This is a genomic window from Ruminococcus sp. NK3A76 (assembly GCF_000686125.1).
Classification (GTDB): domain Bacteria; phylum Bacillota; class Clostridia; order Oscillospirales; family Ruminococcaceae; genus NK3A76.
Map to the genome: position 1 here is coordinate 3456914 of NZ_JMMA01000002.1, position 57671 is coordinate 3514584.

A 57671-nucleotide genomic window follows, 5' to 3' on the forward strand; every position below is an offset into this window, starting at 1 on the left:
GAGATCGACCACGAGGTCGTATCGGAGGATCTGACAGAGCTTCCGCTCATAGTCGTGATACCTTCGTTCATCACCAGCGAGATAAAAAGAGCATTCCTGATAGGATTTTTGTTGTATATCCCGTTTCTGATAATAGACATAGTCGTATCATCGACGCTTATGTCAATGGGTATGGTAATGCTGCCGCCGGCGACGATAGCGCTGCCGTTCAAGCTGATGCTATTTGTACTTGTAGACGGCTGGAGCTTACTGATACAGAGCCTGATAGTGGGATTCCATTAGCGGTTCGACCCCTCCCGTTTCATGGGAGGCAGCAAATGATAGTGAAAGGTGTGTAGCGCTTGACAACGGGTGATCTGCTTTCAATATTCTCACAGGCGTTTATGGTAGTGCTCAAAATTGCCGGGCCGCTGCTCATCGCCTCGATAGTCATAGGTCTGATAGTCGCTATTTTCCAGGCGGCGACACAGATACACGAGCAGACGCTCACATTCGTTCCGAAGCTTATTATCATAGCGCTTATACTGCTTGTCGCCGGAACGTGGATGATGACGCTCATGGACGACTTCTTCAAGATGATATTCGACCGCATAGCAAATCTGTAGGGGCGGAAGATATATGGCAACTCTTGGGATAAACATAGAAGACCTTCACATATACATTTTTGTATTTGTAAGGCTTGCAGCGATAATACTTTTCAACCCTGTGTTCTTCCGGGCAAGGATACCCGGGGGCGCTAAAACGGGGCTTATAATGTGCCTGACTATAATAATCGCACCGCTCGTGCCTTCCTACAGCTACGACGGCTCGACGATACAGTTTTTAGTCAGCATAATGGGGGAGTTCTTCATAGGCTTCCTGCTCGGGTTCGTGTTCAATGTTTACTACTATATGCTGATGTTTGCAGCAGACGTAATGGACACGCAGCTGGGCTTTTCGATGGCGAAGACGATGGACCCTCTCACAAACATACAGACAGCAACGATGGGCAGCTTTTTCAACATAATGTTCATGCTCTATTTCTTTGCTACCAACTCGCATCTGCTGCTTATAAACATGGCAGTCAACACCTTCGATGCAGTCGGTGCAGGGGCGGCGTACATCAGCTACGAGGGCGGATGCAGGTTTGCGATAGAGCTGTTCACATCGGTGTTCTTACTGGCAGTAAGGCTTGCGCTGCCGTTTGTAGCGGCGGAGTTCGTGCTGGAGGTATCCCTCGGCCTGCTTATGAAGCTGATACCGCAGATACACGTTTTCGTAATACAGATGCAGGGCAAGATACTCGTCGGGCTGACGCTTTTGATAGCTATGCTCATACCGGTATCGAACTTTGTTTCCGACTACATGGAGAAAATGTTTGACTCTGCAAATGATGCGATAATGTCGCTGGTGACATAGCAATGCGCAATTGCGTTTTGCAGGCATAAGTGCAGGTGATCGGCTTTTGTCATAAAACTGTTTTTGGCAAAACGCCCAATACACATTTTCAAATAATGCGGCGCAGCCGCGCACATTCATTATGCATTAAAATCAAGATTGCCGGTGCTCACAACGGGTGAGCAGGGGAGTGATGAAGTTTGGCAGGCTCGGCAGGCGATAAGACCGAAGAGGCGACCCCGAAAAAGCGGGAGGACGAGCGAAAAGAAGGTAACATATTCCAGAGCAAGGAGATAGTTATTTTAGTGACTATGCTTGCGACCTTCTTTGGATTTAAACTATTGTATCCTACCATAATGTCGGCGGCGCAGAACTTCATGCAGAAGATGTTCGTGCTGACAGGCGAGCAGGAGACCTTTGAGATATATTCTTCAAGGGAGATATTCATAGCCGCCTGCCTGTGCATAATCATCTGCTGCGGGCCGCTGCTTGCGATATCAATGGGTGCGGCGATACTGGCGACCATAGCACAGACGAAGGGGTTATTCAACATGAAATCCCTCCGCCCCAAGTTCAGCAGGATGAACCCCTTAAACGGCATCAAGAACCTCTTTTCACTGAAGGGCATCATCGAGCTTTTAAAGTCAATAGTCAAGATAGTTATTCTTTTCTACGTTATATACTCTTTCATCAAGGATAACCTTATGGTGTTCCCGAAGATGATGTATATGTCGGTGCCCGAAGCGGCGGAAAAGACGGGGAGTATGCTGTTTACGCTGTTCTACACCGTGGCCATAGCGTTTGCGTTCCTTGCAGGATTTGACTTTTTCTACCAGCGCTGGGAATACAACCGCAACCTGCGAATGACCAAGCAGGAGGTCAAGGAAGAATACAAGAACATCGAAGGTGACCCCCAGATCAAGAGCCAGCGGCGAGCACGTCAGCAGGCGCTTGCAAGGCAGCGTATGATGCAGGCAGTGCCTACGGCAGACGTTGTTATCAGAAACCCTGAGCACGTTGCGGTGGCACTCAAATACGACAGAGAGAAAAACAAAGCACCTATGATAGTTGCCAAGGGTCTTGACCATGTCGCTCTGAGGATAGTAAGGATAGCCGAGGAAAACGGCATCAAGTGCATAGAGAACAAGCTGCTTGCGAGGGCTCTTTACGCACAGACCGAGCTGCTTGACGAGATACCGCCTGAATTCTACACGGCACTTGCTGAGATAATGGCGGCAATATACAAAGAAAAGGGTGTTACGCCCGACGGAAAGCCGATAAAGAGAGTCTGACGACCTTTTTTGACAGTTAACAGTTAACAGTTGAGGCGGCGGCTGCGCCGCAGCATAAATAGATACAGAACAAAAGCAAAGGCAAAAAGGAGCAGTTGAAGTTGGGAAGGCTAAAAAGTATATTTTCTAATACCGTAGCGGTATTCATAGTGCTGATAGTTTTTCTTATCATCATACCGCTGCCGACATTCATACTTGACTTTATGTTCGTGGTGCAGTTGGGGCTGTCGCTCGTTATACTGCTTACCACACTCTATATAAAGGAAACGCTCGAATTCTCGGTGTTCCCCACCATACTTCTTGTTACCACGCTTTTGCGGCTGGGTCTTAACATATCATCGACAAGGTCTATCCTTACCAATCAGGGCTACGCCGGCGAAATGGTAAAGGCGTTCGGTGACTTCGTTATCAAGGGGCAGGTAGTCGTAGGACTTATCATATTCCTGATAATCGTTTTGGTAAACTTCCTCGTAATCACGAAAGGTTCCGAGAGAGTTGCCGAGGTCTCAGCTCGTTTTACCCTCGACGCTATGCCCGGTAAACAGATGGCGATAGATGCTGACCTTTCCTCAGGCACTATAGATGAAAAAGAAGCAAGAAGACGACGTGAGAGCATTCAGCGTGAAGCCGACTTCTTCGGCTCTATGGACGGTGCCTCGAAGTTTGTAAAGGGCGACTCGATAATGTCGATAGTCGTTACATTCATAAACCTCATAGGCGGCATAATCATAGGCTTTATCACAGGCGTGGGCGATTTTTCGACCATTGCAGGCATCTACTCGACTGCTACCGTAGGTGACGGTCTTATGTCGCAGATACCGGCGCTGCTCGTATCTGTTGCATCAGGTATGATGGTTACGAGATCGGCTTCCGAGAACAACATAAACGCTGACATCTCAAAGCAGTTCCTCTCGCAGCCGAGAGTTCTTATGATAGCAGGCATCACGCTTGAATGCCTTATCATCATAGGCTTCCCGTTTGTGCAGACTACACTTATGGCGGCTATACTCTTCGGCGGCGGAATGCTCTTGCAGAGGCAGGAGAAGCAGACAGCGCAGATAATCGAAGCGCAGGAGGCCGAGGCTGCCGAGCAGAAAGAGGAGATACAGTCAGAGGCGAGCTTTTATCGCAATATCGACAATCTCTATGGGCTTCTTAACGTAGAGCAGGTAAAGATAGAATTCGGCTACTCGCTGATACCGCTTGTTGACGAAGCGAGCGGCGGCAGCTTCCTTGACCGAGTGGTAATGTTTAGAAAACAGTTCGCACTGGAAATGGGCTTTATCATACCGCCTGTGCAGCTTAAGGACAGCGGCATACTAAACCCCAACCAGTATGTTATATATACATCAAGGGCGAGCAGGTGTCGGGCGGCGATGTGCTGGTAGACCACTACTTAGGCCTTGCCCCGAGCGAGGAAGAAGACATAATCGACGGTATCGAGACTATAGAGCCGGCATTCGGCATAAAGGCAAAATGGATAAGCGAAGACAAGAAGGTCAAGGCAGAGCTTATGGGCTACACGCTCATTGACCCGACATCTGTGATAATAACGCATCTTTCAGAGATAATAAAGGCGCACGCACACGAGCTTTTAAACAGGCAGGAGGTTAACAATATGCTTGAAAACCTCGCCAAGACGAACGAAGCGCTCGTGCGTGAGATAGTGCCGGGCATAGTGCCTGTAAGTGATTTACAGAAGGTGCTTTGCAAGCTGCTTGAAGAAAAGGTGCCTATAAGAGACCTTGAAACGATACTTGAAACGCTCGCTGACTATGCGCCGAGGATAAAGGACATAGATATGCTCACAGAGTATGTAAGGCAGGCGCTCAAGAGGACGATATCGCACAAGTTCTCAGAGGCTGGGCAGATAAAGGTGATAACGCTCGATGCGAACATCGAGAACGCTATCATGGGCTCAGTCAAGAAGATGGATTCGGGCTCTTACCTTGCGCTTGATCAGGTGACGATACAGAAGATAATCGTCGCCACAACAGCAGAGCTTGACAAGATAAAGGACGTAGTAAGCGAGCTTGTTATAGTTACCTCGCCGGTCGTGCGAATATACTTCAAGAAGCTGATAGACCAGTTCTACCAGAACGTAAACGTCCTCTCCTTCAACGAGATAGACAACAACGTGCAGCTGCAGGCATTAGGCCATATAACTATGGAGCAATAACGGTTAATAATTATCAGTTAACAGTTAACAGTTATTGTATCGCCCTGCGGGCGATAGATGCCCATTCGGGCGGTGTATTGTCAGTTAAAGCTGACAAGTCACATTATCCGGCAATCGTCCGGTCTGCAATTTGCGGCAAAGCCGTTTTAAAATACGTCCTGCGAAGCAGGACACATCAACTGTTAACTGTTAACTATTAACTGTTAACTGACAAAGGTGGTGAGTATGTGAATTTTCATAAGAACAAGGATACCTACACGGACGAGCAGTTCTTGCAGAAGCTGCTGGAATACCGCAGGACAAAGAGCAATTCGGTGAGAAACGATATCGTTATGAATTTTGCATACATACCGCAGACAGCGGCTATACAGCTGCGAGGGCTCGCAAACGGCTATGCGCAGGTCGATGACATGGTGAACCAGGGCATAATAACCCTTATGGACTGCATCGACAGCTTTGACGAGAACAAGGGCATCAGCTTTGAATACTACGCATTCATGCGTGTAAGAGGCGCTATCATAGACCTTGTGAGAAAGCAGGACTGGGTGCCGAGGCGAGTAAGAGAGCAGGACAAGAAGATAAACAAGTCAAGGCAGGAGCTTTCACATATACTCATGCGTGAGCCGACGGACAACGAGCTTGCGGATTTCATGGGGCTGACCCCTGAGAAGCTGTCAAATATGCAGGCCGAGGTCAACGGTGCGGCTGTGCTCTCGTTTGAGGAGCTCATACAGAATATGTCGCAGATGGGAACATCTCTTGAAGCAGAGGGCGAGAGCCCTGAGAAGAAGGTGCTCTCACAGGAACTCAAAAAGGTGCTTGCCAGAGCTATAGACGAGCTCGGCGAGAGAGAGCGGCTCGTTATATCGCTTTACTACTACGAGAACCTGACATTTGCAGACATAGCGCAGGTGCTTGACGTATCGGTACAGCGTGCGTCGCAGATAAATGCAAAGGCAGTCAGCAAGCTGAAAGCGGCGCTGGAAGGATACGTTAACAGTTAAGGTGTGCGGCTGCACCGCACGGTATTTAAAATACATCGCCGGGGGCGAGACCTAAATCGTGCATCATGCACTGAAGAAAGGATAATACTTATGCTTAGAGGATATTACAGCGCAGCATCGGGTATGCTGGTCGGGCAGAGAAATCTTAATGTCATAGGTCAGAATATAGTCAATTCGCAGACGGCAGGCTACAGGGCACAGAGAGTCGTGCAGTCTACCTTCGATCAGGAGCTCGTGACAAGATACGAGGGCGGCGTATACACAAAAATAGGTGACGCATCGCAGACAAACCTTGTCGAGACAGTTGACACGATAGTCAATGAGGCATCAATCTACGAGACTGAGAACCCATACGACATGGCTATTCTCTCAGACGGATACTTCAACGTAAACGGTGCCGAGGGCAGAACGTTCATGACAAGAAACGGCAGCTTCTCGCTCGATGACGAGGGGTATTTACAGCTTGAGGGTGTAGGCAGAGTGCAGGGCGAGAACGGCGACATATACGTCGGCGGAAACAACTTCACTATGGATACTCTCGGCAACATATATGACGTAAACGGCCAGTTTTCCGGCAGGCTGCTCATAACAAGGCCGGCAGAGGATTCGCAGATACTCAAATTCCAGAACGGCCTGTTCATAACCGACAACGTTGAGCAGGTAGACAACGCCGAGGTCATAAACTACGGCTACGAGCGCTCGAATGTTGACATGAACGATGAATACACACGTCTTATGGAAGCTCAGGCGGCTTTCAAAGCGTGCAGCACGGCGCTTTCGACGATAAACCAGCTCAACATGAAGTCTGCATCGCAGATAGCGTCTATCAGCTAAGGGGGCGTTTGAATGAACATAGCATTTTACGTTGGGCGCAGCGGTATTATCGCCCACTCGAACAGCCTTAACATATCGGCGCAGAACGTTACCAACGTGAGCTCGATAGGCTACAAGGCTACCACTACTGATTTTCGTGAACTTATATACAATCAGATGGATCAGAACATAAACAAGCAGCTTGACAACGAGCACAAGATACTTAACGGGCATGGCGTCAAGGTGCAGTCTGACCCGTTGCAGTTCTCACAGGGGCAGTTCCAGATGACTGAGTATGACCTTGACTTTGCGCTTGCGAGCGACAACTGCCTTTTCGCAGTTGACAGGAGGGGGACTACACAGTACACCCGAAACGGTGCGTTCGATGCGAGCGTTGAGGGCGACAACATCTATCTTGTGACGACTGACGGCGCTTATGTGCTCGACAACAACAACCAGAAGATAACCATACCCAAGGACGAGACAGGCAGGCTCGACATCGAGGGGCTAAAGGACAGGATAGGCGTTTTCTACTTTGAGAACCCCTATGCGCTTTTCCGCTACGACGGGCAGAGCTTTGCACCGACAGCCGAGAGCGGCGAGCCGCAGGTGGCAACGCCCGGGCAGTATGACATCCTGCAGGGGGCTATCGAGCGCTCGAACACCAACCTTGCAAAGGAAATGAGCGACATAATAGTTACTCAGAAGGCATATGCTTTCTCAGCAAAGGTGGTACAGACGGCTGACGAGGTCGAGGACATAGTAAACAACCTGAGGCAGGGATGATAAATGGGAAACGGCCGGCTTGAACAGGAATACCGGATAGAATACAAGGGCGAATACGCAGGCACATACTCTTTCTATAACGGGAACGAGGCAACGCTCATACTCAGCTTAAGCGGCAATGAGGAGCTCAGAGAGGCTTTGGCAGCGCTCGGATACAGCAAGGAGCGCTATGAGCAGAAAAAGCCCAGGGGGTTCTTCTTTGAGATGATAAATGAAGAAAACCGTGACAAGAGCAGGAAACGCCCCATATACACAAGCGGTGATCTCAGGCTCGAGCGTATACCAAGACAAACAGAAGACAGCTTTTCCGTTTACCGCAGAATGGCAAGCGAGGGAGCGGCTGACTATTCGCCGCTTGCGCACGAAGCACCGCACTGCGTGGGAGGGAAGGCCGTCGAAGACATGACCGAGTGGGCTAACTGGTACAGCTTTGACAAGTTCGATGACGGCACATATCAGGCATCGCTTGACGAGGCGTGGTACGGCGGCTACGGCCACAATGAAGGCGGCACGATACACGTTGACATCCCCGAGGAGTGGTTTGAGCTCTCATATGATGAGTTTCTGGAGAGAGTGGTGACGCTCTCGTCGGCTGCTCATTACGGCTTTACTGCGGATATGCTAAAAGAGCGCAAGGGCTTGAAGGAGTTCTTCGGGTTTTAGTATATGCCCTTTTATTAACCTAAGGGTAACATGAAAACATTAAGGCAACACCGCACAACCACCGGCGGATACCTTTGCACGCCATCCACTTGCAAATTTTCCGTCATATTACCCAAATTTACCTTGAAATACGTTAGTATTCCTGCGGTAAATTTAGCCAATCTGACGAAAAATTTGACTGCGTGTCTGACGTACAATGGTTGTGCGGTGTTGCCTCAAAGGCAAATCACACCAAATTTTTAACAGGCAGATATGCAACAAATATACCAACTGAACAGTTCGGTCAGGGAAGACCGTCTGTGAGGGGAAACCTCCAAACAGCAAGGAAGTGAAGAAATGGCTGATGTGACCAGAGCGGCAGTGCCGATAAATAACCGGAATATTATATCGCCCTCCCGTGAGAGCCGTAACACCAACGAGATACCGTTCGACTTTCAGGACACGAGCAAGGTAAAGCAGGCGACCCCCAACAGCGATATGCAGTCGGAGGCCAACGTTCTGCGCCAGGACGGCTCGACCACCGGCTTCTATGAGATACTGCACGACCAGGACGTGACATCGGCGTTTCTGACAAACATCTTCTTGCTAAAAGAGATAGTCGATATCCTTCCGATGAACAACGAGACTCAGACCAAGGAGATGCAGCAGCTGCTCAACAACCTCACCCTTAAGCCAGAGGAGATAGCAGGCGAGATGATGAGGCAGGAGGATATGACTACCATGTTCAAGGGCGGCCTGTTCGATATGCTCAGGGGAATGATAGAGACAAACCAGCAGCAGAACGAGGGCGACCCTCATGCTGTAAGGGAGTTTCAGAACACTGTGAGCAATTTCCTGAAGGCGCTCAACAACTCGGCATCAAAGGGAAATGTATATGACTCGGTGATGAACAACATGAGCTACATAAGAGAGCTCGTTGACGCATCGCCCAAGCTCTCGACGGCTATGGACACGCTGCTTGAAAAATTCAGCCTGTTCAACGGGGAGACGAACAATCTACAGAACACGCAGGGCTTTGAGGAGCTTTTTATGCAGCTAAAAAGCGAGGCGTTAGAAACTTTTGCTTCACTTGAAAAGAGCATACTCTACAACGACGAGATAGCAAAGAGCGTGTCAATGGCGACATACAACCTTTCACGCATTGCCCTCTCGGACGACGGCATAAGCGAGAATTTCCAGAAGCTTTTGGGGCTTATGGACAACGAGGAGCAAAAGGAGAGCTTGACAAACCTGCTGCTCGGCTTCCTTGAACAGAACGACCATGTGAGCCAGTCAAAGACTATGAATGCGCTCACAGAGCTTATCAAGAAGCAGACGGAGAACCCGGAGCTCAAGATGCTCAATTCAGAGTCGATGAACAAGATAATACAGAGCCTTTTGTCATCGCCGTGCAATTTCACACCGCTTTTGCATTACGTCATACCTGTAGAGTATGAGGACATGAATGCATCGGCTGAGATGTGGATAAACCCTGACGGCGAGAACGATGTGCCGGGCGGCACTGACGGCAGGAAGATGACGCATATGCTCATAGTCTTTGAGATAGGCGATGTAGGCAAATTTGAGACTGAGCTGTGGGTGACTGACAATGACCTGACAGTGTCTATCCTCTGCCCGGAGGAATACACTGACTTTTACAAGGACAAGATAAGAGATCTGAGAAATGATCTCAGCTTTTCAAGCTATAAAATAAAAAGCATTGACGTTGACACGCTCAGTGAGCCAAGAAGCCTTATTGAGGTGTTCAAGTCGCTGCCTGAAAGGAGAACGGGGATAAATGTTTCAATCTAAACAGAAGGCCGTAGCGCTCAAATATGACACCGAGCGTGAGAATGCCCCCGTTGTCGTTGCTTCGGGGTGCGGCGAGGTGGCAAAGAGGATAATAGATGTTGCCGAGAAAAACGGCATACCGGTATACAGAGATGACAGTGCTGCATCGCTGATGTGTATGCTACAGGTCGGCAGCTCGATACCTCCTGAGCTTTACGAGGTAATCGCAGGGATATATGTTTCCCTGCTGCGCTCGTCAAAAGAACTGCGTGATAAAATGCTTAAAGGGGTAGATGTATGAATCCGATAGATGAAAGATACTTAGGCAACGTCTGCGAGATAAGGAGCTTTGCAAACGACCTGATAGGCATAGGCGTTATCCGTGAGGTCGGTGAGGACTTTATCACCATTGGTGCAAGGGACTCGGAACTCAGGCTTTTTAACACCTTTCAGAAGATAAAGCTGAATATTTTCAACACGAAGGTCGGCTTTACAGTTATTATCTGCGAGGTGCTGGCTTCGACAAGGAAGATGCTCAGAGTCGTTTCTCCTATAAAGATAGTTGACCACGAAAGGCGGCAGGGGTTCAGAGTTTCTGTTGACCTGCACGCAAGGATATCCATAAGCCGTGAGAAGCTCGAAAGCGGCGACTACGAAGACTTACAGGTAGTATGGATAAAGGATATGTCGATATGCGGCCTCAGGATACATTCTGACAAGAATTATATCCTCGGGCAGGTGGTGTGGCTGATGTTCGAGCTCGATGAGAGGACAAAGCTGACAGTCAAGGCGCAGTTTGTGCGTGATTCGGGCGTTGACGGGAATGAGAATATGCGTGAGTACGGCATAAAGCTGCTCTTTGATAAGGAGGAGGACAGCGACAAGCTGTGTTCATATCTTTTCAAGGCGCAGAGAGAGCAGAGCCAGAAGATAAGGTGACTTAAGGCAGACCTTGGAAAGATTGACAAATTCAAATATTTATAGTATAATATAAGGTGGACAAGACCATTTCTGAAAAGGAAAGAGGTGAGGCAGCAGGTGAAAAGAAGAATAATCATAAGCATATGTGCGGCGGTGTTCATGTTCGGTATAATAGGCATACTTAACCGCACACCCACAGTAACTATCGGCGTGGTGACACTGTCTGAGGGAACTGACGAGCGTGAGCTGAAGGGCTACGAGATAAGCACCCTGAGAAACGGCGAGACGACCCACACAGAGGAGGAGCCAGACATCAAGAGCCTTGCTGCTGAGCTCACATCGGTTGAGCAGGAGGTAATGAAGAACAGCTCGGCCAATGCAGTTCACGTCAACACTAACATGAGCGTGGCTTTCGCCGGAGGAAAGTATGTTGACGATGTTACCTACACTGTATTCTCGACAAGCGGCGAGATGATATCAAACCCTGCCGCCCAGCTCAATATCCCGACAAAGGACATCGACTCCTGCGTGGTAAGGATAGACGTAAAATGGGGCAGGACGAAGAATTACAAGGAATACTACTACTTCTTCAGGATAGACTATGACAAGCAGGCTTAAAAAGCACTTGCAGCGTGATGCGGCAGGTGCTTTTTTATGTGTGCAGGAGTATACATACGAAGGCTTTGGCACAAACAGGCATAGAAAAAAGGCTGTCGCAATATGCAACAGCCTTTGGATCTTTATATTATGCTTGGTAGCACTTGAACATTTCCTCTGTCAATGCCTTGTCCTCGTCGTTTTGCTTTGTGATAAGGCTTACTACCGGAACTACCACAAGGCCTAACAGCATGGTGAATGCACCTGCGTTAACGGGAGAAGCAAGGTTGAGCTCGCCGAGCTTTGTGGGAGCGTCGGAGATGATGCCGAATGTGTAGATGAGCATATGCACTACAGTTATGCCGACACCGCAGATGAAGCTCGCCATAACGGCTGCCTTTGTAACGCCCTTCCAGAAAAGGCCGTACATAAAGGGAGCAAGGAAAGCACCTGCCAGAGCGCCCCAGCTGATACCCATAAGGGAGGAGATGACCATTGTATCCTGCTTTGAACCTCTTAATGAATATACAGCTATAGATACCGAGATAAGGAGGAATACTGCGATGAATATCCTCATCGTGCGTACTTCTTCCTTATCACTCATGTTCTTCTTAAGGGGCTTGATAAGGTCGATAGTGAGTGTCGAGCTCGATGTGAGAACGAGCGATGAAAGTGTTGACATAGATGCTGAGAGAACGAGCACTATGATAAGTGCGAACAGTCCGCTTGAGAGCGAATCCATCATCGAGGGAACGATAGCATCAAAGCCCTCGACAGGTGCGCCTGCTTCGTTTGCGTCCATAAACAGTCTGCCAAAGCCGCCTAAGAAGTAGCAGCCGCCTGCAACGACTACAGCGAACACTGTAGAAACTACTGTACCTGTGACAACTGCCTTGTCGTCCTTGATAGCGTAGAACTTCTGCACCATCTGAGGAAGACCCCATGTGCCGAGCGATGTGAGGATTATAACGCCCACAAGGTTTACAGGGTCAGGACCCATGAGAGAGTTGTAAACTTCTGTGTTGCCATTTGCGTCGGGTATCACGCCCATAGCTTCGAGCGAGCCGGAGAAGCCGCCGTTGACATTGAGCACAGCCACAACGACTGCAACAATGCCTATGAGCATTATTATGCCCTGGATAAAGTCGTTAAGAGCCGTAGCCTTATAGCCGCCCATGATAACATACACAGCGGTGAATATAGCCATAGCCACGATGCACCACTCATAGTCGATATGGAAGCTCTTTTCAAAAAGCCTTGAAAGGCCGTTATAAACTGATGCTGTGTAGGGAATAAGGAATATAAAGATTATGAGCGCCGAAACTGTTTTGAGCGTCTTGGAATTAAAACGCTTCTCAAAGAATTCGGGCATCGTCTTTGCATCTATGTGCTTTGTCATAGCTCTTGTGCGCTTGCCGAGAATGAGCCACGCCAGGAGCGAGCCTATCACGGCATTGCCTATGCCTATCCATGTTGAAGCCACACCGTATGCCCAGCCGAACTTGCCGGCATAGCCTACGAAGATAACAGCCGAGAAATAGCTCGTGCCGTATGCAAAGGCCGTGAACCACGGGCCGAGTGCTCTGCCGCCGAGCACGAAATCAGAAACGCTTGCTGTTTTCCTCTTGTAGTAAACACCGATACCCACCATAAGTATCAGGTACACGCAGAGGACGATCCACCTTGTTACCATTTTTGATATCTACCTGCCTTTATTCCCCGTTAAGGGGTATTTGATGATTTGTTATTCTGCTTTAACGTTTTTATGCTTTCAATCGCTAAAGCACTTCTCTATTATACTACATCACAAGGCGGTTGTCAAGGGATTTTTGACAAAAAACAAGGTTTTCCACGCATATCTTCAAGCATATGAAAAGCCCCCCACGGGAAGCTGTCTCCTGTGAGGGGAATACTAAGGGCAACACCGCCGGGCCACCGGCGGATACCTTTGCACGCCATCCACTTGCAAATTTTCCGTCATATTACCCAAATTTACCTTGAAATACGTTAGTATTCCTGCGGTAAATTTAGCCAATCTGACGAAAAATTTGACTGCGTGTCTGACGTACAATGGCCCAGCGGTGTTGCCTAAGTATCTTAAAACGTTCTTCTCATCTGATACCACCTGACGCCGCCTATCACCGAGCCGTCGGATATGCCTTCGTTTACAAAACTGAATTTCTCGTAGTAGGGGATAAGCAGTTCCTTGCAGGTAAGCACGGCACCTCGTCTGCCATGGGCTCTTGCCTGCGAGAGAAAGCCCTTGATAAGCTGCCCGGCGTACCCTCTGCGCCTGTAGCCGGGGAGGGTGTTAAGGCCGAATATCATCTGCCATGCGCCGTTCTCATCGTGCAGGGCAGAGTCTGAATACATCTCGTCTGTCAGGTCTGGTGCATCGGTCACAAAGCCGTCTATGAACGAGACTATCTTGCCGCTGTCTTCACACAGCAGCAGGAAATGCTCGGGATATGCTTTGAGCCGCCCACGAAACTGCTCTTTTCCTGCCGCCTGCTCGGGCGGAAAGCAGCTGCTCTCTATCGCAGCTATCTCATCAAGGTCGTTTATATCAGCTTTACGCAATATCACGTTTACACCCCTTTTCCAAAGATAAATGTCCGCCGTCTATGCGGTAGACCGTGTCGGCATATTCGGCTGCCGCACGGTCGTGTGAAACGATGATGACCGCCGCACCGTTTGATGCCGTGTCACGGAGAAGTGTCAGCAGCAGGTGGGTGTTTTCATCATCGAGATCGTTTGTCGGCTCGTCGGCAAAGACTACTGCCGGCGAATTTATAAGCGCCCTTGCAGCAGACAGCCGCCGCAGCTCGCCGCCCGAGAGCTCATCGGGGTAGGCTTTTTCGAGCCCTGTAAGCCCTGTGAGAGCTATCAGCTCGTCTGCTTTCTGCCCGGCGTTCTCAGTCTTTGCAAGCGATGCCGGCAGGAGGATATTCTCTCTGACAGTGAGCGAAGACAAAGCGCCGTGCCCCTGGGGGATATAGCCTATATCTGAACTGCGAAAGCGTGACAGCTCGCTGTCGGAAAGCGTAAAGATATCACGCCCGTCATAGGTCACGCTGCCGCTGGTAGGTGTTATGAGCCCTGAGAGGATATTTACAAGCGTTGTCTTGCCGCTGCCCGAACGCCCTGTGATGAGCGTCACCCTGCCGCCTTCTATCCCGATATCGGCCGGGTGCAGGGCAGTCACATCACGCCTGCCTGTTTTGTAGCTTTTGCTTAAGTTTTCTGCTGTGATAGTCACCTAATCACCCTCCTTCAGTATCCTGCCGGTGTCATTGTGGCTGAGCTTGTATGCTGCGAATAAAGATGCGAGCGTGCCTGTGGCTATTACAGCAAGAGCCGCCGTAAGCGCATACACAGCCGCCTTGAAAACCCCCGGCGAGAGATATGGCAGGCCTGTTTTTTGCTCTATAAGGCTGCCGAATGGCAGCACGGCTGCACAGGCAAGCGCAAGCCCTGTGACAGCGCCCACAGCGCATACGGCAACGCTTTCCGAAAGGACGAGCGCTGCTAACTGTCTGCGTGAAAAGCCGCTTATGCGCAGGACTGCGAATTCTTTCTTCCTTGTGCTGACAAGTGATGTGAATGCCGCTGTGAGTATCACGGCTGCGAGCACCCACACTGCCGCAATGAGCACCCTGATGCCGTTTGATATGACAGAGAGCCTGTCGGCGGTCGAGGTTATCATTGAGCGTGTGCGCACAGCCTGCACGCCGTCTACCGAAAGATTTATATTCCCTGCGACCTCGCTTATATCATAGCCGTCCCTGACCTTGATGTAGACGGAGGATATAACGTCCTCGGGGCTTTGCTTTGCAAGCACGCCTATGCCTTTTTGCTGAGAGGCCTTTATAAGCGTTTTGACTGTCTCGGGGGTGGTGTATATAGCCGTGTCGAGGCCTGTGCCTGTTGCATCGAGCTTGCCTACGGCCTTGCATTCTACCCCGTAGAGCTTAAGGGTGTGCCCCACTCTTGTTGAGAGCGATGAGCCGACTATTATCTCATTCTCGCCGAGAGTGCCTGTATAGCTTTGGCGCAGCCAGGGCTTTATGGTAAAGTCGCTGTCCTCATCAAAGCCTATTATCTGAACCTGCACAGTGCAGCACTCGGCATTTGCAGAAACGAGGAAATACTGCGGCGAGACGAGCTCAACGCCGTCAATATTCGCAATCTTATCCTGCACCGACTTGTCCATATAGAAATACCCCGGCGTGCCCTGCAGGAGTATGTTTTCAAGGTCAATTTTTGCCTGTGCGTCCTCGGGGACGACTATTATATCAGCACCGAGCCGCTGCTCCAAGCTGGTAAGACCGTTTTGCAAGCTGGCCGCTGCGACCTGACCGCCGAAGATAGCCGCTGTCATGAACAGGGCTATGAGCACGAGCGCTGTTGTGCGCACCGGCTTGTGTATCAGGTTTTTGAGCGGCAGCTTTGTGATGCTCATTCTTCCTTGCCCGAGCGCAGCAGGCCTATCACCGCATCAATGCCAGAGATGACAGTGAGCACAGAGGCCGCCGCTATTACTTCGGGCTTGAATATCGTGTGGCAGCGCATGGTGTCCATCATGCACAGGTCGATCACTGTGCCGGGAATGAATATCACCGAGACTGAGACTGCGAATAAGCCAAAAGCTATGCCTGCCTTGACGCCCCTGCCGGGTATGAACACCCGGAGGAGTGACAGGAACACGAGCACTGCCGCCGAAAGTGTGACTGCATTCTGCGCCCAGTGGCAGACCATGTGTCTTTCCTCGCCGTCGCCGCACGCTTTGAAAAACGTCAGAGCCCCTATTAGCAGCACTGCTGCCGTGAGGGCTTCTGCTATGCCGAAAATGTTTCCTTTTATCTTCATTTTGTGTTGTCCTTTTATGTGTTTATATACTGCCGGCACAGACTGACAAGCTCTATACCATATCTGTCTTTGCTGTAACTCTGGTGCGGATAAAGGTGGGTCTGTGGTGATACGGTATAGCGCCTGTCGGCCTGCGCTGACAGCTTGTTTATCAGATGTTGTATTCAGGCTGCGGAAGTGCCTGTGCAAGCTCAAAGAATTCAAGTATGCTCTTTCTGAGTGCCAAAAACTCAGTTCCGCCTCTGTGTCTCGGCCTTGGCAGGTCAACGTCTATTATCTTGCTTATCTTGCCGGGGCGAGGGGTCATTATGACTATCCTGTCGCTCAGGTATATCGCCTCGTCGATGTCGTGTGTGACGAGTATCATAGTCGTGCCGTTTTCCTTCCAGAGCTCAAGCAGCTTGTCCTGTAGGTCGCTTCTTGTGAAGGAATCGAGCGCACCCATAGGCTCATCGAGCAGCAGTGCCTTAGGCTCGTTTATAAGCGCTCTTGCAATAGCCACACGCTGCGCCATGCCGCCGGATATCTGGTGGGGGTAGGATTTTTCAAAGCCGTCAAGCCCGACCATGCTGATGTATTTGCTTATCTTGTCTTTGTTTGACTTGAAGACCTTGCGTGCTTTAAGGCCGTATGAGATGTTGTTTTCCACTGTCAGCCAGGGGAACAGACCGCCCTGCTGGAATACATAGCCTCTCTCGGGAGATACGTCCTTTATCGGGTCGCCGTCTATCGTAAGACCGCCTGCCTGAGGCTTGTCAAGCCCTGCTATGAGCCGAAGCAGGGTAGTCTTGCCGCAGCCCGAAGGACCTATTATGGAGATGAATTCGCCTTTTCTGATATTTAAGGAAACGTCTCTGAGAGCCTCTACCTTGTTGCCGTCGGTATCACGGTAGATCCTTTGGACGTTTGTGATGCCTATAGTTGAGCTCATTTCTTTACCACTCCCTCCTGCCAGCGAAGCGTGCGCTTCTGGATAAGGCCTATAACATGGTTTATCAGCGAGAAAAGCACAGCCATGATGATGATAGCTGCGAGCACCTTGTAGTAAGCGCTCCATACCTTTGACTGATTGATGTAATAGCCAAGACCGCCCGGCTGGCCGAGCATCTCGCTCATTACAAGAGTTGTGAATGCCATAGCGTTTGCTGTGCATATGCCGGTGAAGATATCAGGCATAGCGTGGGGTATGGCCACATGGGTTATTAGCCCTATCTGGCCGCTGCCGAGAACACGGGCGGCCTCGTAGCTCTGCTTTGGCGTTGACTGTATGCCCTGCGCTGTAAGGAATGCTATCTGGAACCATGCGCATATAACTATAAGGAAAACTGCCGCTGTGAAGGAGTTTGGCAGAAGTGTGAGCGCAAAGGGCATCCATGCAACGGCAGGCACAACGCCTGTTATTTTGAGCACGGGGTATACCCAGTAGTAGACCTTTGGGAACCAGCCTATGAGTATGCCTGTTCCGACGCCGAGCAGTACGCCGCAGGAGAAGCCTGCCGCATAGAGTCTGAGCGAGTAGAGTGTATTCTGCACGATGTATTCGCTGTCGGCGAGGTATGCTTCTATCACCTGGGCAGGGCCGGGGAAGAAGGGCTGTGCAAAAAGCTGGAGCTTTGTGCCGCCGATATCCCATACAGCAAGTGCTATGCCGAGTGCGAAGCGGAACGCTGCCTTGCGGCTGTAGCTCTTTCTCTTGTCCTTGTTATGCAGGGAAAGTATGCCTGACCCTGCATAGAAAAGGGCAAGTGCCGACAAAACGAAAATGTATACATCGTTGATGGTGAGTGTGAATTGAAGCCCGAGGGCTGTGATAATGTATGTTTTGAATTCTACCGCCGCTTTCTGCGGAAATGCGATGTTGACTATTATCGCACCGACAAAGCCGGCGATAGTCAGCAGTATTTTCAGCGCATAGTAGCCGTTGTGTCTGTACCCCCACTGCACCTTATCTTTCTCTTTGTCTGTAGCTTTTCGTGGGGCACTGAGCCTTGCTGCTGCAGCTGTGTTCATAGTGTCTCTCCTCTCTTATGTACAGGCAGCACCGCAGACAGAGTGCGGTGCTGCCATAAAATGTTTTTACTTGTTTACGTCTACCTTCTGATAGATCTTGTCGGCAAATTCACCGGGGTCACTTTGCAGATAGCCGATGCTTGAAAGGCCGTCTACGAAATACTTGACATCGCTCTGAACGTGGCTGTCCCAGTTCTCGTCATGCTCTGCTGCCGAGGGGAAGCCGTAGCTCTTGATAAGCTCTACAGCAAGATCCTTATCCTCAATTGATGCGTAGTTTTTGTTGACGATGATGTCAACTGCTTCCTCAGGGTGCTCATAGAGCCATTCCTGAGCCTTGCGGTATGCACGAAGCAGTGCAGCTACCTCATCGGGGTTTTCTTCAAGCACCTTGTTTGATGCATAGAGGAAGCAGCAGAAGTGATCTGCGAAGTATGGGTCCTTGCCGAGGTCAAAGAGTATCTTTACATCTCCTGCCTTCTCGTGGATAGAGCCGAGCGGATCCCAGAGGGCTGCTACGTCTATCTCGCCGTTTGCCAGAGCCTCGAATTCAAGGTTGCCGTCTGAATAGGGGAGGAATGTCACATCTCCCTTGGAAGGGTCTGCCGAGATGCCGGCGTTTTCGAGCCAGAGTGAGGCCACCTGATGAGGAGTGCCGCCAATCTCGTCAACGCCTATCTTTTTGCCCTTGAGGTCATCTACCGAGTCGATGTCCGAATCAGGTCTTACTGCAAACTTGATGCAGCCCTCGTGCAGACCGTCTACTACCTTGACGTCAATACCGTTCTCTATCGACGGGAAGAACTGGAAGTCACCGTTCACTATCGGGATAGATCCGTTGTTAAGGCCTATCTTCCTTGTCTCAAAGTCAGCCGAGATAAGGTTCACGTCAAAGCCCTCCTCAGCGAAGTAGCCGTTTTCATAGGCTATGTATATAGGTGCGCCGCAAAGTGCGCCGTCCTTGCCGGGGATATCTATCTTGCCGTATTTGTAGTCGCCGCTTGCGTTGTTTGCGCTGCCGCCGGCGCTGCCTGATGCACTGCTGCCGGCCTCGCTTACCGAGCAGGAAGCGAGTGTGATAGCAGCTGCGAGTAATAATGGTAGTATCTTTTTCTTTTTCATGTTCTATTCTCCTGTCTTTTATGAAGTGAAAATGTAGTCAGTCGTTAGTGGTGATCATTTATAAAAGCCCTGCTGCCTTGAATGCCTGTTCAAGGTCAGCTATGAGGTCATCAGCATCTTCAAGGCCGGCAGATATGCGGATAAGGTTAGAGGGGATATCTGCGAGCTTGAATTCGTCCTCGTCGAGCTCGGAATGTGTGGTGTTGGGTGAGTCAACTATCAGTGAACGTGCATCGCCTAAGTTAACGTGATAGTGGAAGAGGTTTATGTTGTTGAGGAAAGCGGCTTCCTGCTCGGGGGTGCCCTTGATGCCGAAGCTGAGAACTCCGCCGCCGCCGTTTGTCAGGTGCTTGTCGGCAAGTGCCTTGAACTTGTAGCTTGCAAGGCTCGGGTGGCGTACCCACTCTACTGCCGGCGAGCTTTCGAGGTATGCTGCTATCTTTGCGGCGTTGCTGCTCTGCTTTGCAACTCTTTCAGAAAGCGTTTCAAGGCCGATGATGCCGAGATATGCGTCCTGCGGAGAGAGGGCAGCACCGAGGAGGTTGAGGTATACAAGAGTTGCTCTGAAGATGAAGAAGTTATCCGGGAAGATATCTGCCGGAGCCTTGCCTTTCAGCATTACTATCGGCTCGTAGAACTGGGGGTACTTCTCCTTGGTGTAGAGGCTCATGTCGCCGTTGTCGAGGATAAGGCCTGCGATGATGTTGCCGTGGCCTGTGAGAGCCTTTGTTGCTGAGTATACCACGATATCAGCGCCGTGCTCCAAAGGTCTGTAGAGGTAAGGTGTAGCAAGTGTGTTGTCTACAACTACCGGAACGCCGTGCTTGTGAGCCACCTCTGATATGCTGTCTATATCAAGCAGATAAGCGTTCGGGTTTGAGATGCTCTCTACATATATAGCCTTTACATCGTCTGTTATCTCTTTATCGAGCTTTTCGGGGTCGAGAACTGCATCTGTGAGCTTTATCTTTATGCCCAGCTCAGGGAAGAGCCTGTCAAATGCATCTATCGTGCCGCCGTAGAGGTAGGGGGAAGCAAGTATCGTGCCGCCCTTTGATGCGAGGTTTAAAAGTGTGTAGGAGATAGCCGCCATGCCCGAGCCGACTGCCACAGCATTCTTTGCACCGTCTAAAGCCTTTACTCTCTCTGCGAAGTAGGTCACTGTCGGGTTGCCTACTCTTGTGTAGAGATAGCCTGCTTCCTTATATGTGAAAAGGTTCTGTGCGTGCTCTGTGCTCTTGAAGTCGTAAGCTGCTGTCTGGTATATCGGGGGCGATATCGCCTGGTTGTTGTCGAGCGGGCTGTAGCCTGCCTTTATCTTTTTGGTGTCAAATCTTAGTTCTGCCATGTTGATTCCTTCCTTTCGTTTGGTCTCGTTTGGTCGGTTTGTTTTTTGGTGATTTCAGTTTAACGCAAAATGGGCAAAAGGTCAACAACAATGAGCGATAACGTTGTCATATGCGAACATGATGTGAACAGGATACCCTGCCCATAATAACAAAAGCCTGCCGTAAAAGCAGACTCGCTATGATCATATCAGACTGTTCGTGATAACGTTGTCTGTGCGCTGACAGGCGCTTTACGGGCGGTCAGCAGGCATTCCGGCAGGCAATATGTGATGAAATGCCGTGATAATAAGAATACGCTATCACAAAACGGCTTTGCTATAAACTTAGGCTATAACCTGTAATAGACAGGGTATATCAGCTTTACCTATTGACAAACGCTTGCTTATATGATATCATTATATCAATTCATAGCAAAGAGGTGTGCTTTATGACGCTGCAGCAGATAAACTATGCGCTGATGATAAGTGAATACGGCTCGATGAACAGGGCGGCTGAAAAGCTCGGTATTTCGCAGCCGACGCTGACGAGCGCTGTGAGAGAGCTTGAAAAGGAGATAGGCTGCGAAGTCTTCCTGCGCACCCACAAGGGCGCTGTTCCCACCGCCGAGGGGGAGGAGTTTTTGCAGAGCGTGGGGCAGCTTTACAGGCAGTATGAGCTTGTGTGCGAGAAATTCCTTGACAAGGACAAAAAGCGCAAGTTCGGCGTTTCGACACAGCACTACAGCTTTGCGGTGAGTGCATTTATCGAGACTGTAAGGCAGTTCGGCACGCTGGAATTCGAGTTCGCAGTCAGGGAGACAGAAACGCTCAACATCATAAAAGACGTCGGCACACTCAAAAGCGAGATAGGCGTGCTGTATATTAGTAACTACAACCGCAAGCCCATAACCAAGCTGCTTGAAGAAAATGAGCTTGCCTTTACCGGGCTTATAAAGTGCAGGGCGTATGTCTATATGTGGAAAGGGCACCCTCTTGCCGGCGAGAGCTCGATAGGCCTTGAACAGCTTGAGCCCTACCCTTGTCTTTCATTCGAGCAGAACGGCCAGAACGGTTATCTCTTTGCTGAGGAGATACTTAGCGAGAACATCTACCCCCGAATGATAAAGGCCACCGACCGTGCGGCTATGGGCGAGCTGATGAAGGAGCTAAACGGCTATACCCTATGCTCGGGCATACTCTGCGAGGAGATGAACGGCACCGACTATGTGGTAGTGCCTTTCCGTGAAGATGCTGATAACCACAACAGCATAATGGAGATAGGCTACATACACAAAAAACACGGAACACTCAGCGAGATAGGAAAGAGGTATATCGAGGAGCTCAGAAAAAGCCTTGCCAAAAACGCAAGCCCCGACCCGGAGCTTGATGATGCAGAATAGACAGATAAAGGCTGTGCAGAATACTCTCTGCGCAGCCTTTTTGCGTGTCATATCAAGTTGTTTCTCCGGGTCACTTTCTGAGCAGGTATGCCCTGCACGGCGCACCGTCGCAGCCGCCTAAGTTCAGGGGCGCTGCACTCAGAAAATAGCTGCCCTCTGTCACCTTGTCAAGCACTATGCCTTCAAGCAGCGTTATCCCACGCCCGAGCAGGATAAGATGAACCTCCTTGGGGGCGTTTTCAGGGCCTACCGTCTGGCTCTCGTTGCCGAGAAGAAGTATACCGGACTGTGCAAATACTCTCGCTGCCTCGGCGGTCACGGTGGCTTTGCCGGCTATGAGTATGCGCTTGTCAGCCTTTGCGGCACGGGCTTTTTTCATAATGCTTTTGGCATTTGCAGCTGTCACATCGCCCTCATGCCTTGCGACATAGCACATACCTACATATGGCACGAGCCCCATTTCATCGACAGTCTTCCCCTCGGTGAGAAAGTGGAAGGGTGCGTCGATATGTGTGCCGTTGTGGGCGCACATGGCAAGGTTTGTGAGGTTGCAGACATCACCGTCGGCAGTGCTCATAGCCCTTTCCATGACAGGCTGATCGTCCCCCGGGAAGACCTTGCAGGAAAACACCTCCTGCGAGATATCTATTATCTTCATATTAACTCCTTATGCATTCATTTCTTTTGCACGCTTTCTCAGCGCTTCAAAATCAAGCCCGAACTTCTTGAAAATCGTGTCAGCGTAGCTGTGATCTCCCGGCAGGCCTTTGACTATCTTGTAAAGCCGCTTGCCCGAGCTCTCATTGACAGACACGGTGATGCTCTCTATCCTGGTGTTGAGCCCTTCCTTGTCGTTCAGCTTAAGCGCCTTGGGTGCGATATCGACAAGGTGCGTTGCAAAAACGCCCCTGACACCGAGCATCGAGAATACCTCGACCAGCGACACGGCGATATCGACGCATTCCTTCGGGGTGGTGCTCTGGATAGATTCGTTCATAAGCAGCAGGCTGTGATTGGTGATAGTGTCTGATATCTCCTTGAACTGCTTTATCTCGCTCGTAAAGCGTGAAGCATCTATCCCCTTCTGCTCCTCCTTTGGGAAGTGGGTGTATATCATATCGCATGGGGATATCTCGCACTCGCTCGCCGGAACATAGAGCCCTGCCTGCGCCATGAGCTGGCAAAGCCCCACAGCACGCACAAAGGTCGTCTTGCCGCCGTTGTTTGCACCTGTGAGAATGTAGAAGCCTGCGTTCTCATCAAAGGTGATGTCATTGGTTATGACCTCACGCTGCTCCTTGTGGGATATGTTGTAGATAGCCGCCTCGCTGAAATAAATGGGGTCAAATATCCCCTTTATGACAGCACGGCGCTCGCTTTTTGCAAGTATCTTCGGGCGGCACATATCAAGCCCCTTGGAGCGTGCGCTTTTTATAAGAGCGATGATGCCCATGTAGAAATCGAGCTGATATTCTATCGAGTACACGTCCTTGAAGCCTATGGCCTTGTAGTCATCAAGCGCATCGTCAATGAGCTCGACATACTTTTTCGTTATAAAATCAAGCTCCTCGAAAAGCGCTTTTTCGTAGGTGTTTACTACCCTGTCCTTGCTGTTTTTGTCGTTGCCCTCGTAGGTGTAGCGCTGCTTCAGTGCGCCCATGACGTTCTTGTCGCTGAACTTTGCGCCGTGGTAGATTATGCGGTCAAGCACGGTGGGCTTCTGGATGTATTCCTTGTCGCAAACCTCGACTATGCCGGCCGACACAGGCTTCAGGTCTTCATCAAGGTTTATTGCGACGACTATGCTCTTTATCCTGTTTTTGATAGTTCTTCTTAGCTCTGCTACGTCCTCGCAGAGTGACTTGTAGTTCTTGTCATTATAGCAGCGCTCAAAGAAGCCGAGCATCTTTTTCACACCCTGCGAGCGTGCGCTGTTTCCCTTTCTCTCGTTGAACTCATGCATATACTCTATGCACTCGATATACGCCTCAAACGATGTGACTGCCGAATCAAGCGTAGTGAACGAGGTGGGGGAGGATATCTTGTAGATATTCTCCTTATCGTTGTCTATGAGTATGCGCACTATCTTTTTGAGCATATCAGCAAGCTCCGGCATACCGATAAGGTCATCTATAATGTCGAGCCTGTAATTTATCGTTTCCTCGTCATCGCACAGCTCGGTAAGTATCTGCTGCATCTTGTAAGCGTTTGAATTGCAGATCAGCTTTGCAAGCGTTTCGAGCATCATGTCATTTACAAGCTGCTCGGTCTGGCCGCTTGTTTTTGCGTAGCGCTTTCTTGCTAAGTCACGTTTTTCGTTTGAGGGGTAGAGAAGGTCGATAAGAGGTGCTTTTTCAAAAACTGTCTCGGGTCTCATGCTGTTTTCCTTTATCAGAGCTCAGCGTGTGCTGCTATCTTGTAGATGCTCTCGACATCGTTTCTGTCAAGCTCCATAAAGCCTGCACGCTTGCCGTCACCTATGCCGAGCTTGTCGATAAGTGTGGGGATATCCTCCTCCTTGGCACCGAGCTCGGTGAAGTTTATGGGCATACCTATGCTGTGCAAAAAGCTCCTGAATGCCTTTATGCCCTCAAGTGCAGTAGCCTCGGGGTCAGCGAAGTTCATATTGCAGCCGAACACACGGGTAGCCATCTGGCAGAAGCGCATAACATCGTGATTGTGAACATACTCCATCCATGCAGGCATGATAACAGCAAGGCCTGCACCGTGAGCCACGTCATAAAGACCGGAGAGCTCGTGTTCGAGCCCGTGTGAGTTCCAGTCCTGCGCACGGCCTACACCTACTATATTATTGTGTGCGACCATGCCTGCCCACATGATGTTTGCTCTTGCCTCGTAGTTGTCGGGGTCTTTGATAACACGGGGAGTTTCCTTTACCATAGTAAGCAGCACAGCCTCGCAGAGCCTGTCGGTTATCTCTACTTCCTTGGTGTTGGTGAAATATCTTTCAAAGACGTGTGCCATGATATCAGTAGCGCCGCAGGCTGTCTGATATGCAGGGAGCGTCTGTGTGAGTGCAGGGTCAAGCACTGAGAACTTAGGGCGTATAAGGTCTGAGCCTGTGCCACGCTTAAGCATACCGTCCTCTTTGGTGATGACAGAGTTGCCCGAGCCCTCGCTGCCTGCTGCTGCGATAGTGAGCACTGTGCCGACAGGCAGAGCCTTTTCGATGCCTGCCTTGCCGCTGTAGAAATCCCAGAAATCGCCGTCATATACCGAGCCGATAGCTATGGCCTTCGCTGAGTCGATTGTCGAGCCGCCGCCTACTGCGAGGATAAAGTCTATCCCCTCGCTCTTGACAAGCTCTATGCCCTTGTAAACGAGCGTGTCACGGGGGTTTGGCCTTACGCCGCCGAGCTCTGCAAAGCCTACGCCGCTTTTGGTGAGAGAAGCCTTTACCCTGTCGATAAGGCCGCTTTTTACAGCCGAGCCGCCGCCGTAGTGGATAAGCACCTTGCTGCCGCCGTACTTTCTGACAAGTTCTCCGCACTCGCTCTCTCTGCCTTTACCAAAGACAAACTCTGTCGGGCTGTAAAAATTGAAGTCTAACATAACTATCATTCCTTTCGGTTTTTTATGGTTTGATTTATTATAGCATTTTTAATTGTGTAAGTCAACTGAAAATCCTATCATAAATATGATTTTTTCAAAGGCCGGGGAATAAAAAAGCCCCCTTGAAAACCAAGGAGGCGTTTTGTCAGTCTTCATAATGCCCTTTGCAGGAGGCTATCCACAAGCTGCCGTCAACTATGTTGTAAACAAGCCTGTTTGCGTGGTCTATGTGCCTGCTCCAGCCCTTTCGGTATCTTAGCGGCTCTGGGTGACCTATACCCTTTGAAAGACCGTTTCGCTCGATATCCTTTATCAGTTCGTTTATCTTTCTGACTACCTTTTTGTCGGTCTGCTGCCAGTAAAGATATTCGTCCCACACAATATCGCTCCACAGCTTATTCATCGTCATCGGCCTCTATGAGCTCGTGCTGCCGCCCGCTTCCTGCTTCAAGCTGGTCAAAGGCTCTGTCTATCTTCGCAAGATACTCGGCGTTTCTCAGGGCTTTCATTATGCTGTTATACTGTTCAAGGCTCATGATGACAACATTTTTTTCATTCTTCCTTGTGACTATTACAGTCTCGTCCTCGTCAGTTGCACGGTCGCAATAGTCTTTCAGATTATTTCTGATAGTAGAATAATTAACTGCTAACATACTCATCATTCCTTTCTTGTTCAATATATTGTGCAATTTCTTGTTCAATATTATTATATCACATTTTTCTGAAAATGTCAATATCTATTATTGCAAACACAAAAGCCCGAAAGCACAACGCCTTCGGGCTGATAACTCAAATAATATAGAACCACTCTGCCTCCTCATCGATGCTGCACTGCTCGACGGGGTGTTTTGAGTCGTAGTTGTAGCGGAGCTCCTGGTTTTTGATGCTTACCTTTGCTCCGGCTGCTATGCTCTTGGTGATAAATGCGTTACCGCCTATGACAACGTCACGGCCTATCACCGTGTCGCCGCCTAAGATAGACGCACCTGAATAGATAGTCACGTTGTCCATGATAGTCGGGTGGCGCTTTTTGTTTCTTAAGCTCTGGCCGCCTCTTGTCGAGAGAGCGCCGAGTGTAACGCCCTGATATATCTTTACATTGTCGCCTATCTCGGTCGTTTCGCCTATAACTATGCCCGTGCCGTGGTCGATAAAGAAATACTTGCCGATAGATGCACCGGGGTGGATGTCTATACCGGTCAGGCTGTGTGCGTGCTCGGTCATTATCCTCGGTATCATAGGCACACCGAGCAGAAACAGCTCGTGAGCTATGCGGTTTACGAAAATAGCGTAAAGCCCGGGGTAGGAGTAGATTATCTCGTCCTTGTTGAATGCTGCCGGGTCGCCGTCAAAGCCTGCCTGAACGTCCGTCTCAATGAATTCCCTTATCTTGGGTATGCGCTCTAAGAATTCAAGGGCGAGCTCTGCTGCCTTGTCTGTTTTGCCGTCGCAGTCAAGGTCTGCGTATTTCTCGTCAAATCCAAGTACAGAGGCTATCTGCCTTTTGAGGTTGAACATCACGTCCTCCAGTAGCATAGAGAGCCCCGAGCGCCTTGTGTAGACCTTGTAGGTGTAGTTTTTGAAATGCCCCGGGAATACGATTATCTGCAGCTTGTTTATCATGTCGATTATGACCTTCTTGTCGGGCTGGTCGTATGGGCATGAAGCGTCTATCGTTCTTCCCTTTGAGTAATCATCGAGTATCGTCGATGTGAGTTCTGTTATCTTCTGCGATATCGTCTCATCGCACATGGGTATCACCGCCTGTTTGATTTAATGCACAATGCACAATGCATAATGCACAATGAATGTATCGGTGCTGCGCACCGATGAGATGCCCATTCGGGCAAGTTTTTATGATCCGTCCTGAGTAAGCAGGACACCTCACCTGTTACTTGTTACCTGAAAATTACTCGCTCGCTCTGACTATCGCTGCGATTATGCTTGCCGTAGTCTCGTAGCCGAGCTTGCCGCTGTCTATACACAGGTCATAGCTTGATTTGTCGCCCCAGACCTTGTTTGTGTTGCATTCGTAGTAGAAGGCACGCTTTTTGTCAAAGCGCTTTATCACCTGCTCGACCTCGTCCTGAGAGATGCCGTATTTGCGGATAGCGTTGTCCATTCTCTTTTCCATGTCCGAGTAGATGTAAACGTGCAGCGTGCGAACTCTGTTTCTGAGCACCGAGTCAGCGCATCTGCCGACAAATACTACGGTAGGCTCTTTTTCAGCTATCTCGCATATTATCTCACCCTCAGCGTGGAACACAGCTTCTGTCAGGTCACGGTGCTTGCTGCCGAAAAGCGAAGATATCGGCGAGTGCAGGGGGCTTATTACCTCCTCCTCGTACTTTTCAAATTCCTCACGGCTGATGCCGCTGCGCTCTATAGCCATGTCTACAAGCTCGTGGTCGTAGCATTTGGCCTGTAACTTCTTTGCTACCATAGCGCCTATCTCACTTCCGCCGGAAGCGTACTGTCTGCCTATACATACTGCTTTTATCCTTCCCATATTCTTTTCCCTTTCCTGCTATATGCAATGTACGATAAAGGTGCTGATCGCTGCTTTGTTATTTACCGCTCTCATTCTTTTCCTTTTTCTTCTTCATAACTATGATGACAACTATTATCACAACGATAACAACGATAATAGCTATCCATATGAATATGCAAAGCCCCAAAGGCTGCGGACAGAAGCCGCAAAGCGAGCACTTGTCGTCCTTTTCCTTTTCCTTTTCCTTGTCCTCGGTTTTTTTCTCCTTGACGGTCGTGGTGGTCTCTGCCACGCTCTCATCATCGGGGGCGGAGCTTTCGACCACGCTGTCGGGCTCTACCTGCATATCTACAGCGCCAAAGGTCAGCACCTCGGAGTATTCGGAGTAGAAATCCTCAAGCTCGGGCTGCGAGATGCGGTATCTTGCACGCAGCTCTATGGGGGTGTCCTTTTCTACCTTGCCTTCGGCGTTTGCAAGTGCCTGGAGTGCTGCGGTCATATCGCCCGCCTTGATTATCCAGTCACCCTGTAAGCTTATCCATTCCTCTGTTCCTGCGACCCTTGCCTCTACCTCGAGGGATATGCCGCCCTGTGTGCCGCTTACCTGTGCTGCCTGTGCGGCGAGCTTGTCATCAACATCGAGCTTGAACGCTATCACGGGGAAACCGTTGAAGTCCTCATCGGTGTATTTAAGGTCGCTTACCTTGGGTGCTGCAACGTCGCCTTCCTTTAAGGGCTCAGCCGATGCTGCATCCTTGCCTATGGCGGCTATGTCCGACCAGTCAGAGGTCGCCTTTATATCCTTAGCATCGTCGCCCAAGGTGCGCAAAGTCACAAGCCAGCGCACACGGGTGTATATGGTGTGGTTTTCAAGGTCAATCTTGGCGTTCGTTTCGTCTTCGTTTTTGACCTTTGTGTACTGGTCGGGCTTTAGCACATCGCCCCAGCCCTTGTAATCGTCGCTGCCCTCGTGGTGGCCGTACCAGCGTGTGTCCTCAGGGTCGTCTATGTTGCCCATATAGCGGAATATCCACTCACTCATCGTTGTCTCGGCGGAGTAGCTTTGAGCTGTATAAGCCCATTCGCCGAGGTGCTGATGAAAGTCCTTGTCATAGCCATCGGTTATCCAGTATTCATCGACCTTCCAATCGTCCTGTGAATCTATCGACCAGTCTATCTGCGCGGTTATCCACACATCGTCATAGCCGAGGCCGTTTATCTCTTTGAGCCAGTTGTCATAGTCCGACTCCTTGCGCGATGACCATTCGCTCATAGCGTTGCTCTGCGAGTAGTGTATCTCGATAGTGTTTTCCGAGTCGTTGCCGTTTAAGCAGATCATCGACACGTTCTCCGGGCGTGTCAGATCAAAGGGGATAGGGTTCTCCTTTTCGGCTGATGCTGTAAAAGGCACAGCCCCGAGAGCCAAAGCTGTTGCTGCTGCGAGAGATATTAGACGCTTCTTCATGATCGACACTCCTTTTTTATTCAGTGATCAGTTATTGTAAAGCCCTGCGGCCTGATTGACTATACTTATATTATAATCTATTTACCATACAAATGTCAATAACAAGTAGTTTACAAAATCACCATTTCACTCAAAAAGCATATAAGGTAAGCCTGAATGCCAAAAAACTCCCCCATGCATAGTGCATAGGGGAGATATGAGCTTGTTGTGCAGGAATTACTGCTGGCTGAATATTGCGAGCCTGCTTGTGTATTCCTCGCAGCCGTACTTGCCGATGAACTTTGTGATGTTCGAGTTTAAAGACATCTCGTGAACGAGAAGCTGCATCTCTGCGCCGTCGCCGTATACACGGTGAACGAAAGCGAACATATTCGAGAGCATCTGGCTGCCCTGATTGGTGTACATATTGACTCTGTTGATGATAGCATCGAACTCTGACTGGATAATAGCTATCTGCTCGTTCTTGTCTCTTGCCTCGTTTGTTGTTCTGTCCATGTATCTTGCAAGAGAAGCAAGTATCCAGTGCTGTATCCTCTTGTCCTTAACGGAGATGATACGAGCCTTTACAGCCTTGTCAACTTTCTTTCTCAGCTCCATGATATGCTCTGAGAGCACCTGTCTGTTGGAGAAGCCTGCGTTTATCTTGGAAACAACGTCCTGAAGCATAGGCATGATGATGTTTGACATCTTCTCTGTCATGAGGGAGTTGATTATCATTTCAGCTGTTGTGCTTGCGAGCTGGTTGATGAGTATGTGCTTTTCATACTCGCCTGCCATTCTTGCAGCTTCCATTATCTGAGTAGTGGTGTTGCCGCTGAGAATGTCGTTTACCTTGTACTTTTCCTTTATCTCGTTGTATCTGCAATAGTGCTCATAGAAGCTCTGGTTGATGTCGTGCTTCTGAACGTACTGCGAGATGAGGAACAGGTCAACAGGTGTGCCGTTCTTTTCATACAGCTGCATCATTTCCGACATATCTTCCCAGCCACGTCCGGTAACGAACTGTCTGTCGCTCTTGTCAGTAGGAACAACATAGAAGTACTCGGGGTAGAAGTCAAGATATGTAGTTATAGAGTTATGTATGCCTCTGGAGAATGCATACTCTTTCCATATCGGGTAATCAGGCTCTATCTCGACTTTCTTAAGACGGTCGAGAGTAGCGATATCGAACTCGGTAACGGCGTCATTGTACTCAGGCGGGTTACCTGCTGTGGTAACGACCCAGCCCTCGGGGATCTGATCCTTACCGAAGATCTTGTACTGCAGGAACTGGAGCATCATAGGTGCTATACCACGATCCACGCAGTTGATCTCATCGAGGAACAGGATACCTTCACGGATACCTGTTTCTTCCATTGTCTGATAGATGTTCGAGATGATCTCGGACATTGTCGTTTCGGAAACGGTAACGTCCTTACCTACGAAGTTACGCTCGAGGGTGATAGACTTACCGATAGCTGTTTCTCTTGTCTGGTGGGTCATAGCGTAGGAAACGAGATTTATCTGCATATCCTGTGCAACCTGCTCCATGATAGCTGTTTTACCAAGACCCGGAGCACCCAGAAGGAATACAGGGCGCTGCTTTTCAATGCTTATGAGATATTCGCCGTATTCGTCCTTCATAAGGTAGGACTTGATGGCATTTTCGATCTGATCCTTAGCCGCTTTTATGTTCATACAAAGGCTCCTTACTATACAGTTTTAGTGGAAATAAACTCCTAACATTTATTATACACTATTAATAATTTGTTGTCAACAACCGAAATACATTTTATCACCCTGCACAAATAGTTTGATGAATTATTTAGCAATTTAAACAGAAATAACGATACTATCTGTTATCAGGACAAAAAAAGTGCGGCACACGGCCGCACATGGTTGTTGTTTATCGAATTATCAGAGCTTTGCCCTGTCCTTTGCACGCTGGGTGTTGCTGAGAGTCTTTTTTCTGATGCGTATGTTCTTGGGAGTTACCTCCAGGAGCTCGTCATCAGCCAGGAACTCTAAGCTGTCCTCTAAGCTGAGCACTCTCGGCGGAATGAGCCTGAGCGCATCGTCACTGCCGCTTGCACGGGTGTTGGTAAGGTGCTTTTTCTTGCACACGTTTACTACCAGATCCTCCTGCTTGGGGGAAGCACCCACTACCATGCCCTCGTAAACAGGTGTGCCTGCCTTGATGAAAAGCTCGCCTCTTTCCTGTGCGTTGTAAAGGCCGTAGGTTACAGCCTCGCCTGTTTCAAATGCCACGAGCGAGCCGGTAGCACGCTTTGGGATATCGCCCTTGTAGGGCTGGTAGCTGTCAAACACGCTTGACATGATGCCCTCACCCTTGGTGTCGGTCAAAAACTCGCTCTTGTAGCCGAACAGGCCTCTTGCCGGGATAAGGAATTCAAGTCTCATTCTGCTGCCTACAGGAGCCATCTGTGTAAGCTCGCCCTTGCGTGCGCCGAGCTTTTCCATAACGGAGCCTACGCAGTCCTCAGGAACGTCTATAACAAGCCTCTCGATAGGCTCGTTTAATTTACCCTCTATCTCTCTGTAAAGCACACGGGGTGTGGAAACGCCGAGCTCGTAGCCCTCACGGCGCATATTCTCTATAAGGATAGACAGGTGCATCTCGCCTCTGCCTGCGACCCTGAAAGAGTCGGTAGAATCCGTCTCGGAAACACGCAGTGATACGTCCTTTAACAGCTCCTTGAAAAGCCTGTCACGCAGGTGGCGTGATGTTACGAACTTGCCCTCTCTGCCTGCGAAGGGAGAGTCGTTAACCGAGAAGGTCATCTCGACTGTCGGCTCGGATATCTTTACAAAAGGCACAGCCTCAAACTCGCCGAAGTTGCATATCGTGTCGCCTATGGTTATGTCCTCGATACCGCTTATGCAGACGATGTCGCCGGCTCTTGCACTGTCGCAGGGCACACGCTTAAGACCCTCTATCTGGTAGATAGTAACTATCTTTCCTCTGTACTGCTTCTTTGTTTCGTGATAGTCGCCTACGGTGACCTCCTGGTTTACCTTTATCTCGCCACGCTCTACTCTGCCGATAGCTATCCTGCCGACATATTCGTTGTAGTCGATGGAGGAAACGAGCATCTGCATAGAGCCCTCTGTGTCTACCTCAGGTGCGGGGATATAGGAAAGGATCTGGTCAAAGAGGGGCACCATGTCTGTTCCCGGCTCATTGGGTGACATGGAAGCTGTGCCGTCTCTGCCCGAGCAGTAGAGAATGGGGGATTCGAGCTGCTCCTCGCTTGCATCAAGGTCTAAAAGGAGCTCGAGCACCTCGTCGCCAACCTCGTCAAGTCTTGCATCGGGACGGTCTATCTTATTTACTACAACTATTATCTTGTGACCCATTTCAAGTGCTTTCTGGAGCACGAAGCGTGTCTGCGGCATAGGGCCTTCAGCTGCATCAACGAGCAGTATAACGCCGTTTACCATTTTGAGTACACGCTCTACCTCGCCGCCGAAGTCAGCATGGCCGGGGGTGTCTATCACATTTATCTTTACGTCCTTGTAGAATATCGAGGTGTTCTTTGCAAGAATGGTTATACCTCTCTCACGCTCGATGTCATTTGAGTCCATTACTCTGTCGTTTACTACCTGGTTCTCTCTGAATGTGCCGCTCTGCTTTAACATTTCATCAACGAGCGTTGTCTTGCCGTGGTCAACGTGAGCGATTATAGCTACGTTCCTTAAGTCTTCTCTTACCATTTACTTTCTCGTCCTTCCGTATAAAGGCAATACCGCACGATCACCGGCTATTGCCTTAGCCTCAAATTGTCCTATATACTATTAAAAACACCGAAAAATATTATAATGCTTTTTAACCAAAATGTCAAGGCGAGATTTATTTATTTTTCACAAAGTTCAAACTTTTTCAACAAATGCGCCGGGCGGCTGCTAACTGTCCAAAAAAATGCATTGACAAATCCGGAACTTATGGTATAATACACTTGAAGATAAAAAACAAAACAAACGTTCCTATACGAAAAGGAGATGTTATTTATGGGTATGAAGCATATAATGATAGACTGCCGTTCATCGCTCGCATATGATGAGAGCATACACGCATCGGACGAGGTGCGCCCTGCGATAAAGGTCACAACAAAGGCCGAGATACTGAAAAAGAAGCAGCAGCTTAGAGGTGAGAGGATATTCTCACTTAGCGCTGCAGGTGCGATAGTCGCCTGCGACGGCGTGATATTTGCGCTGATACTGAAAATAGGGCAGCTCATAGGCTTGCAGACGGGGTCGTTCGCGGCAGCAGGGTGCTATCTTTCGGCGATGAGCTTTCTGACGCTGATATTCCTTGAAAGCGCCGGCAGGCAGAAGCATTCAGGGCTTATTGACGGTATGGCGCATATCTGGCGTGTGATAACTCTCGTCTGTGCCGTGACCCTCGTGGCCTACAGCGCCCTGCGCTCGCCTGACTCGGGCGGCAGCATAATCGTGGTGTCTCTCATAGGCGTGGTGCTGCGCCGTTATCTTAAAAACTGACCTCTCGTGAAAAGTTTTATTCAGACTGACCGCTCTGACCGGGCTTGCTCCCGACAGGGCGGCTTGTCATATCACTGCACAGACGGGCATAGTATTTGTCAGGATATATTTTGGCGTTTGCCTTGACTAACCTGCTGCGTGTGTGCTACAATATAGCTTGTACGGGGGAGTAGCAGGCTGCATACCGCAGCAGCAAGGACCGACATACCGGCGTATCATTCGCCCGGCTTGCTTTGAATTGTAAGACCTGTACACAGCGTAAGCTCCGGTGTCAGAGGGCTTTTGTTTGCTGTGTGCAGCTTTTTTGTGTCACAGCATTGTGCTGTGATTTTTTATTTGGAGGAGTTTATTTTGGGAGTTGTATTTATTCTCAACAGCCTGCTGCTTGGCGTGGGACTTGCTATGGACGCTTTTTCGGTGTCGCTTGCAAACGGGCTCAGCGAGCCGAATATGCGGCGCTTCAAGGAGACGGCTATAGCAGGGGCGTTTGCTTTCTTTCAGGGGCTTATGCCTATGACCGGCTGGATATGCGTAAAGACGGTCGTGAGCTACTTTACAAAGCTGCAAAAGGCGGTGCCGTGGATAGCACTCGTGCTGCTGCTCTATATCGGCGGCAGCCTGCTTATAGAGGGCATCAAGGGCGGCAGCGAGGAGGACAAGGTGACACGCCTGACCCCGAAGGCGCTGCTTATCCAGTCGATAGCGACATCTATCGATGCGCTGTCGGTGGGCTTTACTATCGCAGGCTACAGCTTTGCATCGGCAATAGTGTGCGCTCTGCTGATAGCGGCAGTCACGTTTATCATATGCGCTGTCGGGCTTAAGATAGGCAAGCGTGTCGGCATGAAATTCTCCGGCAAGGCATCTATTCTCGGCGGAATTATCCTCATCGGCATTGGCATCGAGATATTCGTCACCGGCATTTTCTGATATGATTTTTTATGTCCCCGGGCGCTTTTGCGTCCGGGGACAATTGTTATCGAATTGTTAAAAAAGAAACGATATGAAGATTATTACATAAATGTAAAATATTATTATCAAACTGCGAAAAGCAATACAACTTTTTGCGTAAAGAAAAATTCTTTACAGTTCCTAAAATCACATAGATACGCTGCTTGCGAGCATTGCCACACCGGAAACCGCACTTTTTGAAAACGTTTGAAATTCAACACTTTACACTATAACAGTGCCAGTTGCATATACAAACTGCACAAATGGTCACTTGAAAAATCTATAAATATGATAGCATGAAATTTCATAAATGCCTTGAAAGACTTTTATAATTATGGTATAATATACTTGTAGTATTCTGAGTATTACCCCTATAGAATTATGCGCTTAACAAATACACAGAATGTTATAAGTCTAATTTTGGAAAGGAATGAGGTTATGAAAAAACCTCTCGGCAAGCGAATTACCGGCTTTCTGGCTGCGGCCGCTCTTGCAGTCACGACTATCGGTGCTTCGTTTGTTACGCCTCTGACGGCTAAGGCGGCAACATGGCGCAATGCACTTATCACTGTCTATGATGCCGAGGGCAAACAGAAGGCACTGGCAAATGATCCTGAGAGCAATTATTATGCTGTCGGGCTCGTTACCAATGGAGTCGGGTCAACACCTAAGAAGGACGCAAGCGGTGTCTGGACCAACGTTGTCGGCTGGTCCATGAAGCAGTTCCACCCTGAGGATCTTTATTCCGGTCAGCTGGGACAGAACGCATCGGACACAGTATGGGAATCATCGACTGACTGGGTAGAGTTCCCCTACAATTCGTTCTACGCTTTCGGCGAAGACGGCTCGACAAAGTATCCGTTCAGCTTCAATTCGGATACACAGACATTTACGCTCCGTGTATACCGCACGATTGACGCAAGCACAACACTTGATACCCTTGCTGATTGTATGGACACCAGCAAGGCGAGAGACTCTATCCCCGGATACAGGTTCGCATCTGATAACGACAAGTACCCCGGCTGGAAATCTAGCGACACTACAAAGCTCGCTATCATAGAGTATAACACGACCTATGACGTTGAGCTTGAAGCAGACGGCCAGACAGGCATCACTCAGAGCGACAATGTTTACCTCAGAGTAGAAGCAAAGCATGGGAGCGGCAACGCTCACTACTATGTTCAGAAGCTCGATGATGCTGCTATCGCATCCGGCAAGATCTCAGTTCAGACTGCAAGCGGTGCTACATGGTATGACATCAACGGCAATGAGGATACTCATGAGCGCATAAGCGGTAATGAGACATTGACTGCTTCGATCGTAAAGTGCACAAACGATAATCCCGTTATCTCAAATGTTACCAAGCTCGAGTCTTGTGCAACTTTTGCAGAGGGCGAGATCGTAAAAGGCAATAAGGTGAGCTACGCAAAGCAGATCAAGGAAGAAGACGATAAGAGTAATCTTACCGAGATCACTGACAAGATCACATTCAAGAAGGTCGATGCTCAGAACGATCACAACTTTGAATCAATTCTCGGCGGTGCTCTGAACTTCGGTATAACTGCTGACAGATTCCAGCAGAACAACCACCTTGAAACAAACTTCGCAGTAAACTACTACGATCCTTCGGGCGATGCAGTTGACCCTGATGAATCGGGCGACTTCTCCGGCAACTTCTACATCTCAAAGTTCGTAGATTTCCCCGCAGGCGAAACAACGATATCTGACAAGACCCCTGCACTTGATGATACAACTGATGCAGGCAAGATATTCGTTGGTACAAAATACTGCAAGAATCCTCCTATACTTCATCTTGACAGCTATAACAGGATAAAGGATGATAGAACGGATGTGGCTGTAGTCGTTGAGGATCCTGCTGCTATGTCAAACAGCGTTATGGAGCCCAACATAGCTTACATGAAGAATATGTCGGCTGAGCTTGCTGCACATACTCCGAATGTAACACCTCTGCTCGTGAGCGGTTCACTTGCTATCGTAGATACAACAAACTATGCTGATGATGCAACTATCTACATAGACGGCGACCTGCTCGCACCGTATGCAGCAAAGGCAGGCGGCCTTAAGCTCAGGTTCAAGGAAGACCAGACACTCGTATTCAACGTAAAGGATACTGATAAGATAACATTAGGCCAGTATAACTACACCGTTGTTACAAAGGACGGCGATGAGATAACAACAGATTCTGCATCGGAATCATTCGTAAATTCCAATACAGAGGGCAGCAAGAACTATCTTCACAATCTCTACGCTACAAGAAGCGTTGTCTGGAACCTCGCTTCTGCTACAGATATCAGATTTGAGAATACAACAGGTATATTCCTTATCCCCCAGGAAAACTCAGTTGCAGATATAGCTACAACATCTTCCGGCTGGATAGTTTCTGACGGCTTCGTCAAGAACACCGGCGGTGAGTGGCATTTCCTCTACAGCGGTCTTTCCGGTTCTGTAACAAACCTTAACGTATCCAAGACGGATATCACAGGTGAGCATGAGGTAGACGGCGCTACACTCAGGATACTTGATGAAAACGGCAACGTTGTTCACGAGTGGGTATCTGAGTCCAAGCTCGATAAGACTACAAACAAGCTCGACAATACTCAGAAGCTCGTTTTAGTTCCCGGCAAGTATTCACTTGTTGAGACAGGCGATGAGATAGAGTATAACGGCGAGACTTATAAGGTAGTATCATCAAAGGTGGACTTTGAGATAGTTGACAGCACTACTACAGCTTATACATACAATCCTGAGACAGGAAAGTATGAGGAGACGACCGTTAAGGGCGCTAAGGTAGTCATCGACGAGAACTCCAAGAACAACAAGGAAGCCTTCACCGAGGATACGGAGAACGGCTACTTTGAAAAGGTGAATGCAAACACCATTAAGGTCTGCGACGCTGAAAAGAGCGACGTTGAGGAGCTTTCGGTAAGTATCTCCAAGGTAGATATCGCAGACGGCAAGGAAGTTGCAGGCGCAACTATACAGATACTCGATGCAGACGGCGAGGTAGTCGAGAGCTGGACTTCCGGCACAAAGGCTCATAAGATAACAGGCCTTACAGCAGGTGCTAAGTACACTCTCCGTGAGACTGTAGCTCCTGACGGCTACACAGTAGCAACAGAGACAACTTTCTCGGTAAGCGAGACCGGCAAGGTAACAACTACCGGCACTGTAACAGATAAGGGCGTTATCCTTGTTGAGGACGCTAAGACATCTGTCAAGATATCCAAGGTAGATATCGCAGACGGCAAGGAAGTTGCAGGCGCAACCATACAGATACTCGATGCAGACGGCAGGGTAGTCGAGAGCTGGACTTCCGGCACAAAGGCTCATGAGATAACCGGTCTTAAGACAGGCGTTACATACACTCTCCGTGAGACAGTAGCTCCTGACGGCTATACCGTAGCTACAGACACGACATTCTCTATCAGCGAGACAGGTAAGGTAACATCTACCGGCTCTGTAACAGCAGACGGTGTTCTCCTTGTTGAGGACGCAAAGACATCTGTAAAGATATCCAAGGTGGATATAGCTGACGGCAATGAGCTCGAAGGCGCACATATCCAGATACTCGACGCAGAAGGCAATGTAGTTGAGGAATGGGATTCCACAACCGAGGCTCACGAGATAAAGGGCCTTAAGACCGGTGTTGAGTACACACTCCGTGAGACAGTAGCTCCCGAGGGCTATGCAATAGCTTCCGAGACAGTCTTCACACTTGATAAGAACGGCAAGGTAACATCTTCCGGTACAGTAACTGAAGACGGCGCTTTACTTATCGAAGATGCAAAGACATCTGTAACAGTATCCAAGGTGGATATAGCTGACGGCGCTGAGCTCGAAGGCGCACATATCCAGATACTCGACGCAGAAGGCAATGTAGTTGAGGAATGGGATTCCACAACTGAGGCTCACGAGATAAAGGGCCTTAAGACCGGTGTTGAGTACACACTCCGTGAGACAGTTGCTCCCGAGGGCTATGCAATAGCTTCCGAGACAGTCTTCACACTTGATAAGAACGGCAAGGTAACATCTACAGGCACAGTTACAGAGGGCGGCGTGCTTCTCGTTGAAGACGCAATGACATCTGTAAAGGTATCCAAGGTAGATATTGCAAGCGGCGATGAGGTAGAGGGCGCTCATATCCAGATACTCGAGGGCGAGAAAGTAGTTGAGGAATGGGATTCCACAACTGAGGCTCACGAGATAAAGGGTCTTAAGACAGGAGTTACATACACTCTCCGTGAGACAGTAGCTCCTAAGGGCTATAAGACAGCTTCCGATACGACCTTTGTTATCGACAGCAACGGCAAGGTAACATCTACAGCAACTATCAACAAGGACGGCATTATCCTCGTTGAAGATGCAGCAACAGATGAGACAGTTGTCACAGTTTCCAAGAAGGAAATAAACGGCAAGGACGAGCTTGAAGGCGCAGAGCTGACAATTACCGACAAGGAAACAGGCGACGTTGTAAAGACATGGACTTCCGGCAAGAGCGCTGTAAAGATAGCTCTTAAGGACGGTACTTATACTCTTGAGGAGACCGGCGGCGAATTCAAGATAGGCAACAAGACCTATAAGGTAACTGATTCCACAGTTGAGTTTACAGTAGAGGACGGCAAGGTAACATCTTCTAAGGTGACAGAGGGTACAATAGGCAAGATAACAGTTGACGGTACAAACATCACAGTAGAGGACGCATTCGAGGAATCACAGGATACAGAGCTTACAATTTCCAAGAAGGAAATAAACGGCAAGGACGAGCTTGCAGGTGCAGAGCTTACCATAAAGGATAAGAGCACAGGCAAGGTTGTTAAGACCTGGACTTCCGGCAAGACAGCTGAGAAGGTAACACTTTCTGACGGCACATACACCCTTGAAGAAACAGGCGGCGAGTTCACTGTCGGCAACAAGACCTACAAGGTAACAGATTCGACAGTTGAATTCACGGTTGAAAACGGCAAGGTAACATCTTCTAAGGTGACTGAGGGTACTATCGGCAAGATAACAGTTGACGGTACAAACATCACAGTAGAGGACGCATTCGAGGAATCACAGGATACTGAGCTTACAATTTCCAAGAAGGAAATAAACGGCAAGGACGAGCTTGCAGGTGCAGAGCTTACCATAAAGGATAAGAGCACGGGTAAGGTTGTAAAGACCTGGACTTCCGGCAAGACAGCTGAGAAGGTAACACTCTCCGACGGCACATACACTCTTGAAGAAACAGGCGGCGAGTTCACTGTCGGCAACAAGACCTATAAGGTTACAGACTCTACAGTTGAGTTTACAGTAGAGGACGGCAAGGTAACATCTTCTAAGGTGACAGAGGGTACTATCGGCAAGATAACAGTTGATGGTACAAACATCACAGTTGAAGACGCATTCGAGGAGTCACAGGATACCGAGCTTACAATTTCCAAGAAGGAAATAAACGGCAAGGACGAGCTTGCAGGTGCAGAGCTTACCATAAAGGATAAGAGCACAGGCAAGGTCGTTAAGACCTGGACATCCGGCAAGACAGCTGAGAAGGTAACACTTTCTGACGGCACATACACCCTTGAAGAAACAGGCGGCGAGTTCACTGTCGGCAACAAGACCTATAAGGTAACTGATTCGACAGTTGAATTCACGGTTGAAAACGGCAAGGTAACATCTTCTAAGGTGACAGAGGGTACAATAGGCAAGATAACTGTTGACGGTACAAACATCACAGTAGAGGACGCATTTGAGGAAAAGCAGGATACCGAGCTTACAATTTCCAAGAAGGAAATAAACGGCAAGGACGAGCTTGCAGGTGCAGAGCTTACCATAAAGGATAAGAGCACAGGAAAGGTTGTTAAGACCTGGACATCCGGCAAGACAGCCGAGAAGGTAACACTTTCTGACGGCACATACACCCTTGAAGAAACAGGCGGCGAGTTTACTGTCGGCAACAAGACCTATAAGGTAACTGATTCGACAGTTGAATTCACGGTTGAAAACGGCAAGGTAACATCTTCTAAGGTGACAGAGGGTACAATAGGCAAGATAACTGTTGACGGTACAAACATCACAGTAGAGGACGCATTCGAGGAGCAGAAGTCTGACGACGAGAAGAAGGACGAAGAGGACGAGAAGAAGGACGACGAGAAGTCCGATGATGAGAAGTCTGACGACGAGAAGAAGGACGAAGAACAGTCCGACGACGAGAAGAAGGACGAAGAACAGTCCGACGACGAGAAGAAGGACGACGAGCAGTCTGACGACGAGAAGAAGGACGACGAGCAGTCTGACGACGAGAAGAAGGACGACGAGCAGTCTGACGACGAGAAGAAGGACGACGAGCAGTCTGACGACGAGAAGAAGGACGACGAGCAGCAGTCTGAGGAAGACGAGCAGCAGGACGAAGAGCAGCAGTCTGAGGAAGACGAGCAGCAGGACGAAGAGCAGCAGTCTGAGGAAGACGAGCAGCAGGACGAGGAACAGCAGTCTGAAGAAGATGAAAAGCAGGACGAGGACGAGAAGTCTGAGGACGAAGAAAAGCAGACTGATGAAGACTCTGACAGCGATTCCGATTCTCAGGACGACAGCCAGTCCGGCAACGGCGGTGCTAAGACCAACGACAGCTCGACAAGTGACGGCAACGATAATGACAGCGACCAGACCGGCAACGGCGGTGCTTCCACCAACAACCCGACAACGGGTGCTGGTTCGGCATTACCGGCAGCTATGGCACTTGCCTGCGGCGCAGTTATAATCTTCAAAAAGAGGAAAGATGACTGATCCTGAATAGTTTAACGGATCCCCCTCACGGTGAGGGGGATCTTTTTTGGGCTTTTTCATGCCGGAGAATGCGCACAGCTGCCTGTATTTTCCGGGCGCTTTAGATGCAGGCAAATGTAATAATCTGAAACCATTTTCTTAACAAAAAGTACATTGACAACAGGCGTTTGGTATGTTATAATCACATTAGTAAATTTGCATATATGAGATTGATTTGAATTGTACATTTTGACGGAGAGGAAGATGAGCATGAAAAGATTATTCAAGACCCTGTTATGCACTGCCATGATCGCTGCAGCGGCCGTTACGACACACATCACAGCATTCGCTAAAGATGTAAAAATTGACGTCAGCGATGCCAAAAAAGCAGGCGCCAATGAACAGAGTGTCTCAATCGACAAGGATGAGTTCGATCTGAGAAGACTTTCCAAGAGAAGCGTGATAAAGGTCGCTTTTGAAACTGATGAATTTGACGAGGCATATCCTCCCATTCAGATGACGATCCAGAGCTGGGACAATGACACTTCGCCCAACGTTGATGAAAAAGGCGGTGTGTGGGCAAAAATTGCGCCCGCTGAGTTTGCGGAAACTACTGCTAAATTCACATATGATGATATAGTAAAGGCTTACGGTACGAGCGATCTTTCGCAGGTAAACAAGATAATGATAGGTACGCCTGAAGATACAGCTCCTGCGATCGTAAAGGCAGTGGAGATCACCGAATGTAAGGGTGAGCTGGGCTTTTCAGACTTGACTATCGACTGCTCAGAGGCAGTGGAGGCCTCGCAGGTCAATCCGAGCTTCATCTTGAACTATGAAGCCTTTGACACCACAAGAATGACCAAGGACAGCCGTATAATCGTGTCATACACCACAGATGGTGACGAGAGCAAGCTCACAAAGCCTCCTGTGTCGATAATAATGCAGGGCGTAGACTCAAATTCGCCCTACGCAGATGAAAACGGCGGCACATGGCTCACGGTTGACCCGGCAAGCTGCAATGACGGCCGTGCTATTTTCAAGTATCAGGATATGGTCGAGGTATATGGAACAGCTGAGTTCTCAAAGGTAGACAACCTGCGCTTTATCCCTAACGGCGAGGCTTCGCTTAAGGTCGAAACAGTAGAGATAACCGACTGTATGCCCGAGGAAAACGGCACACACGCTTCGGCAGCAGACGACAGCTCGACAGCAGAAGAATCAAAGCCCGACGACAGCTCCGAGGCAGCAGCTGCAACAGAGAGCAGCGACAACAGCGACAAGGAGAGCGGTTCAAGCGTTACGATGGTCGTTATAGGCGTTATCGCAGGTGTCGTGCTTGCTATAGTTGTAGTGTTCATAATACTCACAAAGCAGAGCAGCCAGGAATACGATATTGACAAGAGAAGAATGGTATCAAAGAAAAAGCCCAAGAACAAGGCAAAGTGGTAGATCATAAAGAGCAGTAAGGAAACTTACTGCTCTTTTTTTGCGGTGATATACTGCACAAAAAAGCCATAGCATCTTAACATTAGATGCTATGGCTTGAAGTTTTGTTTGTCTGATGTGCCGTATCAGGCATCAAAGCCGCCACGGTTGAAGAACAGCTCTCTTATTGCAAGGGCGCAGCCCGAAAGGAAGCGGTGCTTGTCCTCGATTATCGAAAGCTCTATCTTAGATGCAACGCTGTCGCCTGCCATTCTCTTTACAGTTGCGATAAGGTGTGCAAACTCTTCCTCAGAGATGTTGAACTTGTGAAGCACGAGCTTCTGGGGGTTGGTCGAGAAGAAGAGGTTGTTGAGCAGAACGGCAGTAAGCTCATTGACCGATTCATAGATAGCTAAAACGCCCTTGTCGCCCTTTGCCTTTGCGCTCATTATGTTGCTGAGAGTTACCTTGGCAGGATCGCCCTCGCAGATATCGTAGAGTATAGGTGTGTTCTCCTTTGAGAAAACCTTTCTTGCCTTGAAGATGATAGCGTGAGGAGTTATCTCATTCTCTGCACAGCCACGTCTGCCGCACTTGCATACTTCTTCAGACTGCGGGTCAATGATCATCTTGTCTACGAAGTCAGTTCTGTTATCGTAGGATATGATAGGGTCATTGAGGTTTGTGACTACGAAGTTGAGGTTCGAGCCGTACTGCAAGAAAGCGATATTGTGCCTGTCAGGATCTTTGGACTTCTGGAAGTCGATGTTGGCCATTGATGTGCCCTTTACCGAGTTATCGAAAACGAGCGGCAGGGTAGTATAGCCGTGAACGTACTCCTCAGCCTTTGCATAGTCAGGCTCACCGTTTATCACGTCGATGCCGAGCCTTGAATACATAGTCGGGAATATGCCAAAGCCTATGCCTAAGATATTCTCAGTCTTAAGGCAGTTGTCTGCCAGGACCTCCTGAACGGAAGTCTTGATGTATTCAAATATCGTTTCCTTCGGAGTCTTTGAGTCGATAGGAAGATTTCTCTTGTCGAGCACAGCGCCCGAAAGAGTCGAAAGGCCGACGCTTACAACGTCCTCCTCGATAGTTACGCCAAGAGCGAACTTATAGTGATGATTGATGTCTATAAGTATCTTCTTTCTGCCACGGGGCGCTTTTTCCGTTGTGTGCTTGTATTCGCCTATCTCGGCGATGATGCCCTGCTCTATCATCTCATTGGTGATGATAGTTACTGCTGCCCTTGTAAGCTCCAGAGTGCCTGCTATATCTATTCTTGATGTAGGGCCTCTTTGCTTTAAGATCTTCAGGACCTGCATTCTGTTTCTGCGCTTGAGATCAAGTTTACTGATTCCGTGCTGCTCCATTTGCTCTTAAACCTCCACATTGATTATTAGTTGTTTGTTACGGTCTTATCCAAAATAAAAGGCGTGCCCGAAAAGAACACGCCTTACAAAGCCTATGGTGCTTTTTACTAAAAAGACGTTGCCTTTCAAGTAAAAAGTATAACAATTAAATATTACGCCGTTATGAACAAACAACCAAAAATATATTTCTTTAATTAATGTTTACATTTGCTTAACAAACGGAGTCCGAAATCAAACAAAATTGCTCTCGTCGATGTCGTCTTCTATCTCCTCGCCGTTAAGTATAGCCTTGAGCTTTTCAACTTCCTCCTCGGTAAGTGTCACGCCCTTGCCCATTCTTGCGTGGTCGGGGCTCCATTCTCTGATGTCGAACTTGGGCTCACGGTCGTTCCAGCTGACCATGTTTATCTCCTTTGTCCAGCCCTTTGCATTCTCAGAGAGGATACCGAGCTCTTTTGTGATCTCATACTTTAATTCTGCCATTGTGATCTACTCCTTAAAAAAATGATTATAGCAATTCTCTATATGATTATTATAACCCATATCGGCACATAATGCAAGGGCTTTTTTTCAATTATTTATCGTTAGTTTAAAGTGACGGCAGAATGTGACACGGTGTGCCGTGTTCAGGCCTAAGATTTGGGAAAAAAGATTGAAAATCTGCACAGTTTATTTGCTATATGATAATTGAGATTGTAGGAAAAAACAAAATTATTCGTAAATCGTTGACATTCATATTTTTTTATGATAAACTCTTTTGTGATAAAGGTTGTTAAAAAAATAGCAGCCACGGCCGAGAACGCTGAACGTAGATCCTCAGCTCCCCGGTTGATTTGAAAGGAGTTAATATATTATGACTAAGAAAATTATTGCAGCAGTACTTGCAGCAGCAACAATGCTCACATTCGCTTCTTGTGGTGACAGCTCTTCGAGCAGCAGCAAGGCAGATTCTTCTTCTGCAGCAGCTTCCAGCAGCGCAGCAGAGTCTTCTTCCGCAGCAGACAGCGCAGCAGACAGCGCAGCAGACAGCGCAGCAGACAGCACAGAGGAGAGCACAGCAGACAGCACAGAGGAGAGCACAACAGAAGGCGGCGAGGCTACAGGTGATGCTTCCGCAGTAGTAGGTGCTTGGACGATCACTTCCGTTCAGGGCGCTGACGGCACAGAGGTTTCTATCGAGGATTTCGCAGCTGCTAACGGTATGGACGCTGCAGCAGTAAGCGGTACTGTTGTTTGCGCTGAGGACGGCACTTCTGTAACATACAAGGGTGACGGCAGCGTTGAGCAGGGCACATACACATTCGACGGTACAAACGGTACATCAACTGATGCAAACGGCACTACAGAGACATTCACTATCGAAGGCGACAAGATGTATGTTTCTTCTGAGGGCGTAGATGCTAAGATGGTTTGCGTAAAGAACGATGCTTTTGAGGCTCCTGCTGCTGAGGGCGGCGAGGAAGCTGCTGAAGGCGGCGAAGAGGCTGCTGAGAGCGCTGAGGAAGGCGCAGAGGAAGGCGCTGAGGAAGCTACAGAGGAAGCAGCTGAGTAATTTACAGCCTGACTTTTTAGTACGCTGAATAAATAATAAAGACGGTAACGGAAAATTCCGCTGCCGTCTTTTTCTATATCCGGGCATTATAATAACCCCGGCATGTGCGCAGGTAATGGCTTGGCGTTGCATTGCCGAAAATTATGCACGGGGGTCATTATCCTTATATTAGGGCAACACCGCACAAAGACCGCCTGAAGGCTTTGTGCGGTGTTGCCTTAGTCAAGTGCGGTATCACTGACCGATGCTGTCAGGCTTTCTTCTCAGCCTGCCGAGCACTGAGCCTGCTATCTTTGAGAGCATACCCTTTATCGCTTTGTAGTTTATCAGCAGCAGTATGCCGTAAAGCCCGAACAGTGCCATATATCTGTAGCCTGTGCGTGGCAGATAGTTTGCTGTTACCATGAGCACAAGTATTATATTGCTGCCGAAGAAGATGAACTTGTTGAACTTAAAGCCTACGAGCTTCTTTGCATCTATCGCCCTGACTATGAACACCGCACCGTAGCCGCATACGGTAGACACTGCCGTGGCGTAGAGCCCGAAGCGCTTAAGGAAGAGAATGTTTATGCCGATGTTTATAACACCTGCAAGAATGCTTGTGTACATCGTCTTTTTGGTCTTCTTTGTAGCCACATATACGCTGCCGAGGAATGTCGTGAAGCATATATATATCATAGAGTAGATAAGGATAGGCGAGTAGAGCCTTGCGTCCTGGAAGTCAGCACCTATCCACAGCCTTGTTATCAGCTGCACGAACACTAAACAGCCGCCTGCAAGGCAGTACATAAGCGTCTGGTTCGCATCAAAGACGTTCTGGTAGAATTCCGACCTGTCTTCCGAATCATTCTCGGTTATGGCTGACATATTCCAAGCCTGGCCGAACATGAGGTATATAGATGATACTATATTAGGTATCTTGTACGCTGCTGAAAGTATACCCGTCGAGCCCTTGCCGAGATAGCTTGCCGACATGAAGCTGTCGCAGGTGTTTGTGAGCAGCCACAGAACCTGTGCAGGTATCATCGGTATCGAGTAACGCAGTATAGCATTCAGAAGCTCTCTGTCGATGTGCCCAAAGTCGATATACCGCCACAGCTTTGCTGCAAAGGTGAGGAATAAGAATGAGCACAGGTCTGAAAGGATAATTGCGAGGATATAGCCCTTGACATCCATTCTGAAGCCGATTATCAGCACCGACGTCCATACAAGCGTCATAAAGGTGGCCAGCAGGCCGTCAAACGCAAAGAGCCTTACCATTTCGAGTGAACGCACGAATGAGGAGTAGACCCACCTCAGCGACGCCGTACATACATATATGCACAGCAGTATCGTGTATTCCCCGACATACTTGTCCATAATTCCTGTGAGCTTCACTATCGGCATTATCACGCACAGAGCGGCAAGCCCTGAGAATACTATCAGGTTGCCTATAGTGAAGACCTTCTTGTTGTCCACCGCCTTGTCAAGGCCGAAGCGTATCATGGCTTCGTACACGGTGAGCGAGAATATAGGTATCAGCCAGTTGGCTATCTGGATTATAAGGTCAGTCTGACCGAGCTGCTCGGTGGTCAGAAAGTTGGTGTAGATAGGCACTAAAAACAGCACCAGCACCTTAGAGCTGAACGAGCCGAGCGCAAATATTATGGTATTCGAGACGAGCTTTTTATAGCTGCCTGTTTTCTTGTTCTCTGACATATCCATACTCCATATCAGTTGATAGTTTACATTCGAGGTGTGCAGTCATGCACACGAGCCTATAAAAATCACAACCTTTATTATATCACAAAACAGAGCGGATTGCAACCGCTTTATACATTTGTTAACTCCCATTTTACAAAATGTGGGCTGACTGTGCAGCAGATGTGATGATACTTATATGAGCATAAGAAAAAATATGAGAATTTTTTCTGAAAGCTATTGAAAAAAATAAAAAAATAAGTTATACTATAATAAAAGAACAAAAATATCCGTCAGGAGGGGAATAATATGGGGAAAGCGTTAAAGGTCATTTTAGGTGTGGCTCTTTCGGCAGCATTTGCTTATGGGGTGTTCAAGGTAGTGTATCTTATCCTTTCCGAGAAGAAGGATTATTTTGAGGCGCCGCTGTAAGGCGGCAATAGAAAGATGATGGCGGCGCATAACAAACGCCGCCGTTGCTTTTAGAAAACAGAGAAAGCATACAGGGTGAGACAAAATGAAGATAAGACCATATATATACGGCGTGGATCATATCAGCGTGGCATCGTTCGGCACAGACGAGCGCACACACGCTTTGTGGAGCGCCAATATATTCAGATATCCGCTTACGCAGGAGGGCTTTGAGGGCAAGCTGAGAGAGCTTGAAGCAAATACAGGCGATATGCCCTTTATCGCAGAGAACGGGAAAGGCGAGGCTGTAGGCTTTTTTAGCATTGAACTGTATAATGAGGGCAGAGATGCCATGCTCAAATTCGTGATAGTGTCGCCTTCACACAGGGGCGAGGGCACAGGGCTGCAATTGGTAAAGGCGGCGGCGGAATACGCTTTTAACAACACGACTGCCGGTGCTGTGACGCTCAATGTCTTCTCTGTAAACGAGAAGGCAAGGCGCTGCTATGCCGCAGCAGGCTTTGAGGAAGTCTCGGTCGAGCCGAGTGCGTTTGCTTATAACGGCGAGATGTGGGGCAGGTGCAGCATGAGACTGGAGGCGGACAAATGGAGCAGGTGACTCTTAAGGCAACACCGCACAACCCACGGCTAACGCCTCTGCACGTCATCTGCTTGCCAGCTTTCCGTCATATTACCCAAATTCTCCTTGACGTTGCGTAAAGCGAAGTGAACTTCGCTTGCAAACCTGCGTCGAATTTAGGCAATCTGACGAAAATCTAGACGTCGCATCTGACGCACAGGGGTTGTGCGGTATTGCCTTAAAAAAGCATCGGCTGATGATGCGCAGCTGTTGCACAGATTAAAATATGAGGCGTTTCTTCCCTTATATAATGTATATAAGGACGATGAGACTAACCCTGTCAAAGAGAGTATGGACAACCTGCTGCCCAAGCTGACAGCAAAGGACAGCGACTACTATATAATAGAAGCAGGCAGCACCCCTGTCGGCGGTGTAAGAGCCGTGAGCAGCCGTGAGGGGGATATGAGCATCTGCCGCATAAGCCCTCTGTTTATTACCCCTGAGTATCAGAACAGGGGTATAGCACAGCAGGCGATGCGCACGCTTATGAGTATGTATGAGCCTGACCTCTGGACGCTCTCTACCATAAAGCAGGAGGCAGGCAACTGTCACCTCTACGAAAAGCTCGGCTTTCACCCGACAGGGCAGGAGCTTATCATAAATGAGAGAATGACTATTATATATTATGAGCTTGCAGCAGACAAGCCCAAAGATAATGCCGCCCGTAACTGAGGACGGCGTTTTTGCTACATACAGAACCTGTGACCGCCTATCACTGTGACGACAGGACGTGACCATATAAACTTATTAGATGTCTTTTTAGGGTTATAATAGTATATACAGCCGCCTGTGGGATCCCAGCCGTTGAGGGCGTCACGGGCAGCGCTGTAGGCTGAGTCGGAAACCGGCTGGTCGTACTGGCCGTCTGTCACGGCAGTGAAGGCTCCTTTCTGGAATATCACACCTGAGAGAGTGTCGGGGAACGAGGGGTGCTCTATCCTGTTGAGGACTACTGCGCCCACGGCGACCTGACCCTCGTATGGCTCGCCCCTGGCCTCGGCGGAGATTATCCTTGCGAGGAGCGAGATATTAGCCTCTGTAGCGGCCGGGAGAGAGCCTATTGATATACCAAGGGCTTTTAGTGTTGCAGGGCCTGCTATGCCCGTCTGAGATATGCCCTGCTGCTTCTGGAAGCGTTTGACGGCAGCTTCGGTGATCGGCCCGTAGTAGCCTGTGACATCAGAATGGAACAGCCCTCGCTCTTTGAGTGCCTGCTGAACGGCGGTGACTTCTTTGCCACGGGAACCGTACTGAGATATTGTCTGGGTGGTCTCGGGGGAAATATTTGCGAGCACGGCAGCCGAAGTCGAGCCGAGAATGACAAAAGATATCATAAATGATCTGAAAAAAACTTTTAAATGCTGTTTTGTAATCATTTTTATTTCCTTCCTTTTATGAGTATTCTGTGAAGATATTTTTGCCTTTTTAAGCGGAAATATGCGTCTTAAAGGCGGAAAAGAGCGACTTCTCTTGCATTATAGACATAAGCTTTTAAATGGCGATACAAGGTTTTGTGCAAAACGGAGAACAGGGTAAAAACCCCTTGACATTCTCCCGAAACTGTGCTAAAATAAACAAGTCGCCTGAGGAACGGGGGTCAACGAGAGGAAAAAGAAATAAAAAAATATTTCAAAAACCTCTTGACAAACGAAAAAAAGTGTGATATAATAGACAAGCACTTTTAAGAAAAGGCGCAACGGTATCTTGAAAATTGAACAATAACGAGAAACACAAAACCCTTGAAAATTGCTTTGAGGAAACGAGAAGTAAGGTCAAGCAAAGACTAAAAAATGAGCGAAACACGACAGTGAAGAAACTGAGATCATAAATCTCGAAAGAGAATTAGGATACAATCTATTTAAAGAGTTTGATCCTGGCTCAGGACGAACGCTGGCGGCACGCTTAACACATGCAAGTCGAACGGAGTTTTAGAGAGCTTGCTTTTTAAAACTTAGTGGCGGACGGGTGAGTAACACGTGAGCAATCTGCCTTTCAGAGGGGGATAGCAGTTGGAAACGACTGATAATACCGCATAATATAGTAGGATCGCATGGTTCAACTATCAAAGATTTATCGCTGAAAGATGAGCTCGCGTCTGATTAGATAGTTGGTGAGGTAACGGCTCACCAAGTCGACGATCAGTAGCCGGACTGAGAGGTTGAACGGCCACATTGGGACTGAGACACGGCCCAGACTCCTACGGGAGGCAGCAGTGGGGAATATTGCACAATGGGCGCAAGCCTGATGCAGCGATGCCGCGTGAGGGAAGAAGGTTTTAGGATTGTAAACCTCTGTCTTCAGGGACGATAATGACGGTACCTGAGGAGGAAGCTCCGGCTAACTACGTGCCAGCAGCCGCGGTAATACGTAGGGAGCGAGCGTTGTCCGGAATTACTGGGTGTAAAGGGAGTGCAGGCGGGACTGCAAGTCAGATGTGAAATGTAGGGGCTTAACCCCTGAACTGCATTTGAAACTGTAGTTCTTGAGTGAAGTAGAGGTAAGCGGAATTCCTAGTGTAGCGGTGAAATGCGTAGATATTAGGAGGAACATCAGTGGCGAAGGCGGCTTACTGGGCTTTTACTGACGCTGAGGCTCGAAAGCGTGGGGAGCAAACAGGATTAGATACCCTGGTAGTCCACGCTGTAAACGATGATTACTAGGTGTGGGGGGACTGACCCCTTCCGTGCCGCAGTTAACACAATAAGTAATCCACCTGGGGAGTACGGCCGCAAGGCTGAAACTCAAAGGAATTGACGGGGGCCCGCACAAGCAGTGGAGTATGTGGATTAATTCGAAGCAACGCGAAGAACCTTACCAGGTCTTGACATCGTACGCATAGCATAGAGAAATGTGAAATCCCTTCGGGGACGGACAGACAGGTGGTGCATGGTTGTCGTCAGCTCGTGTCGTGAGATGTTGGGTTAAGTCCCGCAACGAGCGCAACCCTTACTGTTAGTTGCTACGCAAGAGCACTCTAGCAGGACTGCCGTTGACAAAACGGAGGAAGGTGGGGATGACGTCAAATCATCATGCCCCTTATGACCTGGGCCTCACACGTACTACAATGGCTGTTAACAGAGAGAAGCGACATAGTGATATGAAGCAAAACCCTAAAAGCAGTCTCAGTTCGGATTGCAGGCTGAAACCCGCCTGCATGAAGTCGGAATTGCTAGTAATCGCGGATCAGCATGCCGCGGTGAATACGTTCCCGGGCCTTGTACACACCGCCCGTCACACCATGGGAGTCGGTAACACCCGAAGTCAGTAGCCTAACCGTAAGGAGGGCGCTGCCGAAGGTGGGATTGATGACTGGGGTGAAGTCGTAACAAGGTAGCCGTATCGGAAGGTGCGGCTGGATCACCTCCTTTCTATGGAGAAAGCGAAAGAGAGAACGCTCTTTCATAAGAATAAATTCTCCGGTCAGCAAGGATAAGAAACAGCAGTTATTGTTCAATTTTGAAGATACCGAAAGGTATCTTGAAAAGGAAAGCATAAGACGGAACCTAAACCCTGAAGAGAGGGAAGGAAAGATAAGCCTGCCTTCTTAGAACATGGGGGTGTAGCTCAGCTGGGAGAGCACCTGCCTTGCACGCAGGGGGTCAGGAGTTCGATCCTCCTCATCTCCACCAATGGGTAAGGAAGACGAACATACCGTAGAATGTAACCGGACATTGAAATTTGTAAAGCGAATTTAAGTGACGAAGTTGCGTTGGCAAGTTTACCGGTTTTGCGAAAGCAAAACGGCGAACGAAGCGAGCCGAGGGAAACTTAGCATTTTAATTTGCGAAGCAAATTAAAATGGGCGCATAGCTCAGCCGGTTAGAGCGCACGCCTGATAAGCGTGAGGTCGGTGGTTCGAGTCCACTTGTGCCCACCATGGAAGCAAAAAAATGCTTCTGAGATAGCAACTTGAAAATTGAATAAAGGAAAAGGTAAATGCAAATGAGGAAAATAAACGACAAAAAAGTCGGGTATTTTTACTACAATTAAGCTAAAGCAAAAATTCTTTGTAAAAGGCTTTTAAAAGCAATGAGAGCATAATTCAAAATGGTCAAGCTAATAAGAGCGCAGGGAGAATGCCTTGGCATCAGGAGCCGATGAAGGACGTGGTAAGCTGCGAAAAGCTGCGGGGAGTTGCAAGCAAACATTGATCCGCAGATATCCGAATGGAGCAATCCGCATGGACAATATCCATGCATCACATACTGAATAAAATAGGTATGTGAGGGGAACCGCCTGAACTGAAACATCTAAGTAGGGCGAGGAAAAGAAATCAACCGAGATTTTGTGAGTAGTGGCGAGCGAAAGCGAAAGAGGCCAAACCGAGAGTAGCAATACTTTCGGGGTTAGGACAGCATTTAGCATTGTCAAGTTCTAGATGAAATGTATGGGAAGACATACCGAAGAATGTGATAGTCATGTAATCGAAAGGACGAGACAGCGAGCTGTATCCAGAGTACCGCAGGACACGAGGAATCCTGTGGGAATATGGGGGGACCATCCTCCAAGCCTAAATACTAACTGATGACCGATAGCGAATAGTACTGTGAAGGAACGGTGAAAAGAACCCCGGGAGGGGAGTGAAAAAGAACCTGAAACCCTGTGCTTACAAGCACCGAGAGCACGTCAAAGTGTGATCGGGTACCTTTTGTAGAATGGTCCGGCGAGTTATTGTATGTGGCAAGGTTAAGTACTTAAGGTACGGAGCCGAAGCGAGAGCGAATCTTAATAGGGTGTTAAGTCGCATGCAATAGACCCGAAACCGAGTGACCTATCCATGTCCAGGCTGAAGTGGAGGTAAAACTCCATGGAGGGCCGAACCCACGTTCGTTGAAAAGACCGGGGATGAGGTGTGGATAGCGGAGAAATTCCAATCGAACTCGGATATAGCTGGTTCTCTCCGAAATAGCTTTAGGGCTAGCCTCATGACAGATTACCGGAGGTAAAGCACTGAATGAGCTAGGGGTCGAAAGATTACTGAACTCTATCAAACTAAGAATGCCGGATAATCGATTCATGGGAGTCAGACAGCGTGAGATAAGTTTCGTTGTCAAAAGGGAAACAGCCCAGACCCACAGCTAAGGTCCCAAAGTACATTTAAGTGGAAAAGGATGTGGGGTTGCATAAACAACCAGGATGTTGGCTTAGAAGCAGCCATACATTAAAAGAGTGCGTAATAGCTCACTGGTCGAGTGACCCTGCGCCGAAAATTCAACGGGGCTAAAATGTACACCGAAGCTTGGGATTCATTCTTTTGAACAAAGCAGATTAGTACCGAACAACGCCGAAGGCGTTCAAATTCAACGATAAGGTTAGAAAGGTATTAGTAGGTTTTGTTCAAAAGAATGAGTGGTAGGAGAGCGTCGAATAAGGGGTGAAGTCATAGCGGAAGCGATGGTGGACTTTATTCGAGTGAGAATGCCGGAATGAGTAGCGAGAATTATGTGAGAATCATAATGGCCGAAAATCCAAGGTTTCCTGAGGAAGGTTCGTCCGCTCAGGGTAAGCCGGGAGCTAAGGTGAGGCCGAAAGGCGTAGCCGATGCACATACGGTTGAAATTCCGTAGCCGCCGAAAGAGTTAAGCACAGGGACACTTTAGAAGTGATGAAGCCGGGCGATGGTTGACCCGGTCGTAAGGGATCGAAAATAAGTAGAGAAGTCATCATAGATAGAGGCAAGAAAAGCTGTGTGTATTTCTAAGGCGCCCGTACCGCAAACCGACACAGGTAGATAGGAAGAAGATTCTAAGGCCAACGGGAGAAGGGTTGTTAAGGAACTCGGCAAGTTGACCCCGTAACTTAGGGATAAGGGGTGCTTGAGTGATCAAGCCGCAGAGAATAGGCCCAGGCGACTGTTTAGCAAAAACACAGGTCTCTGCTAAATCGAAAGATGACGTATAGGGGCTGACACCTGCCCGGTGCCGGAAGGTTAAGAGGAGGAGTGAGAGCTCTGAATTGAAGCCCCGGTAAACGGCGGCCGTAACTATAACGGTCCTAAGGTAGCGAAATTCCTTGTCAGGTAAGTTCTGACCCGCACGAATGGTGTAACGATCTGGGCACTGTCTCAACAACCTGCCCGGCGAAATTGTAGTACCGGTGAAGATGCCGGTTACCCGCGACTAGACGGAAAGACCCCATGGAGCTTTACTGTAGCCTAATATTGGACTTCGGTATTTCATGTACAGGATAGGTGGGAGACTGGGAAGCATGGCCGTCAGGTCGTGTGGAGTCGACCTTGGGATACCACTCTTGGAGTGCTGGAGTTCTAACCTGCGGCTTTGAATCAAGTCGGGGGACATTGTTAGGTGGGCAGTTTGACTGGGGCGGTCGCCTCCTAAAGAGTAACGGAGGCGCTCAAAGGTTCGCTCAGCATGGATGGAAACCATGCTCTTGAGTGTAAACGCAAAAGCGAGCCTAACTGCGAGAATGACGGTTCGAGCAGTAACGAAAGTTGGAGTTAGTGATCCGGCGGTATGTGAATGGAAATGCCGTCGCTCAACGGATAAAAGCTACCCTGGGGATAACAGGCTGATCTCCCCCAAGAGTCCACATCGACGGGGAGGTTTGGCACCTCGATGTCGGCTCATCGCATCCTGGGGCTGAATTCGGTCCCAAGGGTTTGGCTGTTCGCCAATTAAAGCGGTACGCGAGCTGGGTTCAGAACGTCGTGAGACAGTTCGGTCCCTATCTGTCGTGGGCGTAGGATATTTGCAAGGAGCTGTCCCTAGTACGAGAGGACCGGGATGGACGCACCTCTGGTGTACCAGTTGTCACGCCGGTGGCACGGCTGGGCAGCTATGTGCGGAACGGATAAACGCTGAAGGCATCTAAGCGTGAAGCCGCCCTTAAGATAAGATATCCCATCTGTTTACAGAGTAAGACCCCTGAAAGACTATCAGGTTGATAGGCTCAAGGTGTAAGTGTGGTGACATATTTAGCCAGCGAGTACTAATCGGTCGAGGGCTTGACCTTGATTAATTAAACTCTCAGATCCTTCCCTTTATTCAATTTTGAGGTTGTTATCAACCTACTTTCGGTGACTATAGCGATGAGGTCCCACCTGTTCCCATGCCGAACACAGAAGTTAAGCTCATCTACGCCGACGATACTTGGCTGGCAACGGCCTGGTAAAATAGGTAGTCGCCGGAATATGCACCATTAGCTCAGATGGTAGAGCAACTGACTCTTAATCAGTGGGTCCTGGGTTCGAGTCCCCGATGGTGCACCATTTTGGCCCGTTGGTCAAGCGGCTAAGACACCGGCCTCTCACGCCGGTAACGCGAGTTCGATTCTCGCACGGGTCACCAAATGATCACGCTTCTTGATCGGGGCGTGATTATTCATATGTGCGTGGACCATTAGCTCAGTTGGTTAGAGCAACCGGCTCATAACCGGTTGGTCCGGGGTTCGAGTCCCTGATGGTCCACCATTAATTTAGGGGTATAGCTCAGCCGGTAGAGCAGCGGTCTCCAAAACCGCGTGCCGAGGGTTCGATCCCTTCTGCCCCTGCCAAAGAAAAGTCCGTAAACACGCCGTTTGCGGACTTTTTGCTTTCTTTGACAACGCCCCGAAATCGGGTTTTGACAACTATTTGACAACTAAAGTTATACCAATTTATTTTTGGTTATGAAAAGATATAAAAGAAATGCCAAATTGTGTGTTTCATAATTTGTCATATCTTTTTTTGATGATTCTCTTTGACAACCTCTCGGCACGCGGTTTTGAGGATTTATCATTGACGCACTTTATCCAAAATATAAAAATATGAATGTGATAATATTAATGTCGCTTTTTATTTGTAATCATATTTTGTGTAATTGCTTTGTTCTTGAAAATCTGTTTCTTTTGTGCAATAATAGTGTTATATACTAAATAGAAAAAAGGGCTTGTTTCATTTCGGAGCAAGCCCTTTTGTAGTCATATATTTGTTTTAATCCTCTTGATTGGGAACATCATTCTCATAGGCATTTATGTATCTCTCTGTATCATAATCAGAAGCGATATCACCTTCATCAATCAAGCCTATGACCTTTCCCATAAATACCGCACCGTATTCGTCAAGACCCTTGATGGTGGAATACTTTTTGTTATAAGAATGAAGACCGTCTTTCTGATATTCCTTTATAAATGTCTCTTTGTGTATCATAAAAGCTCCGACTTCACCCGGTCGAATATCTCCGCATTCGGGAGCTTTTCTTACAAGTACCATATCCCCGTTGTGATATTCCGGTTCCATGCTTTCTCCACCGACAGTAAATACATAATCGGCTCTGTCGATAAGCTCTGTGGAATATAAATACATAGGTTCTCCTGCATCATATATATCGGTAGGATCGCCAACTCCTGCTGCAAGGTGCTTGTGGAAATATGTAAGTTTGGTTATCTTAGGCATAACAGCACTTGCTTCTGCTTGTCAGAGGTTATAAATAAGATTATCAACAGCTATCTTATGGTCATCGGAGAGCTCGCTGTAGTTTGACATCATTTTTTGCTCTCTTGTAACACACTTTTTAGTCTTTGCTTGTATGAACTTAAGTGTATTTATTGCAGAGCCTACACAAACACCTTACAAACGATAAAAAAGTGCAATAAACAGACGATTTTGCTATGATCAGAAAGAGTATCAGCTTTCAGATACTCTTTCTTTTTTAGTGCATAGATCGACATATAACATCAGAAATGGTATAATTGAAACACAGATATTATGTT

Annotated in this window: 47 protein-coding genes, 6 tRNA genes and 3 rRNA genes (1 of these 56 cut by a window edge); 32 read left to right on the forward strand and 24 right to left on the reverse strand. The window is 48.7% G+C overall.

The genetic code is table 11. The features are described 5' to 3' along the window. The 14 genes from fliP to CD05_RS0116255 all read left to right on the forward strand — a co-directional run. A protein-coding gene (gene fliP / locus CD05_RS0116195) for a flagellar type III secretion system pore protein FliP (RefSeq protein ID WP_028511358.1) crosses the window boundary here: on the forward strand, positions 1–282 show its 3' portion. It extends 513 nt beyond the left edge of the window; only the last 282 of its 795 coding nucleotides appear in the window; its start codon lies off the left edge, out of view; it ends in the stop codon at positions 280–282. A gap of 59 nt (positions 283–341) precedes the next feature. Continuing rightward, on the forward strand, positions 342–605 hold the full coding sequence (gene fliQ, locus CD05_RS0116200) for a flagellar biosynthesis protein FliQ (RefSeq protein ID WP_028511359.1): 264 nt from the start codon (positions 342–344) through the stop codon (positions 603–605). 13 nt (positions 606–618) lie between these two features. Next, positions 619–1398 carry a flagellar biosynthetic protein FliR gene (locus CD05_RS19170; protein WP_037323108.1) on the forward strand — a complete coding sequence of 260 codons (780 nt, stop codon included), beginning with the start codon at positions 619–621 and terminating at the stop codon, positions 1396–1398. A gap of 179 nt (positions 1399–1577) precedes the next feature. Next, a complete protein-coding gene (gene flhB / locus CD05_RS0116210) occupies positions 1578–2669 on the forward strand; it encodes a flagellar biosynthesis protein FlhB (RefSeq protein WP_028511360.1) in 1092 nt (363 codons plus the stop codon). A gap of 101 nt (positions 2670–2770) precedes the next feature. After that, entirely contained in the window at positions 2771–4057 is a 1287-nt protein-coding gene (locus CD05_RS21420; protein ID WP_347495377.1) for a flagellar biosynthesis protein FlhA, read from the forward strand. Then, complete coding sequence (locus CD05_RS21425) at positions 4033–4848, forward strand: FHIPEP family type III secretion protein (protein ID WP_347495378.1); 816 nt, start codon at positions 4033–4035, stop codon at positions 4846–4848. Before CD05_RS21420 ends, CD05_RS21425 begins: the two co-directional genes overlap by 25 nt. 227 nt (positions 4849–5075) lie before the next feature. Then, the gene (locus tag CD05_RS0116220; protein WP_051589088.1) at positions 5076–5852 is read left to right on the forward strand and encodes a FliA/WhiG family RNA polymerase sigma factor; all 777 of its coding nucleotides are present in this window, start codon (positions 5076–5078) and stop codon (positions 5850–5852) included. Between the two features lie 90 nt (positions 5853–5942). Continuing rightward, complete coding sequence (locus CD05_RS0116225) at positions 5943–6686, forward strand: flagellar hook-basal body complex protein (RefSeq protein ID WP_028511362.1); 744 nt, start codon at positions 5943–5945, stop codon at positions 6684–6686. A gap of 12 nt (positions 6687–6698) precedes the next feature. Further along, positions 6699–7451 carry a flagellar hook-basal body protein gene (locus CD05_RS0116230; protein ID WP_028511363.1) on the forward strand — a complete coding sequence of 251 codons (753 nt, stop codon included), beginning with the start codon at positions 6699–6701 and terminating at the stop codon, positions 7449–7451. Positions 7452–7454: 3 nt separating this feature from the next. Continuing rightward, positions 7455–8114, forward strand: a complete 660-nt coding sequence (locus tag CD05_RS0116235; protein ID WP_028511364.1) for a hypothetical protein — start codon at positions 7455–7457, stop codon at positions 8112–8114. A 336-nt stretch (positions 8115–8450) separates the two neighbouring features. After that, a complete protein-coding gene (locus tag CD05_RS0116240; RefSeq protein ID WP_028511365.1) occupies positions 8451–9905 on the forward strand; it encodes a hypothetical protein in 1455 nt (484 codons plus the stop codon). Next, positions 9892–10185, forward strand: coding sequence for an EscU/YscU/HrcU family type III secretion system export apparatus switch protein (locus tag CD05_RS0116245; protein ID WP_028511366.1), 294 nt, complete (start codon positions 9892–9894; stop codon positions 10183–10185). The genes CD05_RS0116240 and CD05_RS0116245 overlap by 14 nt, the downstream gene beginning before the upstream one ends. Beyond that, the gene (locus tag CD05_RS0116250; protein ID WP_028511367.1) at positions 10182–10823 is read left to right on the forward strand and encodes a PilZ domain-containing protein; all 642 of its coding nucleotides are present in this window, start codon (positions 10182–10184) and stop codon (positions 10821–10823) included. The genes CD05_RS0116245 and CD05_RS0116250 overlap by 4 nt, the downstream gene beginning before the upstream one ends. 99 nt (positions 10824–10922) lie before the next feature. Continuing rightward, entirely contained in the window at positions 10923–11423 is a 501-nt protein-coding gene (locus CD05_RS0116255) for a hypothetical protein (RefSeq protein ID WP_028511368.1), read from the forward strand. 127 nt (positions 11424–11550) lie between these two features. Here CD05_RS0116255 and CD05_RS0116260 read toward each other — a convergent pair whose 3' ends face one another. From CD05_RS0116260 to CD05_RS0116300, 9 genes are all read right to left on the reverse strand, one after another. Then, positions 11551–13095 carry a sodium/solute symporter gene (locus CD05_RS0116260; protein ID WP_028511369.1) on the reverse strand — a complete coding sequence of 515 codons (1545 nt, stop codon included), beginning with the start codon at positions 13093–13095 and terminating at the stop codon, positions 11551–11553. Positions 13096–13499: 404 nt separating this feature from the next. Continuing rightward, positions 13500–13988 carry a GNAT family N-acetyltransferase gene (locus CD05_RS0116265; protein WP_028511370.1) on the reverse strand — a complete coding sequence of 163 codons (489 nt, stop codon included), beginning with the start codon at positions 13986–13988 and terminating at the stop codon, positions 13500–13502. After that, positions 13975–14661, reverse strand: a complete 687-nt coding sequence (locus CD05_RS0116270) for an ABC transporter ATP-binding protein (protein ID WP_028511371.1) — start codon at positions 14659–14661, stop codon at positions 13975–13977. Before CD05_RS0116270 ends, CD05_RS0116265 begins: the two co-directional genes overlap by 14 nt. After that, on the reverse strand, positions 14662–15864 hold the full coding sequence (locus tag CD05_RS0116275; RefSeq protein WP_028511372.1) for an ABC transporter permease: 1203 nt from the start codon (positions 15862–15864) through the stop codon (positions 14662–14664). Further along, on the reverse strand, positions 15861–16271 hold the full coding sequence (locus tag CD05_RS0116280) for a DUF4418 family protein (RefSeq protein ID WP_051589089.1): 411 nt from the start codon (positions 16269–16271) through the stop codon (positions 15861–15863). The genes CD05_RS0116275 and CD05_RS0116280 overlap by 4 nt, the downstream gene beginning before the upstream one ends. A gap of 151 nt (positions 16272–16422) precedes the next feature. After that, on the reverse strand, positions 16423–17202 hold the full coding sequence (locus CD05_RS0116285; protein ID WP_028511374.1) for an ABC transporter ATP-binding protein: 780 nt from the start codon (positions 17200–17202) through the stop codon (positions 16423–16425). Continuing rightward, positions 17199–18281, reverse strand: coding sequence for an ABC transporter permease (locus CD05_RS0116290; protein ID WP_028511375.1), 1083 nt, complete (start codon positions 18279–18281; stop codon positions 17199–17201). Before CD05_RS0116290 ends, CD05_RS0116285 begins: the two co-directional genes overlap by 4 nt. 66 nt (positions 18282–18347) lie before the next feature. Beyond that, positions 18348–19403, reverse strand: coding sequence for an ABC transporter substrate-binding protein (locus CD05_RS0116295; RefSeq protein WP_028511376.1), 1056 nt, complete (start codon positions 19401–19403; stop codon positions 18348–18350). A 58-nt stretch (positions 19404–19461) separates the two neighbouring features. Then, positions 19462–20751, reverse strand: a complete 1290-nt coding sequence (locus tag CD05_RS0116300; RefSeq protein WP_028511377.1) for an aminotransferase class I/II-fold pyridoxal phosphate-dependent enzyme — start codon at positions 20749–20751, stop codon at positions 19462–19464. Positions 20752–21179: 428 nt separating this feature from the next. On the opposite strand from CD05_RS0116300, the gene CD05_RS0116305 reads away from it, so the two are divergent. Further along, complete coding sequence (locus CD05_RS0116305; RefSeq protein WP_028511378.1) at positions 21180–22130, forward strand: LysR family transcriptional regulator; 951 nt, start codon at positions 21180–21182, stop codon at positions 22128–22130. Between the two features lie 70 nt (positions 22131–22200). Here the strand turns inward: CD05_RS0116305 and CD05_RS0116310 are convergent, their stop codons facing one another. The 10 genes from CD05_RS0116310 to typA all read right to left on the reverse strand — a co-directional run bounded on the left by CD05_RS0116310 (position 22201) and on the right by typA (position 33373). Further along, the gene (locus CD05_RS0116310; protein WP_028511379.1) at positions 22201–22788 is read right to left on the reverse strand and encodes a cyclase family protein; all 588 of its coding nucleotides are present in this window, start codon (positions 22786–22788) and stop codon (positions 22201–22203) included. A gap of 9 nt (positions 22789–22797) precedes the next feature. Further along, on the reverse strand, positions 22798–24507 hold the full coding sequence (locus tag CD05_RS0116315; protein WP_028511380.1) for a DNA mismatch repair protein MutS: 1710 nt from the start codon (positions 24505–24507) through the stop codon (positions 22798–22800). Positions 24508–24521: 14 nt separating this feature from the next. Then, positions 24522–25703: an iron-containing alcohol dehydrogenase gene (locus tag CD05_RS0116320; protein WP_028511381.1), complete on the reverse strand. Its 1182-nt coding sequence runs from the start codon at positions 25701–25703 to the stop codon at positions 24522–24524. A gap of 145 nt (positions 25704–25848) precedes the next feature. After that, on the reverse strand, positions 25849–26106 hold the full coding sequence (locus CD05_RS0116325; RefSeq protein WP_028511382.1) for a Txe/YoeB family addiction module toxin: 258 nt from the start codon (positions 26104–26106) through the stop codon (positions 25849–25851). Continuing rightward, positions 26099–26356, reverse strand: a complete 258-nt coding sequence (locus tag CD05_RS0116330) for a type II toxin-antitoxin system Phd/YefM family antitoxin (RefSeq protein WP_028511383.1) — start codon at positions 26354–26356, stop codon at positions 26099–26101. Before CD05_RS0116330 ends, CD05_RS0116325 begins: the two co-directional genes overlap by 8 nt. A 136-nt stretch (positions 26357–26492) precedes the next feature. Then, positions 26493–27455: a serine acetyltransferase gene (locus CD05_RS0116335; RefSeq protein WP_028511384.1), complete on the reverse strand. Its 963-nt coding sequence runs from the start codon at positions 27453–27455 to the stop codon at positions 26493–26495. A 157-nt stretch (positions 27456–27612) separates the two neighbouring features. Beyond that, entirely contained in the window at positions 27613–28212 is a 600-nt protein-coding gene (locus CD05_RS0116340; protein ID WP_028511385.1) for a cytidylate kinase-like family protein, read from the reverse strand. A gap of 58 nt (positions 28213–28270) precedes the next feature. Then, positions 28271–29659, reverse strand: coding sequence for a hypothetical protein (locus tag CD05_RS0116345; protein ID WP_028511386.1), 1389 nt, complete (start codon positions 29657–29659; stop codon positions 28271–28273). 216 nt (positions 29660–29875) lie between these two features. Next, complete coding sequence (locus CD05_RS19180) at positions 29876–31336, reverse strand: MoxR family ATPase (RefSeq protein WP_051589090.1); 1461 nt, start codon at positions 31334–31336, stop codon at positions 29876–29878. 219 nt (positions 31337–31555) lie between these two features. Further along, entirely contained in the window at positions 31556–33373 is a 1818-nt protein-coding gene (typA, locus tag CD05_RS0116355) for a translational GTPase TypA (protein WP_028511387.1), read from the reverse strand. 294 nt (positions 33374–33667) lie between these two features. Between typA and CD05_RS0116360 the strand changes: the two genes are divergently transcribed. The 4 genes from CD05_RS0116360 (at position 33668) to CD05_RS0116375 (ending at position 43327) form a co-directional block, all read left to right on the forward strand. After that, entirely contained in the window at positions 33668–34159 is a 492-nt protein-coding gene (locus CD05_RS0116360) for a hypothetical protein (RefSeq protein WP_028511388.1), read from the forward strand. Between the two features lie 351 nt (positions 34160–34510). Then, on the forward strand, positions 34511–35089 hold the full coding sequence (locus CD05_RS0116365; protein ID WP_347495379.1) for a manganese efflux pump: 579 nt from the start codon (positions 34511–34513) through the stop codon (positions 35087–35089). A gap of 459 nt (positions 35090–35548) precedes the next feature. Next, positions 35549–41896: a SpaA isopeptide-forming pilin-related protein gene (locus CD05_RS0116370; RefSeq protein WP_028511390.1), complete on the forward strand. Its 6348-nt coding sequence runs from the start codon at positions 35549–35551 to the stop codon at positions 41894–41896. A gap of 249 nt (positions 41897–42145) precedes the next feature. Continuing rightward, complete coding sequence (locus CD05_RS0116375; RefSeq protein ID WP_028511391.1) at positions 42146–43327, forward strand: hypothetical protein; 1182 nt, start codon at positions 42146–42148, stop codon at positions 43325–43327. 122 nt (positions 43328–43449) lie between these two features. Here CD05_RS0116375 and CD05_RS0116380 read toward each other — a convergent pair whose 3' ends face one another. Both CD05_RS0116380 and CD05_RS0116385 read right to left on the reverse strand, forming a co-directional pair. Further along, positions 43450–44679 (reverse strand): ROK family protein, encoded by a 1230-nt coding sequence (locus CD05_RS0116380; RefSeq protein WP_028511392.1) that lies wholly within the window; start codon positions 44677–44679, stop codon positions 43450–43452. A 231-nt stretch (positions 44680–44910) separates the two neighbouring features. Beyond that, entirely contained in the window at positions 44911–45162 is a 252-nt protein-coding gene (locus CD05_RS0116385; RefSeq protein WP_028511393.1) for a PC4/YdbC family ssDNA-binding protein, read from the reverse strand. 370 nt (positions 45163–45532) lie between these two features. Here CD05_RS0116385 and CD05_RS0116390 point away from each other — a divergent pair, with 370 nt between their 5' ends. Continuing rightward, positions 45533–46231, forward strand: a complete 699-nt coding sequence (locus CD05_RS0116390; protein WP_028511394.1) for a hypothetical protein — start codon at positions 45533–45535, stop codon at positions 46229–46231. A gap of 234 nt (positions 46232–46465) precedes the next feature. Here CD05_RS0116390 and CD05_RS19185 read toward each other — a convergent pair whose 3' ends face one another. After that, entirely contained in the window at positions 46466–47929 is a 1464-nt protein-coding gene (locus CD05_RS19185; protein WP_051589091.1) for an oligosaccharide flippase family protein, read from the reverse strand. Positions 47930–48220: 291 nt separating this feature from the next. Between CD05_RS19185 and CD05_RS21380 the strand changes: the two genes are divergently transcribed. From CD05_RS21380 to CD05_RS19190, 3 genes are all read left to right on the forward strand, one after another. After that, entirely contained in the window at positions 48221–48343 is a 123-nt protein-coding gene (locus CD05_RS21380) for a hypothetical protein (protein WP_278244784.1), read from the forward strand. Between the two features lie 85 nt (positions 48344–48428). Beyond that, the gene (locus CD05_RS0116405; protein ID WP_028511395.1) at positions 48429–48941 is read left to right on the forward strand and encodes a GNAT family protein; all 513 of its coding nucleotides are present in this window, start codon (positions 48429–48431) and stop codon (positions 48939–48941) included. Positions 48942–49172: 231 nt separating this feature from the next. Further along, positions 49173–49634 (forward strand): GNAT family N-acetyltransferase, encoded by a 462-nt coding sequence (locus CD05_RS19190; RefSeq protein WP_156947533.1) that lies wholly within the window; start codon positions 49173–49175, stop codon positions 49632–49634. 14 nt (positions 49635–49648) lie between these two features. Here the strand turns inward: CD05_RS19190 and sleB are convergent, their stop codons facing one another. Beyond that, positions 49649–50338 (reverse strand): spore cortex-lytic enzyme, encoded by a 690-nt coding sequence (sleB, locus tag CD05_RS0116415; protein ID WP_028511396.1) that lies wholly within the window; start codon positions 50336–50338, stop codon positions 49649–49651. Positions 50339–50817: 479 nt separating this feature from the next. On the opposite strand from sleB, the gene CD05_RS19195 reads away from it, so the two are divergent. The 9 genes from CD05_RS19195 (at position 50818) to CD05_RS0116460 (ending at position 56474) form a co-directional block, all read left to right on the forward strand. After that, positions 50818–52330 (forward strand): 16S ribosomal RNA (locus CD05_RS19195). Positions 52331–52515: 185 nt separating this feature from the next. Next, positions 52516–52591: transfer RNA gene (locus CD05_RS0116425), tRNA-Ala, on the forward strand. A 171-nt stretch (positions 52592–52762) separates the two neighbouring features. Then, positions 52763–52839, forward strand: a tRNA-Ile gene (locus CD05_RS0116430). Positions 52840–53011: 172 nt separating this feature from the next. After that, a 23S ribosomal RNA gene (locus CD05_RS0116435) occupies positions 53012–55934 on the forward strand. 60 nt (positions 55935–55994) lie between these two features. Then, a 5S ribosomal RNA gene (rrf, locus tag CD05_RS0116440) occupies positions 55995–56111 on the forward strand. Together the 16S, 23S and 5S rRNA genes with 6 tRNA genes alongside form the textbook arrangement of a ribosomal RNA operon. A 3-nt stretch (positions 56112–56114) precedes the next feature. Next, a tRNA-Lys gene (locus CD05_RS0116445) sits at positions 56115–56190 on the forward strand. Between the two features lie 4 nt (positions 56191–56194). Next, positions 56195–56269, forward strand: a tRNA-Glu gene (locus CD05_RS0116450). A gap of 45 nt (positions 56270–56314) precedes the next feature. Further along, positions 56315–56391 (forward strand) — tRNA-Ile (locus CD05_RS0116455). 7 nt (positions 56392–56398) lie between these two features. Then, positions 56399–56474 (forward strand) — tRNA-Trp (locus CD05_RS0116460). A gap of 418 nt (positions 56475–56892) precedes the next feature. On the opposite strand, the gene CD05_RS0116465 is transcribed toward CD05_RS0116460, so the two are convergent. Continuing rightward, on the reverse strand, positions 56893–57354 hold the full coding sequence (locus CD05_RS0116465) for a S24 family peptidase (RefSeq protein ID WP_028511397.1): 462 nt from the start codon (positions 57352–57354) through the stop codon (positions 56893–56895). Positions 57355–57671 lie beyond the last annotated feature (317 nt).

Coding starts and splice junctions, on each gene's coding strand:
- CD05_RS0116340 (WP_028511385.1), bottom strand. CDS start 28,212: ATGGGAAGGATAAAAGCAGTATGTATAGGCAGACAGTACGCTTCCGGC.
- CD05_RS0116320 (WP_028511381.1), bottom strand. CDS start 25,703: ATGTTAGACTTCAATTTTTACAGCCCGACAGAGTTTGTCTTTGGTAAA.
- CD05_RS0116245 (WP_028511366.1), top strand. CDS start 9,892: ATGTTTCAATCTAAACAGAAGGCCGTAGCGCTCAAATATGACACCGAG.
- CD05_RS0116235 (WP_028511364.1), top strand. CDS start 7,455: ATGGGAAACGGCCGGCTTGAACAGGAATACCGGATAGAATACAAGGGC.
- CD05_RS19170 (WP_037323108.1), top strand. CDS start 619: ATGGCAACTCTTGGGATAAACATAGAAGACCTTCACATATACATTTTT.
- sleB (WP_028511396.1), bottom strand. CDS start 50,338: ATGATTACAAAACAGCATTTAAAAGTTTTTTTCAGATCATTTATGATA.
- CD05_RS0116230 (WP_028511363.1), top strand. CDS start 6,699: ATGAACATAGCATTTTACGTTGGGCGCAGCGGTATTATCGCCCACTCG.
- CD05_RS0116325 (WP_028511382.1), bottom strand. CDS start 26,106: ATGAATAAGCTGTGGAGCGATATTGTGTGGGACGAATATCTTTACTGG.
- CD05_RS0116310 (WP_028511379.1), bottom strand. CDS start 22,788: ATGAAGATAATAGATATCTCGCAGGAGGTGTTTTCCTGCAAGGTCTTC.
- typA (WP_028511387.1), bottom strand. CDS start 33,373: ATGGTAAGAGAAGACTTAAGGAACGTAGCTATAATCGCTCACGTTGAC.
- CD05_RS0116260 (WP_028511369.1), bottom strand. CDS start 13,095: ATGGTAACAAGGTGGATCGTCCTCTGCGTGTACCTGATACTTATGGTG.
- CD05_RS0116250 (WP_028511367.1), top strand. CDS start 10,182: ATGAATCCGATAGATGAAAGATACTTAGGCAACGTCTGCGAGATAAGG.
- CD05_RS0116285 (WP_028511374.1), bottom strand. CDS start 17,202: ATGAGCTCAACTATAGGCATCACAAACGTCCAAAGGATCTACCGTGAT.
- CD05_RS0116360 (WP_028511388.1), top strand. CDS start 33,668: ATGGGTATGAAGCATATAATGATAGACTGCCGTTCATCGCTCGCATAT.
- CD05_RS0116345 (WP_028511386.1), bottom strand. CDS start 29,659: ATGAAGAAGCGTCTAATATCTCTCGCAGCAGCAACAGCTTTGGCTCTC.
- CD05_RS0116330 (WP_028511383.1), bottom strand. CDS start 26,356: ATGTTAGCAGTTAATTATTCTACTATCAGAAATAATCTGAAAGACTAT.
- CD05_RS0116385 (WP_028511393.1), bottom strand. CDS start 45,162: ATGGCAGAATTAAAGTATGAGATCACAAAAGAGCTCGGTATCCTCTCT.
- CD05_RS19180 (WP_051589090.1), bottom strand. CDS start 31,336: ATGAACATAAAAGCGGCTAAGGATCAGATCGAAAATGCCATCAAGTCC.
- CD05_RS0116380 (WP_028511392.1), bottom strand. CDS start 44,679: ATGGAGCAGCACGGAATCAGTAAACTTGATCTCAAGCGCAGAAACAGA.
- CD05_RS0116280 (WP_051589089.1), bottom strand. CDS start 16,271: ATGAAGATAAAAGGAAACATTTTCGGCATAGCAGAAGCCCTCACGGCA.
- CD05_RS0116300 (WP_028511377.1), bottom strand. CDS start 20,751: ATGGCAGAACTAAGATTTGACACCAAAAAGATAAAGGCAGGCTACAGC.
- CD05_RS0116290 (WP_028511375.1), bottom strand. CDS start 18,281: ATGAACACAGCTGCAGCAGCAAGGCTCAGTGCCCCACGAAAAGCTACA.
- CD05_RS0116295 (WP_028511376.1), bottom strand. CDS start 19,403: ATGAAAAAGAAAAAGATACTACCATTATTACTCGCAGCTGCTATCACA.
- CD05_RS0116375 (WP_028511391.1), top strand. CDS start 42,146: ATGAAAAGATTATTCAAGACCCTGTTATGCACTGCCATGATCGCTGCA.
- CD05_RS21380 (WP_278244784.1), top strand. CDS start 48,221: ATGGGGAAAGCGTTAAAGGTCATTTTAGGTGTGGCTCTTTCGGCAGCA.
- CD05_RS0116465 (WP_028511397.1), bottom strand. CDS start 57,354: ATGCCTAAGATAACCAAACTTACATATTTCCACAAGCACCTTGCAGCA.
- CD05_RS0116275 (WP_028511372.1), bottom strand. CDS start 15,864: ATGAGCATCACAAAGCTGCCGCTCAAAAACCTGATACACAAGCCGGTG.
- CD05_RS0116370 (WP_028511390.1), top strand. CDS start 35,549: ATGAAAAAACCTCTCGGCAAGCGAATTACCGGCTTTCTGGCTGCGGCC.
- CD05_RS0116405 (WP_028511395.1), top strand. CDS start 48,429: ATGAAGATAAGACCATATATATACGGCGTGGATCATATCAGCGTGGCA.
- CD05_RS19185 (WP_051589091.1), bottom strand. CDS start 47,929: ATGTCAGAGAACAAGAAAACAGGCAGCTATAAAAAGCTCGTCTCGAAT.
- CD05_RS0116225 (WP_028511362.1), top strand. CDS start 5,943: ATGCTTAGAGGATATTACAGCGCAGCATCGGGTATGCTGGTCGGGCAG.
- CD05_RS0116305 (WP_028511378.1), top strand. CDS start 21,180: ATGACGCTGCAGCAGATAAACTATGCGCTGATGATAAGTGAATACGGC.
- CD05_RS0116335 (WP_028511384.1), bottom strand. CDS start 27,455: ATGTGCGATGAGACGATATCGCAGAAGATAACAGAACTCACATCGACG.
- CD05_RS0116390 (WP_028511394.1), top strand. CDS start 45,533: ATGACTAAGAAAATTATTGCAGCAGTACTTGCAGCAGCAACAATGCTC.
- CD05_RS0116315 (WP_028511380.1), bottom strand. CDS start 24,507: ATGAGACCCGAGACAGTTTTTGAAAAAGCACCTCTTATCGACCTTCTC.
- CD05_RS0116240 (WP_028511365.1), top strand. CDS start 8,451: ATGGCTGATGTGACCAGAGCGGCAGTGCCGATAAATAACCGGAATATT.